At 37.5% G+C, this 57,671-nt stretch carries 56 protein-coding genes (1 of these 56 running past the window's edge); 48 read left to right on the top strand and 8 right to left on the bottom strand.

Features of this window, described 5'->3' with window-relative positions:
- From rsmG to KI343_RS12675, 10 genes are all read left to right on the top strand, one after another.
- Positions 1 to 270: the end of a 16S rRNA (guanine(527)-N(7))-methyltransferase RsmG gene (gene rsmG / locus KI343_RS12720; RefSeq protein WP_212926802.1), read on the top strand. Its footprint begins 447 nt before the window's first position; the window shows 270 of its 717 coding nt (coding positions 448–717); the start codon falls outside the window, past its left edge; its stop codon occupies positions 268 to 270.
- 526 nt (positions 271 to 796) lie between these two features.
- Positions 797 to 1,654, top strand: a complete 858-nt coding sequence (noc, locus tag KI343_RS12715) for a nucleoid occlusion protein (protein ID WP_212926801.1) — start codon at positions 797 to 799, stop codon at positions 1,652 to 1,654.
- 515 nt (positions 1,655 to 2,169) lie between these two features.
- Positions 2,170 to 2,943, top strand: a complete 774-nt coding sequence (locus tag KI343_RS12710; protein WP_212926800.1) for a ParA family protein — start codon at positions 2,170 to 2,172, stop codon at positions 2,941 to 2,943.
- Entirely contained in the window at positions 2,924 to 3,763 is an 840-nt protein-coding gene (locus KI343_RS12705; RefSeq protein WP_212926799.1) for a ParB/RepB/Spo0J family partition protein, read from the top strand. The genes KI343_RS12710 and KI343_RS12705 overlap by 20 nt, the downstream gene beginning before the upstream one ends.
- 343 nt (positions 3,764 to 4,106) lie before the next feature.
- Positions 4,107 to 4,562, top strand: coding sequence for a helix-turn-helix domain-containing protein (locus KI343_RS12700; RefSeq protein ID WP_212926798.1), 456 nt, complete (start codon positions 4,107 to 4,109; stop codon positions 4,560 to 4,562).
- Between the two features lie 381 nt (positions 4,563 to 4,943).
- Positions 4,944 to 5,888, top strand: a complete 945-nt coding sequence (locus tag KI343_RS12695; protein ID WP_212926797.1) for a metal ABC transporter solute-binding protein, Zn/Mn family — start codon at positions 4,944 to 4,946, stop codon at positions 5,886 to 5,888.
- Position 5,889: 1 nt separating this feature from the next.
- Positions 5,890 to 6,654 (top strand): metal ABC transporter ATP-binding protein, encoded by a 765-nt coding sequence (locus tag KI343_RS12690; protein WP_244856903.1) that lies wholly within the window; start codon positions 5,890 to 5,892, stop codon positions 6,652 to 6,654.
- On the top strand, positions 6,629 to 7,546 hold the full coding sequence (locus KI343_RS12685; protein WP_212926795.1) for a metal ABC transporter permease: 918 nt from the start codon (positions 6,629 to 6,631) through the stop codon (positions 7,544 to 7,546). The genes KI343_RS12690 and KI343_RS12685 overlap by 26 nt, the downstream gene beginning before the upstream one ends.
- The gene (locus tag KI343_RS12680; RefSeq protein ID WP_212926794.1) at positions 7,543 to 8,430 is read left to right on the top strand and encodes a metal ABC transporter permease; all 888 of its coding nucleotides are present in this window, start codon (positions 7,543 to 7,545) and stop codon (positions 8,428 to 8,430) included. Before KI343_RS12685 ends, KI343_RS12680 begins: the two co-directional genes overlap by 4 nt.
- Before the next feature lie 445 nt (positions 8,431 to 8,875).
- The gene (locus KI343_RS12675; RefSeq protein ID WP_212926793.1) at positions 8,876 to 9,580 is read left to right on the top strand and encodes a DUF554 domain-containing protein; all 705 of its coding nucleotides are present in this window, start codon (positions 8,876 to 8,878) and stop codon (positions 9,578 to 9,580) included.
- 190 nt (positions 9,581 to 9,770) lie between these two features.
- Here KI343_RS12675 and yyaC read toward each other — a convergent pair whose 3' ends face one another.
- The gene (yyaC, locus tag KI343_RS12670; RefSeq protein WP_212926792.1) at positions 9,771 to 10,376 is read right to left on the bottom strand and encodes a spore protease YyaC; all 606 of its coding nucleotides are present in this window, start codon (positions 10,374 to 10,376) and stop codon (positions 9,771 to 9,773) included.
- Positions 10,377 to 10,454: 78 nt separating this feature from the next.
- Between yyaC and KI343_RS12665 the strand changes: the two genes are divergently transcribed.
- The 7 genes from KI343_RS12665 (at position 10,455) to rpsR (ending at position 15,599) form a co-directional block, all read left to right on the top strand.
- Positions 10,455 to 11,489 carry a YkvI family membrane protein gene (locus KI343_RS12665; RefSeq protein WP_212926791.1) on the top strand — a complete coding sequence of 345 codons (1,035 nt, stop codon included), beginning with the start codon at positions 10,455 to 10,457 and terminating at the stop codon, positions 11,487 to 11,489.
- 262 nt (positions 11,490 to 11,751) lie between these two features.
- Positions 11,752 to 12,651, top strand: a complete 900-nt coding sequence (locus KI343_RS12660; protein WP_212926790.1) for a mechanosensitive ion channel family protein — start codon at positions 11,752 to 11,754, stop codon at positions 12,649 to 12,651.
- An 89-nt stretch (positions 12,652 to 12,740) separates the two neighbouring features.
- Positions 12,741 to 12,935 (top strand): DUF951 domain-containing protein, encoded by a 195-nt coding sequence (locus KI343_RS12655; protein WP_212926789.1) that lies wholly within the window; start codon positions 12,741 to 12,743, stop codon positions 12,933 to 12,935.
- A gap of 189 nt (positions 12,936 to 13,124) precedes the next feature.
- Positions 13,125 to 14,225 carry a redox-regulated ATPase YchF gene (ychF, locus tag KI343_RS12650; RefSeq protein WP_212926788.1) on the top strand — a complete coding sequence of 367 codons (1,101 nt, stop codon included), beginning with the start codon at positions 13,125 to 13,127 and terminating at the stop codon, positions 14,223 to 14,225.
- A gap of 283 nt (positions 14,226 to 14,508) precedes the next feature.
- Positions 14,509 to 14,796 (top strand): 30S ribosomal protein S6, encoded by a 288-nt coding sequence (gene rpsF / locus KI343_RS12645; protein WP_212926787.1) that lies wholly within the window; start codon positions 14,509 to 14,511, stop codon positions 14,794 to 14,796.
- 15 nt (positions 14,797 to 14,811) lie between these two features.
- A complete protein-coding gene (ssb, locus tag KI343_RS12640) occupies positions 14,812 to 15,324 on the top strand; it encodes a single-stranded DNA-binding protein (RefSeq protein ID WP_212926786.1) in 513 nt (170 codons plus the stop codon).
- 44 nt (positions 15,325 to 15,368) lie between these two features.
- On the top strand, positions 15,369 to 15,599 hold the full coding sequence (gene rpsR / locus KI343_RS12635; protein ID WP_121131668.1) for a 30S ribosomal protein S18: 231 nt from the start codon (positions 15,369 to 15,371) through the stop codon (positions 15,597 to 15,599).
- A gap of 223 nt (positions 15,600 to 15,822) precedes the next feature.
- Here rpsR and KI343_RS12630 read toward each other — a convergent pair whose 3' ends face one another.
- The 4 genes from KI343_RS12630 to KI343_RS12615 form a co-directional block, all read right to left on the bottom strand.
- Positions 15,823 to 16,011 carry a BshB3 potential contributor to bacillithiol synthesis gene (locus KI343_RS12630; RefSeq protein WP_212926785.1) on the bottom strand — a complete coding sequence of 63 codons (189 nt, stop codon included), beginning with the start codon at positions 16,009 to 16,011 and terminating at the stop codon, positions 15,823 to 15,825.
- Positions 16,012 to 16,139: 128 nt separating this feature from the next.
- Positions 16,140 to 16,577 (bottom strand): YfmQ family protein, encoded by a 438-nt coding sequence (locus tag KI343_RS12625; protein WP_212926784.1) that lies wholly within the window; start codon positions 16,575 to 16,577, stop codon positions 16,140 to 16,142.
- A 361-nt stretch (positions 16,578 to 16,938) separates the two neighbouring features.
- Positions 16,939 to 18,303 carry a CitMHS family transporter gene (locus tag KI343_RS12620; RefSeq protein ID WP_212926783.1) on the bottom strand — a complete coding sequence of 455 codons (1,365 nt, stop codon included), beginning with the start codon at positions 18,301 to 18,303 and terminating at the stop codon, positions 16,939 to 16,941.
- 120 nt (positions 18,304 to 18,423) lie between these two features.
- Positions 18,424 to 18,909, bottom strand: coding sequence for a hypothetical protein (locus tag KI343_RS12615; protein ID WP_212926782.1), 486 nt, complete (start codon positions 18,907 to 18,909; stop codon positions 18,424 to 18,426).
- A gap of 633 nt (positions 18,910 to 19,542) precedes the next feature.
- Here KI343_RS12615 and KI343_RS12610 point away from each other — a divergent pair.
- From KI343_RS12610 to dnaB, 4 genes are all read left to right on the top strand, one after another.
- A complete protein-coding gene (locus KI343_RS12610) occupies positions 19,543 to 20,478 on the top strand; it encodes a YybS family protein (RefSeq protein ID WP_212926781.1) in 936 nt (311 codons plus the stop codon).
- A 39-nt stretch (positions 20,479 to 20,517) separates the two neighbouring features.
- The gene (locus KI343_RS12605) at positions 20,518 to 22,503 is read left to right on the top strand and encodes a DHH family phosphoesterase (protein WP_280530136.1); all 1,986 of its coding nucleotides are present in this window, start codon (positions 20,518 to 20,520) and stop codon (positions 22,501 to 22,503) included.
- The gene (gene rplI / locus KI343_RS12600; protein ID WP_212926780.1) at positions 22,500 to 22,946 is read left to right on the top strand and encodes a 50S ribosomal protein L9; all 447 of its coding nucleotides are present in this window, start codon (positions 22,500 to 22,502) and stop codon (positions 22,944 to 22,946) included. Before KI343_RS12605 ends, rplI begins: the two co-directional genes overlap by 4 nt.
- Positions 22,947 to 23,164: 218 nt before the next feature.
- Positions 23,165 to 24,529: a replicative DNA helicase gene (gene dnaB, locus KI343_RS12595; protein WP_212926779.1), complete on the top strand. Its 1,365-nt coding sequence runs from the start codon at positions 23,165 to 23,167 to the stop codon at positions 24,527 to 24,529.
- A 128-nt stretch (positions 24,530 to 24,657) separates the two neighbouring features.
- On the opposite strand, the gene KI343_RS12590 is transcribed toward dnaB, so the two are convergent.
- Positions 24,658 to 24,999: a DUF3899 domain-containing protein gene (locus KI343_RS12590; protein WP_212926778.1), complete on the bottom strand. Its 342-nt coding sequence runs from the start codon at positions 24,997 to 24,999 to the stop codon at positions 24,658 to 24,660.
- 448 nt (positions 25,000 to 25,447) lie between these two features.
- Here KI343_RS12590 and KI343_RS12585 point away from each other — a divergent pair, with 448 nt between their 5' ends.
- The 22 genes from KI343_RS12585 to KI343_RS12480 all read left to right on the top strand — a co-directional run bounded on the left by KI343_RS12585 (position 25,448) and on the right by KI343_RS12480 (position 49,358).
- Positions 25,448 to 27,139, top strand: a complete 1,692-nt coding sequence (locus KI343_RS12585) for a peptide ABC transporter substrate-binding protein (protein ID WP_212926777.1) — start codon at positions 25,448 to 25,450, stop codon at positions 27,137 to 27,139.
- 122 nt (positions 27,140 to 27,261) lie between these two features.
- Positions 27,262 to 28,191 (top strand): oligopeptide ABC transporter permease, encoded by a 930-nt coding sequence (gene opp3b / locus KI343_RS12580; protein WP_212926776.1) that lies wholly within the window; start codon positions 27,262 to 27,264, stop codon positions 28,189 to 28,191.
- Complete coding sequence (gene opp3C / locus KI343_RS12575; protein ID WP_212926775.1) at positions 28,191 to 29,210, top strand: oligopeptide ABC transporter permease; 1,020 nt, start codon at positions 28,191 to 28,193, stop codon at positions 29,208 to 29,210. The genes opp3b and opp3C overlap by 1 nt, the downstream gene beginning before the upstream one ends.
- A gap of 17 nt (positions 29,211 to 29,227) precedes the next feature.
- Positions 29,228 to 30,274, top strand: coding sequence for an ABC transporter ATP-binding protein (locus tag KI343_RS12570; protein WP_212926774.1), 1,047 nt, complete (start codon positions 29,228 to 29,230; stop codon positions 30,272 to 30,274).
- Between the two features lies 1 nt (position 30,275).
- Positions 30,276 to 31,214 (top strand): ABC transporter ATP-binding protein, encoded by a 939-nt coding sequence (locus KI343_RS12565; RefSeq protein ID WP_212926773.1) that lies wholly within the window; start codon positions 30,276 to 30,278, stop codon positions 31,212 to 31,214.
- A gap of 181 nt (positions 31,215 to 31,395) precedes the next feature.
- Positions 31,396 to 31,923, top strand: a complete 528-nt coding sequence (locus tag KI343_RS12560) for a DUF2812 domain-containing protein (RefSeq protein WP_212926772.1) — start codon at positions 31,396 to 31,398, stop codon at positions 31,921 to 31,923.
- 364 nt (positions 31,924 to 32,287) lie between these two features.
- On the top strand, positions 32,288 to 33,487 hold the full coding sequence (locus KI343_RS12555) for a quaternary amine ABC transporter ATP-binding protein (protein ID WP_212926771.1): 1,200 nt from the start codon (positions 32,288 to 32,290) through the stop codon (positions 33,485 to 33,487).
- A complete protein-coding gene (locus KI343_RS12550) occupies positions 33,480 to 34,355 on the top strand; it encodes an ABC transporter permease (protein WP_212926770.1) in 876 nt (291 codons plus the stop codon). Before KI343_RS12555 ends, KI343_RS12550 begins: the two co-directional genes overlap by 8 nt.
- Before the next feature lie 101 nt (positions 34,356 to 34,456).
- Positions 34,457 to 35,344 carry a glycine betaine ABC transporter substrate-binding protein gene (locus KI343_RS12545; RefSeq protein WP_212926769.1) on the top strand — a complete coding sequence of 296 codons (888 nt, stop codon included), beginning with the start codon at positions 34,457 to 34,459 and terminating at the stop codon, positions 35,342 to 35,344.
- 342 nt (positions 35,345 to 35,686) lie between these two features.
- Positions 35,687 to 35,917, top strand: a complete 231-nt coding sequence (locus KI343_RS12540; RefSeq protein WP_212926819.1) for a glycine betaine ABC transporter substrate-binding protein — start codon at positions 35,687 to 35,689, stop codon at positions 35,915 to 35,917.
- A gap of 322 nt (positions 35,918 to 36,239) precedes the next feature.
- Positions 36,240 to 37,529, top strand: coding sequence for an adenylosuccinate synthase (locus KI343_RS12535; protein WP_212926768.1), 1,290 nt, complete (start codon positions 36,240 to 36,242; stop codon positions 37,527 to 37,529).
- 437 nt (positions 37,530 to 37,966) lie between these two features.
- Positions 37,967 to 38,668: a response regulator YycF gene (yycF, locus tag KI343_RS12530; RefSeq protein WP_212926767.1), complete on the top strand. Its 702-nt coding sequence runs from the start codon at positions 37,967 to 37,969 to the stop codon at positions 38,666 to 38,668.
- 6 nt (positions 38,669 to 38,674) lie between these two features.
- Entirely contained in the window at positions 38,675 to 40,504 is a 1,830-nt protein-coding gene (walK, locus tag KI343_RS12525; RefSeq protein ID WP_212926766.1) for a cell wall metabolism sensor histidine kinase WalK, read from the top strand.
- Positions 40,501 to 41,805 (top strand): YycH family regulatory protein, encoded by a 1,305-nt coding sequence (locus KI343_RS12520; RefSeq protein ID WP_212926765.1) that lies wholly within the window; start codon positions 40,501 to 40,503, stop codon positions 41,803 to 41,805. Before walK ends, KI343_RS12520 begins: the two co-directional genes overlap by 4 nt.
- A gap of 2 nt (positions 41,806 to 41,807) precedes the next feature.
- Complete coding sequence (locus tag KI343_RS12515) at positions 41,808 to 42,743, top strand: two-component system regulatory protein YycI (protein WP_212926764.1); 936 nt, start codon at positions 41,808 to 41,810, stop codon at positions 42,741 to 42,743.
- Entirely contained in the window at positions 42,740 to 43,543 is an 804-nt protein-coding gene (locus KI343_RS12510) for an MBL fold metallo-hydrolase (protein ID WP_212926763.1), read from the top strand. The genes KI343_RS12515 and KI343_RS12510 overlap by 4 nt, the downstream gene beginning before the upstream one ends.
- A 416-nt stretch (positions 43,544 to 43,959) precedes the next feature.
- Positions 43,960 to 45,177 carry a S1C family serine protease gene (locus KI343_RS12505; RefSeq protein WP_212926762.1) on the top strand — a complete coding sequence of 406 codons (1,218 nt, stop codon included), beginning with the start codon at positions 43,960 to 43,962 and terminating at the stop codon, positions 45,175 to 45,177.
- Positions 45,178 to 45,315: 138 nt separating this feature from the next.
- Positions 45,316 to 45,987, top strand: coding sequence for a hypothetical protein (locus tag KI343_RS12500; protein ID WP_212926761.1), 672 nt, complete (start codon positions 45,316 to 45,318; stop codon positions 45,985 to 45,987).
- A 14-nt stretch (positions 45,988 to 46,001) separates the two neighbouring features.
- Entirely contained in the window at positions 46,002 to 46,139 is a 138-nt protein-coding gene (locus KI343_RS12495) for a hypothetical protein (protein ID WP_212926760.1), read from the top strand.
- 265 nt (positions 46,140 to 46,404) lie between these two features.
- Entirely contained in the window at positions 46,405 to 47,091 is a 687-nt protein-coding gene (locus KI343_RS12490; protein ID WP_212926759.1) for a hypothetical protein, read from the top strand.
- Positions 47,092 to 47,106: 15 nt separating this feature from the next.
- On the top strand, positions 47,107 to 49,020 hold the full coding sequence (locus KI343_RS12485) for a DUF6792 domain-containing protein (protein WP_212926758.1): 1,914 nt from the start codon (positions 47,107 to 47,109) through the stop codon (positions 49,018 to 49,020).
- Between the two features lie 2 nt (positions 49,021 to 49,022).
- Complete coding sequence (locus KI343_RS12480) at positions 49,023 to 49,358, top strand: hypothetical protein (protein WP_212926757.1); 336 nt, start codon at positions 49,023 to 49,025, stop codon at positions 49,356 to 49,358.
- Between the two features lie 306 nt (positions 49,359 to 49,664).
- Here the strand turns inward: KI343_RS12480 and KI343_RS12475 are convergent, their stop codons facing one another.
- On the bottom strand, positions 49,665 to 50,036 hold the full coding sequence (locus KI343_RS12475; RefSeq protein ID WP_212926756.1) for a DoxX family protein: 372 nt from the start codon (positions 50,034 to 50,036) through the stop codon (positions 49,665 to 49,667).
- A 130-nt stretch (positions 50,037 to 50,166) separates the two neighbouring features.
- On the opposite strand from KI343_RS12475, the gene KI343_RS12470 reads away from it, so the two are divergent.
- Both KI343_RS12470 and KI343_RS12465 read left to right on the top strand, forming a co-directional pair.
- Entirely contained in the window at positions 50,167 to 51,882 is a 1,716-nt protein-coding gene (locus KI343_RS12470; RefSeq protein ID WP_212926755.1) for an ABC transporter ATP-binding protein, read from the top strand.
- Between the two features lie 463 nt (positions 51,883 to 52,345).
- A complete protein-coding gene (locus KI343_RS12465) occupies positions 52,346 to 52,666 on the top strand; it encodes a DUF3889 domain-containing protein (protein ID WP_212926754.1) in 321 nt (106 codons plus the stop codon).
- Positions 52,667 to 52,672: 6 nt separating this feature from the next.
- Here KI343_RS12465 and KI343_RS12460 read toward each other — a convergent pair whose 3' ends face one another.
- Positions 52,673 to 53,215 carry a GNAT family N-acetyltransferase gene (locus KI343_RS12460; RefSeq protein WP_212926753.1) on the bottom strand — a complete coding sequence of 181 codons (543 nt, stop codon included), beginning with the start codon at positions 53,213 to 53,215 and terminating at the stop codon, positions 52,673 to 52,675.
- A gap of 453 nt (positions 53,216 to 53,668) precedes the next feature.
- Here KI343_RS12460 and KI343_RS12455 point away from each other — a divergent pair, with 453 nt between their 5' ends.
- The 3 genes from KI343_RS12455 to hprK all read left to right on the top strand — a co-directional run bounded on the left by KI343_RS12455 (position 53,669) and on the right by hprK (position 57,353).
- A complete protein-coding gene (locus tag KI343_RS12455) occupies positions 53,669 to 54,838 on the top strand; it encodes a TraB/GumN family protein (RefSeq protein ID WP_212926752.1) in 1,170 nt (389 codons plus the stop codon).
- Positions 54,839 to 55,027: 189 nt separating this feature from the next.
- The gene (locus KI343_RS12450) at positions 55,028 to 56,248 is read left to right on the top strand and encodes a hemolysin family protein (protein ID WP_212926751.1); all 1,221 of its coding nucleotides are present in this window, start codon (positions 55,028 to 55,030) and stop codon (positions 56,246 to 56,248) included.
- Positions 56,249 to 56,432: 184 nt separating this feature from the next.
- Positions 56,433 to 57,353, top strand: coding sequence for an HPr(Ser) kinase/phosphatase (gene hprK / locus KI343_RS12445; protein ID WP_212926750.1), 921 nt, complete (start codon positions 56,433 to 56,435; stop codon positions 57,351 to 57,353).
- Positions 57,354 to 57,671: the final 318 nt, after the last annotated feature.

Below are 57,671 nucleotides of genomic sequence, written 5' to 3'. Positions count from 1 at the left end.
GCTCGAATGTCCGTCCTAAGTGAATTATGTCTGCCATTTGTGAAAAAAGACGGTTATTTTGTGGCCATGAAAGGATCACAAGCAAAAGAAGAACTGGAAGCAGGAAAAGCGGCAATTGAATTACTTGGGGGAGAGGTAGAATCTATAGATACGTTTACACTTCCTCGAGATGAAGGCGAACGATCTATTATTCAAATTGCTAAGAAGCGTAAGACACCTAAAAAATATCCTAGAAAAGCAGGGTTACCAAATAAAGAACCAATTGAATGACACTATCTTGCTAAGTGAAAATAAATTTTAGGCAGAGGAAAAGATATGATGCATATTATTTAAATTCATTTTATATTTTTTCAGTGGTAGGTATGGTAGAATAAAACTATACTTATCGGCTGTTCTTTGTTGTCTCCTGTAAAGCATAGATGCTATTATATGAATGTTATCATGATGGATGAACGACGGTATGTAGAAACAGATAAGAGATATAACGAAGCGTGAAATTATTTCACGAAATAGAGATATAACTTGCTCAAGCCTTTACGTTTTTTGTCTTACAAGATGTGCTAGGGCAGACGTTACGGCATGAATGCTTCGCGCTTTTTTATAGATAAATTCAACCAATGATTATGGAGTATAGATAATGTTTCACGTGAAACATTATCTTTTAAGTGAAGAGGAAATTTGGAATTTGACGTGAATTTTTTCTTATTTTCATAAAAGCCGCGTCTAACTCTGAACTTTTGTTTTTATATAAATGGGTAATGAATAGTTTGTTAACTTTAGAAGGTGGTGTCAGCAAGTGGTGAGTCCTTTTAATCGGATATTTGGAAAAAGCGATAAGGATCCAATTGATACGGAGAAAGTTTCTTTTTCTTCAGATGAAGTGGTTCAAATCGATATCGATAAAATTCAGGCCAATCGCTACCAACCACGAACGATTTTTCAAGAAGAAAAGATAAAAGAATTAGCTCAGACCATACACACACATGGAATGATTCAGCCAATTGTCGTTCGTAAAATAGATGATGATTCTTTTGAATTAATTGCAGGGGAAAGAAGATGGAGAGCAGTTCAGCATTTAGGCTGGAAAAAAGTATCCGCTATTATTCGTGACATGAGCGATACAGAAACTGCCTCTGTAGCGCTAATAGAAAACTTGCAACGGGAAGAACTGACCGTAATTGAAGAAGCTGCGGCATATAATAAGTTACTTGAACTGCATAACTTGACGCAGGAAGCTTTAGCACAGCGTCTTGGAAAGAATCAGTCTACAATTGCAAACAAATTAAGATTATTAAAGCTTCCTAAAGAGGTACAAGATGCTTTATTAGAAAAGTTAATTACGGAAAGACATGCTCGTGCCTTAATTAAGTTAAAGGATGAAGAGCAACAGCTTCTTGTCTTAAAAGAGATTCTTGAGAAAGAATGGAATGTGAAACAAACAGAAGAGCGGATTGCTAAAATCAATGAGCCAAAAGAAGAGAAGCGGAAACCAAAGCCAAGATTGAAAGGTATTAATAAAGATGTGCGGATTGCTATGAATACGATTAGGCAATCACTTCATATGGTATCAGATACAGGTGTTGAGGTAGAATCAGATGAGGAAGAACTAGATGATTACTATCAAATAACTATTAAAATACCAAAACAAAAGTAGTTATCGAACGATCAGCATGGATGATTTCCTGGCCCATCTTAGTGCGAGATGGGTATTTATTTTGGAAAAAGTAATAAAAATAGAAACTTCTAAGAATTCTCAGGTGGTACTTTAAATCATTCTATATTAAAATTGAATTAAAATATGCTAAAATGCATCGTAATTTATAAATAAATGCTATGATAGTTAATAGAGAAGTGATTGCTCAATTTTTTTGGTGAAATGACTTAAAATGCTAGATTATTTATCACGGAGCAAGTATCCGTAAAACTACTACCACTTGATAGAGCAAGAAGATAAAATTGATTTGTTAAGTTGGGGAATAGCGGATATCAACTTCCTGATTATTCAACAAACAACGGGCTTATTGGGGCGAGTAATCGCAGACCCCAGCGGTTGTGGTGGGGCCAGTACCCGCAAATTCGTTCAGAGGAAAAAGAATAAAAACCTCATTGAATGAAAGTTTCATTTTATCAAAAAGATTTGAACAACCTCCGAGTAAGGTAGGTGTCAACATGGGAAAAACTATATCCATTGCAAATCAAAAAGGTGGCGTTGGAAAAACAACATCATCTGTTAATGTCAGCGCTTGTTTAGCTTCCTTGGGTAATAAGGTATTACTCGTTGATACAGATCCACAAGGGAATGCTACGAGTGGAGTTGGCGTTAATAAAGCGGATGTTAACCAATGTATCTACAATGTGTTAGTAGAAGATACGCCAGCAGAAGATGTCATTGTTTCCACAAATTTAGATAACCTAGATATTATTCCTGCTACGATTCAGCTAGCAGGATCGGAAATTGAACTTGTACCGATTATTTCAAGAGAAATTCGTTTGAAATCTGCATTAAATGAGATTAAAGATCAATATGATTACATTATAATTGACTGTCCGCCATCCTTAGGGTTGTTAACGATCAATGCATTAACCGCATCCGATACAGTGATGATTCCCGTACAATGCGAGTATTATGCATTAGAAGGATTAAGTCAGTTGCTAAATACGATTCGATTAGTGCAAAAGCATCTAAATAAAGAGCTGATGATTGAAGGCGTTCTTCTGACAATGCTGGATGCACGTACCAATCTTGGAATCCAAGTTATTGAAGAAGTGAAAAAGTATTTCCAAGACAAAGTATTTGAAACCATTATTCCGAGAAACGTTCGTTTAGGCGAAGCTCCGAGCCATGGTCAGCCAATTATTTCTTATGATTCAAAATCTCGGGGGGCAGAGGTATATCTTGATTTAGCGAAGGAAGTGATGACAAATGCCGAGAGGGTTAGGTAAAGGAATTAATGCGTTGTTTCCAGAAGCTGAAAAAGACAATAAAGATAATATTCAAGAGATTGAAATATCTAAGTGTCGTCCCAATCCTTATCAGCCAAGGAAGAGCTTTCAAGCAGAATCTATTGAAGAGTTAAAGGATTCTATTAAAGAATATGGTGTTATTCAACCAATTATTGTACGAAAAAGTCTTAAAGGGTTCGAAATTGTTGTTGGGGAAAGAAGATACCGTGCAGCAAAGGAAGCTGGTCTAAAGACAATTCCTGCAATTGTCCGAGAATTAACGGATGAACGCATGATGGAAATCGCGTTACTAGAAAACCTGCAACGCGAAAACCTAACTCCTATTGAAGAAGCACAAGCCTATGCAAATTTAGTAGAAAAACTAAACATAACACAGCACGTACTCTCAGAAAGATTAGGAAAAAGCCGATCACATATTGCTAATATGATTCGTTTATTATCTTTGCCGGAAGAAGTGATTGCCTATATTAATAATGGCGAGCTATCGATGGGGCATGGCCGTGCGCTGCTTGGCTTAAAAGATCGAGAATCCATTCTAGCTTTAGCGAATAAAATTCGTAAAGAAAAGCTAAATGTTCGCCAAGTAGAGAAGCTAATCATAGCAATCAATGAAAAACAAGTGAAAAAACAGAAAAAAAAGCCGAAGAAAGATATATTTATTCAAGAAAGAGAAACAGTGCTTCGTAATACGCTTGGAACAGCTGTTCACATTCATAAAGGGAAGCAAAAAGGTAAAATTGAAATTGAGTTTTACAATGATGAGGATTTAAATCGCATCCTGGAGTATCTTGAAAAATAAAAAATAGCCGATAACTATTCTCGTAGAAATTTGCAGAGAACTTATCGGCTATTTTTTTATTTTATTTAAACTCGAGAGGAATAGGGGAAATTTCCGTATGACATCGATTGGGATAAGTGGTTATTTTGTACGATTTATGTTGCATCGGAATAGCAAGCAAGATTAGCAGCTTGTATAGCATGAATCATCCATATTTATAACTTTTACAAAAAAGGATAAAATAACTTTAGAAAACTTGATTTATTCATTGGCAACATGAGGTTGCACCTTGATGCACTTAGAACTATCTTTACTTTTTAACTACGTCCCTCAATAATGGAAACAAAGAAAGGTGTTGGCTGACATGATTTTTAGTGAACGGTTAAAAAAGGAACGAGAAAAAAGAGGTTGGTCACAAACTGATCTTGCTGAAAAAATTCATGTGAGTCGTCAATCTGTTTCAAAGTGGGAAACAGATAAGAACTATCCGAGTATCGAAGTAATCATTGAATTAAGTGATTTGTTCGGTATCACGATAGACGAAATGTTGAGGGGGGACAAGAAAATGACGGAACAAGTCATTCAAGACAGTAAAAAACTAGCATATCCAAGGTGGAAAAAGTTCTTTGATAGTGTGTTTATGTTAGGGCTAATTCTAATAATCGGAAAATTAATCATTTTTGGTTTGAATTATTTTGCTGGTACAAACATTATGATTTTAGAAGGATTGCCAAAAGGCGTGGTGAGTTTTACACCTTTCGTTTTAATGGTTTTAGGCGGTATTGGTTCAGATCAGTTAAAAAATAAATATACGGATTAATAGACCAACATCATTCCATAGTTGAAAGATGTAAATAAATAGAATAATGACAACTAGATAGTGGTGGAAAAATACGGATACTCCTACGAGAAAACGGTGGAAGACCCCAAGGGAAAAATTCCACTGAACAAGTATCTAAAATTAAAATAAGACAGTGTAGCTTGGCTATTCTGCCTTATTTTTTTGGCTAAAAAATATATATCCTTACATAACTTGATATGATACATCCATCAGCATAATACAAAATTATTTGGACAAAATGTTTCCTAACGGCAAAATATTGTCTTAAATAAAATATACTTGACAAAACGAAATATAATGCATAAAGTAGTTGTTAAATAATAAAGTTTACCGAGGGCAAAAATAAAGGGAGTGGGAAAGATGAAAAGAAAATGGAAGAATATAATGAGCATCGGAATATGTATGGGATTCTTCTTTTTAGTTGCTTGTGGATCGGATAATGGGGAAGGCAGTGCGGATGAAGACGATAAGATTACAGTCGTTACAACGATTGCTCAAATTGGTGAACCATTGTCGGTTATTGGAGGAGAGCATGTAAACGTAGAAAGTTTAATGGGGCCGTCCGTGGATCCACACTTATATAATCCTACCCAAAGTGATATTTCGAAGGTAGATGGAGCAGACGTCATTTTCTATAATGGGTTAAATTTGGAGGCAAATATGACGGAAGTATTTGAATCCATAAGCTCAGAAAAGCCAGTATTAGCAATTGGCGAGACGCTTCCGGAGGATCAGCTGCTGAAAGATGAAGAAGGAGCTATTGATCCACATATCTGGTTTGACTATAACATGTGGCAGGATGCGCTTGATGCAGCTGTCGAAGAATTAAAAGATTATGCACCAGATTATGCAGATGAGTTTGAAGCGAATAAGCAAGCTTACTTTGCAGAATTGGATGCGTTAAAAACAGAAGCAGAAAAATTACAAGATATCCCGGAGAATCAGCGTGTTTTAGTAACAGCACATGATGCATTTGGTTATTTTGGCAGATTGCATAATGTAGAAGTTGTTGGTTTACAGGGATTAAGTACAGAGAGTGAGATTGGCGTATCTGACATCAATAAAACAATTGAACTCATTGCAGAGCATGATGTTCCAGCAATCTTTGTAGAAAGCAGTGTAAATCAAGATTCTATCAATGCGGTTGTTGAAGGATCTGCCAGCAATGGCGTAGAGATCGAAATTGGCGGAGAATTATACTCGGATGCAATGGGAGAAGAAGGAACAGAAGAGGGCACGTATATTGGAATGTATAAGTATAATGTGGATACAATTTATGAAGCATTAACTGAAGGAGATGAGTAAGTTGCGATCATCTATTATTCAAGTGGATGATTTATCAGCATCCTATCAAAAAAATAAAGTATTAAGTAACGTGAATTTCAATGTAGAAGAAGGAACGATAACAGCAATTGTTGGACCAAATGGAGCGGGAAAATCAACATTAATTAAAACAATGCTGGGCTTGCATCCGCAGCTAACAGGAACGGTTCGTTTTTGGGATACTTCCTTTAAAATAGCCAAGAAGAAAATTGGTTATGTTCCTCAACGGGGGTCTGTGGACTGGGATTTTCCTACCGATGCCTTAGATGTGGTCACCATGGGACTATACGGAAAGATCGGCTGGTTTCGTTTTCCTTCTAGAAAGGATAAGGAAAAAGCGATGAACGCATTAAAAAAGATGGGCATGGAATCTTATGCGCACCGTCAAATCAGCCAATTATCTGGCGGTCAGCAGCAGCGTGTATTTTTGGCACGTGCGTTAGCTCAGGATGCGGAATTATATTTCATGGATGAACCATTAGCAGGTGTAGATGCATCTACAGAAAAAGCAATTATGGCTATTCTGAAGGAGTTAAAGCGTAAAGGAAAAACGGTTTTGGTCGTTCACCACGACTTACAGACAGTCCCAGAATATTTCGATCATGTCTTACTTTTAAATAAAACAGTATATGCCCACGGTAAAACAGAAGAAGTATTTACAAAGGATAATATAGCAACCACGTATGGTGGAAATATGCAATGGATAGGAAAGGGAGATCAATATGTGGTCCACGCTACTTCACAGTAATACCATATGGGTGCTATTAAGTACAATGATTCTTGGGTTTGCTGCTGGGGGGATTGGATGTTTAGCTTATTGGAAAAGACAAAACCTAATGAGTGATGCCCTGTCTCACGCGGCACTCCCTGGCGTGGTTGTGGCTTTCTTCATCATACAGGAAAAAAATTTATTGTTGCTTGTCATAGGTGCTGCAGCAAGTGCATTGCTTGGAGCATTCCTTATTCAATGGATAACGAATGCTTCGAGAATTACGGAAGATACTGCGATGGGAATGACATTATCCGTTTTTTATGGTGTTGGTATTATGCTTTTATCCATTGCCAATCGCTCTGCAGGAGGGAATCAAAGCGGGTTAAATAGTTTTATTTACGGGCAGGCAGCAGCAATGGTCCGTTCCGATGTCATTACCATGGTGGTATTGGCGGGCATCGTCATTTTGATTATTTTTATAGGTTTTAAAGAGTGGAAGCTCTACTTATTTGATGCTGCCTTTGCAAAAGGAATTGGGATGTCTGTTCGAAGCATGAATGTCCTATATACCATTGTGCTTGTCACCACCATTGTGATTGGAATACAAGCAGTGGGTGTTATCTTAATGGCGGCTATGCTTATTATTCCAGCAGTAAGCGCCAGGTATTGGACGCATTCTTTTCGAAATATGATTTTGCTTTCTTCATTGGTAGGAGGGGCCGCTGGCGCACTTGGTACATGGATAAGTTCTACAGGAAGCGGATTGCCGACAGGGCCATTCATTGTACTTGTATCCGCAGCAATTTTTGCTATTTCTTTGTTATTTGGAAAAGAGAAAGGAATTATTATTCGCTTTATCCAATTTAAAGTGCAACAACGCGACTCGGAAAGAAATCAATTCGTAATGGATAAAGGAGGATCACAATGACGTATACGATGTGGATTATTTTAACGGCTTCACTTGTAGGCTTATCCTGCGGGGTAATTGGGGTCTTCCTTATCTTAAGAAAACAAGCGATGATGGCTGATGCAATTAGTCATACGGTGTTATTAGGGATTGTAATAGCTTATATGGTAACTCAGCAGGTGAGCGGCACAGGTATGTTAATTGGCGGCATTTTAGCTGGGATTCTTACAGCATTTCTTGTACAAATGTTACATTCCTTAAAGGTTCAGCATGATGCATCATTGGGTATCGTCTTTACAACTTTGTTTGCGGTTGGTGTGATTCTTATCTCCACATCTGTTGGTAACGTCCATTTAGACGTACAGCATGCGTTGATGGGAGAGATTACATTTATTCCATTTACAACAGTGGAAATTCCTTTGATTGGTGCAGTTCCAAAAGCTACAGCATTACTTACTGTCGTATTAATTCTGGTTATTTTCTTTATTATTGCATTCTATAAAGAATGGAAAATTACTTCTTTTGATCCGGCTTTGGCAGCAAGTTTAGGTATTCCCGTTATCTTCTTTCATTATTTGTTTATGACCCTTGTCTCTGTCACAACGGTTGCTTCTTTTGACGCAGTAGGTGCGATACTCGTTGTGGCCATGTTAATTACGCCAGCTGCCTCAGCATATCTATGGACAGATAAGTTAATGTGGATGCTTATTCTTAGCGGTGGATTCGGAGTATTATCTGCTGTCATTGGTTATTGGATTGCAACATGGCTGGATACATCCATTTCTGGGTCCATGGCATTTGCGACAGGATGTATCTTTTTATTTGGTTTCCTTCTTTCACCGAAGCACGGTTTGATTTCTAGATGGGTCCGACCAGAAGCATGGAAGGAAGAGCATGTATCATGAAAGTCTTCTAAACGAGAGAGAAACAGTTGAGATTTATGTCTTAGCTGTTTTTTTTGAGTAAAAAAAGCGTAGATAAATGATTGCAAATTGATTGAATTTTGATTATAATGCTCTTTAACGTTTTGTCTGAATAGGGGAGAATTAGGTTTGAGAGGGATATTTCATGTTGCTTAAGTGGGAAAAATAACACGGATAAACGAGACCTATGAAAAATACCTCTGAAGTGTATTCCCGAGTTTCAGTTATATTCCCTTCCCGTCTATACTATATTGTGTTGGTATCCTCCCAGACAATACATATAAAATAATTACAACGTGAAATAGCGAAAATGTTTCACGTGGAACAATTTCATAAGATGAGTCCTGTAGAACTTTATCTGTTGAGGTAGACACGGGGGCTGTAATTACTTGTTCCTCTAAAAACTCTTGAAAATAGGAGGTAAGAAGTGGCCATATTTGGAACAATTGTTAATTTCGTTTTTATAATTATTGGCAGTGTGATTGGTTTATTTTTCACAAAGATTCCAGAACGATTTAAAGAAACAGTGATGAATGGAATAGGGTTGGCCATTGTTTTAATCGGAATGCAAATGGCATTACAGACAGAGCAAATTATTATTGTCTTATTAAGCTTGTTATCTGGGGCAATTATTGGTGAAGGATTGAAGATTGAAGAAGTCCTGAATCGTTTTGGTAAATGGATTGGTTACCGTTTCGCTGCCAGTGAAAACAATACAAGCATTTCGCAAGGATTTGTCACAGCATCTCTTATATTTTGTGTTGGGGCGATGGCGATTATTGGGGCATTGGACAGTGGTATTCGGGGAGACCATGGTATTTTGATAACAAAAGGAATTATTGATGGTTTTACCTCTCTTGTATTAACGACGACATTGGGCTTCGGCGTTATTTTGTCAGCAGTACCTGTTTTTCTTTACCAAGGAACGATTACCATATTAGCGACTCAAATTGACAGGTGGGTGTCAGCTGCCTTTTTAGATGGATTAATTGTTGAATTGACAGCAGTTGGCGGATTGCTTATTCTTGCAATTGGCCTTAACCTATTAAATATCACGAAGATCCGTATTGGAAACTTATTACCTAGTATTTTGACTGTCGTGTTCGTTTATTATGTGTTTACTTTGTTTTAAAAGATGAAAAAAATCGGGTGTTCTTTGCCCGATTTTTTGCATGTTAAGAGGTATAAAATTTTAGCGGCTCTTTTTGATTGAGAAGGCTTGAGCTCAAGACCGGTGGAAAGTGTCGTGTTTTCCATAGCAGTTGCTATCTCAAATTTAATTTGGCCATCCCCGGTTTTAGTGAAGAACCTAGGATGGAATTTTAAATGATATCATCGGCTGGCTGGGTATGTGTATGCAGTGAATAGGTTAATTGGTTATCAACTTGCTTGAGTATCTCTGCAATTTCTCCAGCCATGTCCATTACAAGAGATAATCGTGTGTTTTGTAAAACGGTATGTTCCATAAATCCGCTAACATTCACAACCCCGGTAATATTCATATTTCCAACTCGAGGAAGCTGCTTATTTAATGCTAATCCAGGTTTTAACGGCTTATTTTCAACAATAATACTTCCAACAGAGCTCGTTTTTCCTAAACATGCGTCAATAGCGATTAGATAAGGTTTATCATGGTTTTGATAGATGTTATCTAGTGACTCTTTTAGATTAACAGCGTGAATGGGCTCATGAATGGTTCCATAAACATGCATATTCCTAGGGTTCATTGCTTTGAAGTAGGTGCCGGCAAGCGGTCCCAATGCATCCCCCGTAGAACGGTCTGTGCCAATAAAGACCGCTATATAATTCTTTGCTTTTAAAGGAACCCAGGGAATGATTTGATTAGATAATGTCTTAGCTATGTTTGGTTCTTTATGATTTGCTTGAAAATGACTTGATTGTATGCGCAGGCGATTTTTTAGATTCATAGCAGTTCCTCCAAAATCATATTGTTACAGTATACGGTATTTTACGAAGAACTATACGTATGAATTGGAGGAAATACGATGTGGAGAAGGAGTATACAATGGATGGCATTAATTCTTGGCGCTACCATTGGAGCTGGATACGTATCAGGAAGAGAACTTTGGCAATTTTTTGGACATGAAAGTGGACTGGCTATCGTTTTATTTTCTTTCTTTTTTTCATTTTGCTGTTATGTCATTATGATGATCAGCTACCGATTAAAAACGTCTAATTATTTACCTGTTTTAGAAATCATCGCTGGAAGAAAGTTAACGAACGTATTTGATGGTTTAATTCTTTTGTACCTTTTTACCACGACGATGATTATGATTGCAGGGAGTGGAGCAGCTGGCCAGGTATTTCATTTACCATATAGTGTAGGAATAGCAATTACGAGCATTTTACTTGTATTGATATTTTTAAAGGGCGTAAATGGATTACTGACTGCAAATGAATTTATTTTGCCTGTTCTTATTGTCGGACTTTTATATGTACTCGTGACCTATGTATCAAATGAAAATTTGCAGCTCTTCGCATATTGGCGGGAACAGCGTAATTGGCTTGCTGCATTTCCATTTACAGCATTGAATATTCTTCCTTTAATAGCTATTTTAGGAGCAATCGGAAATAAGGTGAAAGGAAGAGGAGAAATTATTATTTCTTGTATTGGGACAGGGCTTTGTTTAGGTGTCGTTTCGTATATTTATAATAGCAGCTTAATTCAAATTGCAGATGTGATTGTGTTATATGAAATTCCTCTTTTCGCCATTTTAAAAGAGTTTCCATTTGGCATGATTTTGTTTATGTCTATTCTTCTGTGGCTAGCTATTTTTACAACAGCCGCTGCAGGAATGCTAGGAATAGCTACGAGAGTACAGTCCTTTTTAAAAGAAGAAAAACCAATGTACCTTATTGTGTTTGTTTCTGTTTTATTGATGCTACCCTTGACCGTTTTTGGATTTTCCACGTTAGTAAGTTTCCTCTATCCCTTATATGGGATACTTAATTTATATATATTAGCAAGATTATTAACCTACCCCTTATGGAGCAGCTATGAAGAGAAACATAATAAATAACCCTGTTTGGAAATAGGGAGTTAATTGTTTGAAAAAATGCAGATAACTTCTATAATAAAAATGGATAAAAAATAAGAGGACAAGCGAATAATATAATTGGAAAGTATTCAATTAAAATGGGAATAGATGGAGCTAGTAACAATAGTCTCATAGATAACTTGTAAGGACTCATTTTTGAGAATTGCATAGACTTTATGATATGCTTTTGGGACATCCTCTAATCGGAGAAACGTGACATGGGAGGGAAGGGAGTTATCGTTGCATGAGTTTTATAGAAAAACAATTAGATAAACTATGGGAATATTTAAGCAACCCAGAGCTTTGGCTGGCATTATTAGCAGGAGCATTTCGGATTGTGATGATTGTCTTTCTTGCTTGGCTGGTTGTTCGGGTCTTTAGAAAAATAGTAGATAAATTATTTGTACAAAGAAGAAGCGGGCCTATACGCATCCCCAAACGTCGCGAGGATACACTGACGAAATTGATTAAGAATGTGGTTGCGTATGTGGTGTATTTTATGGCTATCGTGATGGTATTACAGGTTTTTAATTTTCAAATTGGGCCTCTATTAGCCGGAGCTGGTGTTGCAGGTCTAGCCATTGGTTTTGGTGCACAAAATCTTGTACGTGATGTAATCTCTGGTTTCTTTATTATTTTTGAGGATCAATTTGCGGTAGGAGACTATATTTCAACTGCAGGAGTAGAAGGAACCGTGGATGAGATTGGCTTGCGTACTTCAAAAATAGTTTCTTGGACAGGCGAGCTTAATATTGTTCCAAATGGAAATATTACGCAGGTTATCAATTATTCAGCACGCAATGGATTAGCTGTTGTGGATGTAAACGTGCCATACGAAAGTGATGTCGCACAAGTAGAAAAAATTATTCAAGAAGTAGCAGAAACACTACCAGATAAATATGAATTTATTTTAAGCGTTCCAGAGGTAATTGGCGTGCAAAACTTAGATGTCTCTCACTTTGTTGTTCGTGTTATTGCCGAAACAGAGCCGGTATTCAAATGGGCCGGAGAGCGAAATATTCGTAAAGAAATTCAGGACAAGTTATATAAATCCGGGGTTAAAATTCCCGCACCGCGTATTGTTACCTATTCAGAGGAGCAAGTAGAGGAATTAACCCAAGAACGTCTGCGAAATCGCGGCTAAATAGCTTTTAAATTTGCTATAATGAAAATAATTGAAAAAAACGGTTAAAAAACGCAGTAAACAGTACTATCTAAAAAGGAGCAGGGGCCATGGATAAAGAATTTGGTTTGCATGATGTTGTTCAAATGAAAAAACCTCATCCGTGTGGGGAAAACCGTTGGAAAATTATCCGTATGGGGATGGATATTCGAATTAAATGTCTTGGTTGTGAGCATAGTGTGCTTATCCCAAGGAGAGAATTTACCAAGAAGATGAAAAAAGTTTTAGAAAAACATGAAGAATAACTAAAAATTGATTTTACATGGGAATATGAATCCGAAAAATAAAAACTCCCTTAGAAGAAAACTCAAAATGGGTCCAAGATGGAACCTGTTTTGAGTTTTCTCATGCTTGTCTTTTTGTAAGCGACTATCTATAATTGGAGTTACGAAAGTGTTCATGAACGAAATCCTTAAGGAGTTGAAGAAAGTAATATGGCACTAACAGCAGGAATTGTCGGTCTTCCAAACGTAGGAAAATCTACGCTATTTAACGCAATCACACAGGCTGGAGCTGAAGCGGCAAATTACCCATTTGCTACGATTGATCCGAATGTCGGGATTGTGGAAGTTCCAGACGAACGTTTAGATAAATTAACAGAGCTCGTAAATCCGAAGAAAACCGTCCCAACAGCATTTGAATTCACCGATATTGCTGGGATTGTAAAGGGTGCAAGCAAGGGTGAAGGTTTAGGAAACCAATTTTTATCCCATATTAGACAAGTAGATGCTATTTGTCAGGTTGTACGTTGTTTTGAAGACGAGAATATTACACACGTTTCCGGAAAAGTTGATCCAATTGATGATATTGAAATCATTAACCTCGAATTGATTTTGGCGGATTTAGAAACGGTAAACAAACGGTTCCAGCGTGTGGAAAAGTTGGCACGTCAAAAAGATAAAGAAGCGCTGACAGAGTATGAAGTGTTAACCAAGATTAAAGAAGGCTTGGAAAATGATCAGCCAGTACGTGCCTTAGAATTTACAGAGGAACAGGAAAAAACGGTTAAAGGTCTCCATCTATTAACAAGTAAACCTACATTATATGTAGCAAATGTAAGTGAAGATGATGTAGCAGACCCGGCATCAAATGAGAATGTCCAAAAGGTAAAAGAATATGCAGCAAATGAAAATGCAGAAGTGATTGTTGTTTGCGCGCGTATCGAGGAAGAAATAGCTGAATTAGAAGCGGAAGAAAAAGAAGAGTTCTTGGAGGATTTAGGTATCTCAGAATCAGGCTTAGACAAGTTAATCAAAGCATCTTATAACTTGCTTGGACTAGCTACCTATTTTACAGCGGGAGAACAAGAAGTACGCGCTTGGACATTCCGCCAAGGTATTAAAGCACCGCAAGCTGCAGGAATCATTCATACGGATTTTGAACGAGGATTTATTCGTGCGGAGACAGTATCGTATGATGATTTAGTGGATGCAGGTAATATGGCTACAGCCAGAGAAAAAGGTAAAGTGAGGCTGGAAGGTAAGGAATATATTGTACAAGACGGCGATGTTATTCATTTCCGATTTAATGTTTAAATAGGTTTTCAAAAGTTTGGTGAGTCATTTTATTAGACTTTTTGAACGACGTTTATAAAATAAAGTTTCGTTTCTAAGATGTAGGTAACTCCCTAAAAGGCAATTAACTGTCATTTCCCAGAATAGAAGTAAATCAGGTTCTCTCGAAGGCTTGTCATAACATAATTTATTTGGTATAATGTCCAAATGTGAGTAATTAATAATTATTCCTTGCTCTTATACCATGATTCAATCGGAATCACAGGAAAATAGGGGCCGCTAAGACCAAAAGGAGGTGTAACGGATGAGAAAATACGAAATTATGTACATCATCCGCCCAGATATCGAGGAGGAAGCACAAACTGCTTTAATCGAGCGTTTTAACAAAATCCTTACTGATAACGGAGCGGAAATCGAAAAAGTTGATGAAAAAGGCAAGAAGCGTCTTGCATATGAAATCAATGACTATCGTGATGGTTATTATGTTGTTATCAATTTCCAAAGTGATGAAGCTGCAGTTAATGAGTTTGATCGCCTAGCGAAATTTAGCGATGATATTATTCGCCACATGGCAATTCGAGATGAAAAATAATAAGGAGTGGTTCTGATGTTAAATCGTGTCGTATTGGTTGGCAGATTAACGAGGGATCCTGATTTACGCTATACTCCTAATGGTGTTGCAGTAGCTAATTTTACTATTGCTGTAAACAGACCTTTTTCAAATCAACAGGGAGAGCGCGAAGCAGATTTTATAAACTGTGTCGTTTGGCGTAGACCAGCTGAAAACCTAGCGAACTATATGAAAAAAGGGAGCTTAATTGGTGTAGATGGTCGTGTTCAAACACGTAATTTCGAAGGCCAAGATGGCAAACGAGTTTACGTTACAGAAATCGTTGCAGATAGTGTCCAATTCCTAGAGACAAAAGGGTCGCAAGGTGGAGGACAGTATCAATCTGATGGATACCAGAATAACCAAAACAACCAGAACCAATATCAACAAAATCCATTTTCATCAAATCCAAATCAAGGCTTCAATCAAAATCAAAATTCAAGTCAGGAAGATCCATTTAAAAATAATGGAGAACCGATTGACATATCAGATGATGATTTACCGTTTTAGATCATCTCTCATAAAATTAGTTTAATAAAAAGGAGTGTATTCACATGGCAGCTCGTCGCGGACGCGCAAAACGTCGTAAAGTGTGTTATTTCACAGCAAACGGAATTACACACATCGATTATAAAGATGTTGATTTGCTAAGACGTTTCATTTCTGAACGTGGAAAAATTCTTCCTCGTCGTGTAACTGGAACTTCTGCAAAATACCAACGTAAATTAACAATTGCAATTAAACGTGCTCGTCAAATGGCTTTATTGCCTTACGTAGCAGATTGATTAATAAAACCCTCTAGTTCTTATGGACTGGAGGGTTTTATTGTATCTTAATTATTATTTGGATGAATCGCTTGTGATATCTGTACGATCCGTATCAATTGTCTTAGAGGATAGGAATGGCACGGTATTATAAAAAAGTAGAATGAATAAATGAAAAATCAAGAGAACGCTTTTTAGTAAAAAATCTGGTTAATGTTACATCATCTATACTGCAGCTTTTCTTTTAAATGAAGACCCATATAAGGACAGAGGCTAAAATAACTGCAGGCAATCCAATAAAATAGATATAAGAAAGGCTTGAAAAACTTTTCTTTCGTTCATAATTATCGTCGAGACTTTTTGTAACAAGAATGGTGCCAATTAAAGCGGCAATACAGACGACAATAACGAGTATGATAAGGATATATAGCATAAATTCACCCCCTAAAATATAAAACCATTTTACAAATATTCGAAATCCAAACTAAGAAGACAAAGATAACTAAAAATCATTCCTTATCTCTGTCTTATCAAGTTAAGCACAATCCTATGAAACGGTGTTTAGTTGGGGCCTCCAACAGCAGACTTTTGCAGGTAATCTGCATCCAGCGTGTAAGAAGCGATTTTTTTCTTCCACTGTTTCACTACATCGACATGGTCTTCATAGCTGAAAACGTGAAACGTCACTTCTTTGTTTTTTCTTTTTAGATAAATGACGTGTGGGATATTGTTTGTATCAGGATGAAGAAATAATGCTTCATTACCTGGAAATATATGATTCTTATTTAAAAATTGAGCATTATTAAAGGAATCTAAAAATCTGTTTTTTTCTTCTTCGTCCAAGTGTTTCCCATCAAATGTTATTGTAATACCTTCAGATTCTAGCCTTGGATGCAACTCGAATTTACTTAAGACCCATCCTACTAAAGCACTTGGGGGACTTGTTAAAAATTTGAGAAGTATTCCAGCAATGATAATCAAGGCAAAAGTCCATGTCATTTTATATCTCAACTCCGTGATCAATTATTTATTTACTGGCTTTGATACGGAGAGGCTGTTTCCGTTAGTCGTTCCATCTTCTATAGCCAACTCCATAAAAGTCATACCATAAGATTATCACAGAAAAACGATATGAACTTTGACAATTTTTAAACATGTCATTTGGAAAATCCCAAAGATTCTCTTGACAGTGATAAAAGACATAAGTGCAATGAAGGCATATACTTAAAGGCTCGGCTTGTTCCATGTATTCAAAAACAACCTCATTCCCTCTTAAAACCTTAAAAACTCTCTTCAAGCACAGAAATCGTTTATCCTCCTATGCTTGAAGAGAGTATATGAATCACTTATGCTAATAAGATTATACAACGCCAATTAAGATAGCAGATCCTAATAAAACAATACTGAATCCCCATAGCCAGAAGAAAGAGTACTTAATATGTTTCCCCATGTTAGCAGAAGCAAGCCCAATGCCTAACCATAATGCAGGAGAGAAAGGGCTTACGAAAGTGCCGATAATATTCCCGATCATCATAGCGTATGCAGTAGACGTTGATGAAATATCCTGTGTGCTGGCAATTTGTTCAACGATTGGCAGTAATGCAAAATAATAAGCATCTGTGCTGGTTAATAAGTCCAAAGGAACACCAAATATACCAACGATGATATGAATAAATGGAATAACAACAGCAGGCATAATTGCTACTGCTGCAAGAGCAATATCCTCCAGCATTCCAGAACCATTTAGAACTCCTAAAAATACGCCGGCCGCTAAAATTACTGCAGCCATCATTAAAGCATTTGGCGCATGTTCTTTCACACGGTTCATTTGATTGTCTACACCTTTATAGTTTAATGGAAGTGCAATAGCAACCCCAATCATAAACGCATATTGTGGCGCCAGTAATCCTCCCATCATTGTTCCTAATACGAGAATAGTAAGAACGAGGTTTACCAGGTTTCTCCACTTTATATCTCGAGGTTGCTCCTTAGCAGCAGCCATTTCTTCACTTTGTTTCTTGGTAAAGTTATCCGCAATAGCATGAATATTTACATTTCTGCTTATTGTAACTTCACCAGCAGCTACTTTTTGGCTAATTTTTCTTTTTTCTCGATATCCGAGAAAAGCAGCTAATACGAGAATCAGTACAGCTCCGATCGCTTGCACAGGAATAAGTGGTAAGTAATACTCAATTAAATCCATTTCAATCACAGTTGCTGCACGTGCCGAAGGTCCTCCCCAAGGAATCATGTTGATAACGCTGGCACTTAAGGCAACTAATAATAGAAGTAAATAACGACTCATATGTAGTTCTTTATATAAAGGGAGTAACGCAGGAATACAAAGAAGAAAAGTGGATGCCCCAGCCCCATCAAGCTGAGCAATCATACCAATAACTGCTGTTGCCATCGCTACGATAACCACATTGCCCTTGGTCACTAGAATCATAAAGCGAATAAAGGGATTAAATAAACCGCTATCTTGCATAATCCCAAAATAAACAATCGCAAAAATAAACATAATGACGACGCCCATTACTTGTTCTGATCCGGCGCTTAAAAATCCGGATAGGTCTTTAAAGTCAAACCCTGCCAAAAAAGAACCAATAATTGGAATAATCGTCATCCCGACAATGGGACTGATTTTATTCCAAATAAGAAGTCCAACAATTGAAAAAATAATTAATAGCCCTACAATTGTGAGCCAAATCGAAAAATCTTGCATAGTAAACCCCTTTCATTTGTAAACGCTTTACATAAATTGTTAGAAAAAATTATATACTAACACTATAAAACTCTTACAAATAAATAGCAATAGTTACTTTTTTCGACATGGAGAATCGTTTTAACGAACTCTTTTTTGTGGATATAAGAATATCATTCGTGTTAATAGCAGTATCGGATAAACAAAGAAAATAAATAAAAACCAATCTGGAATAGGCCAGATAAATGAAGTAAACGAAAATACGATTATCGGGATTGTCATGGCACATGCTGTTAATTTCCACAACGTCCCATAATAGAGTTTACGATTAGATAGATAGACAATGCCCCTTCCTAAATATGCAATGAATGAAATAACTCCAATTAATAGAATAGACAAAATTAAATAATAGAACATAAAAAAATAGATAAGCTGAAGAATAAAGTTCATCTCCCCACCTAGGCCTGTCCAAGTTGTTAGACGAGAAACGAGTTCAGGCAATGATGCCAGCATAAATAAGATAAAAAGATAAATCATAATTTTATCCATTCCAATTCGATTTAACTGAAACATTGCTTTTTTTTGTGGGAGCAGAAGGCTTTCTTTTAGTATTTTTGTAAATTGCATTTTTCTCATCCTTTATTCACAAAGTAACATTTTTCGTGGAAAGCACCGTCTATCTATTTCCTGGCGTGTCGTTTTAACTGAAATTTTGGCCAAGCATAACAGGATTGTATTGAACAAATGGCTTCTATGATTTAATCCCTGCTTAAATGGCAACAATATTATTATAAAGGAAATATATTTTATATGGGTATGAAAATAGCGTTATTCGACAAATTTCCCGGGAAATAATTTAGAAATAATTGCATTTGCTCGTCTTTTAGCGAATCGGAATTTTTATTCTCTGCGCTTGTCGAAAGTTACTTTTGGCATGGGACTGGGACTGGGACTGCGATTACTCGTCCCACCGAAAACCACTTGCGATTACTCGCCCCATCGAAAACATTTGCGATTATTGTCCGATCAAAAGAAGATGCAGTTTTGAGTATTCCTCTTGTATACAAGGTACGATACAAGCCTTTCTACTAAATTCATGTTATCATAATAGAATATGTATTAAATCATGTTGTAACCTTCCATCGAATGGAGGAAGTGTACAGACAATTTGACTTTTAAACATCCTCTTAAAATGGTATATTTCCCTTTGAGAACAGAGGTTTTATTTTTTATCTATATTGCTAGAACGAGGTGCATTAAATGAACCAATCCAGAAAAATTACAGAAGGGGCATTAATGGTTGCTTTATTAATTGTGATATTAGTTGCTTCCTTACTTCCAATACTGAATGTAATCACACCTTTTGTATTGCCTGTTCCTTTTATTTTCTATGTCAAACGACATGGCGTGAAGGCAGGACTTGTTATGACGGTGGCTGCCGCTGTGATTACTATATTACTCATGTCTCTTTTTACATTGCCATTCATATTTGTGGCTGCTGCAGGCGGTATATTTATTGGGTATGCCATGCGTAAAAAGAATACGGCATACGAAACATTGGCTCAAGGTACATTTGGCTTTATCATTGGCATGCTCCTTTCATTTGTTTTTATTCAGACCCTATTAGGAGTAAACCTGGTGACGCAATTTGGAGGAATTGTGGAAGAATCTGTTAATATGAGTACATCCATGATAGGGAATTTGAATCCTGCGTTTAATTCAGAAGATGTTCAAGTGCTAGTAGACGAGCAAGTAAACTTATTGAAACAATTGCTTCCAACGTTTATCGTGATTTTTGCATTTATCTCAGCGTTTATCACACAATGGATAAGTTATAAATTGTTCAATCGGATTGAAAAGGAAAAGTTTTATTTTCCGCCCTTCCGTGAATTGCAATTTCCAGCTTCAATTATTTGGATCTACTTGTTAGCATTAATCTTATCCGTTATTGGTTTCGGGGAGGGGAGCACCCTAGCTTTTGGTGCACAAAACTTATTGATGATTGTAGGAATCGCATTGTCACTGCAAGGTTTTTCATTTATCTTTTATTTTGCACATATGAAGAAGATACCAAAAGTATTTCCTATCTTAATTGTTATTGCAACATTTCTTTTTCCAACATTTCTCCTTTATTTCATTCGAATCTTAGGTATAATTGATATAGGTTTCCGATTAAGAGGGCGGTTAAAACAATAATGATAGAAAGATTGTTGGATTTTGAAGGAGCTGAATACCTTGCCTAATTTAGAGAACAGACCTACATTGAGCAAACATGTGTGGATGATTTATATCCTCTCTTTCCTATTGCTTTTATGTGTGTGGTACTTTCAATGGATAGTAGGCTTAATTATGACAGTAGCCTTAGCTGCTTCATTTTATTATAGTATTCGAACGGAAAGAATGCTTCAAGATGAGGCTGAAGAATATATTTCGACCATTTCTCACCGAGTCAAAAAAGTTGGTTCAGAAGCATTACTAGAGATGCCTTTTGGTATTATTTTATTTAATGATAATTATCAAGTGGAATGGGCCAATCCGTTTATGAATCAATTTAGCCAAAATAAAGATAGGATTATAGGCGAATCGCTTAATAATTTGTCGGAGGATTTAATCCCGATGATTGTAGAGAATAGGGATGAAACCTGGGTGGAAATTGGGGATTATACGTTCCTTTGTGTTATTAAAAAAGAGGAAAAACTGTTGTATTTCCTTGACCGTACAGAACATCAGGTACTAAAGGAACGGTATCATAATGAACAAACGGTGCTCGCCATTATCTTTTTAGATAACTACGAAGAAATTACGCAAAATATGGATGATACAGCGAAGAGTCAGTTGAATTCACAAGTGACGGCCGTTCTGAATAACTGGTCTAGCCGTTATGGTTTGTATCTAAAGCGAACGTCCCAGGAAAGGTTTTTGGCAGTTGGAAATATAGAAATCCTGGAAGAACTAGAAAAAGTGAAATTCTCGATTTTAGATGAAGTTCGGGAAATGGAAGGTGCCCAGGGCAATCCTGTTACATTGAGTATCGGGGTTGGGGTTGGCAATATGACACTTCCTGAGATTGGAGAGGTAGCACAATCTAGTTTGGACCTGGCTTTAGGTCGTGGCGGTGACCAAGTTGCAATTAAGGACGAAAATGGGAAAGTTCGTTTTTATGGCGGTAAAACCAATCCGATGGAAAAACGAACCCGCGTAAGAGCACGTGTTATCTCCCATGCATTAAAAGAGTTGGTTCGTGCCAGTGATAATGTTATTATTATGGGACACAAAGCTCCAGATATGGATGCTATTGGTGCAGCTATTGGTGTGTTAAATATTGCTAAAACAAATAATGTGCCTGGTTATATTGTGTTTGATCAGAATAATATGGAGACGGATGTTTCTAGATTGATTGATCATATAAGAGAAGATGAAGAGCTTTGGGAACAATTTATCTCCCCAGAAGAAGCAGAGGATCTTATGGAGGATCAGCAAAGTTTATTAATTGTTGTGGATACCCATAAACCGAGTATGGTTGCCGTAGAAAGTTTGTTAAACTATACCGATTATAAAATTGTTATTGATCATCATCGCCGAGCAGAGGATTTCATTGATAATCCAACGCTTGTGTATATGGAGCCTTATGCCTCATCGACAGCTGAACTTGTTACAGAGCTATTAGAGTATCAGCCAAAAGGAACGAAATTGAAAATGCTTGAGGCCACGGCGTTATTAGCTGGAATTATTGTTGATACGAAAAGCTTTACACTGCGTACAGGCTCAAGAACATTTGATGCAGCATCCTTCCTCCGGTCTCAAGGAGCAGATACTGTATTGGTTCAGCGTCTGCTCAAAGAAAATCTGGATGTCTTTATCGAGCGCAGTCATATTATCGAAAGAACGCAAATTTATAATGACTATATTGCGATCGCCACAGCGCCGAGTGGAAAAGCATATAGTCCTGTACTGATTGCTCAGGCTGCGGATACGTTATTAACGATGGTAGGCATTTCTGCTTCTTTTGTTATTTCCGAACGAGCAGATGGCAGGGTTGGAATTAGTGCAAGGTCACTTGGTGATGTGAATGTCCAGATTATCATGGAAAAAATGAATGGTGGAGGTCACTTAACGAATGCAGCCACGCAAATGGAAGACAAGACGATTGACGAAGCAAAAGCAATGCTCATTGATATTATTGATGAGTTAGAGTATAAAAAAGGGAGAGATACAGAATGAGAGTTATTTTCTTAAAAGATGTAAAAGGGAAAGCAAAAAAAGGCGATGTAAAAAATGTTCCTGATGGCTACGCTCGTAATTACCTATTAAAAAATAATCTAGCAGAAGAAGCTACTTCTGGAAATTTAAAAGCTCTCGATGCGAAAAAGAAAAAGCAAGATAAATTAGAAATAGAAGCAAAAGAAAATGCGATTGCTTTAAAAGATAAATTGGCTGAATTAACCGTGGAAATAGAGGCGAAATCTGGAGATAGTGGTCGTTTATTCGGTTCTATTACAAGCAAGCAGATTTCAGAAGCATTAAACAAACAGCACGGTCATAAGGTTGATAAGCGTAAAATTGAATTAGATGAGCCGATTCGTGCGTTAGGTTACACCAATGTCCCTGTTAAATTGCATCCAGAGGTTTCTGGTTCTATAAAAGTCCATGTAAAAGAAAAATAATAGTATTATAGTGTATGTTTAAAAGGAGGATAAAAAAAGGGCTAGAAGTTCAGGCGGCACAGCTCCCCGTACTAGACCTTTTGAATATCCGCTTATAGAGAAAAAGTAATTTATATACCAACCAAGAAAAGAAGAAATTGGCACAAGGAAAAGCGCGCCGATTTCTTCTTTTCTAGGTGAGATAAGGATATACTGTTTTTAGGCAGGAGGATAATGAGATGAGTGCATCTTTTAATGATCGTACGCCACCGCATAATTTAGAAGCAGAGCAGTCGGTTTTAGGTGCTGTTTTTTTAGAACCAACAGCATTTGTACAGGCTTCTGAAATATTAATTCCAGAGGATTTTTACCGCGCTAGTCATCAACTTATTTTTACTGCTATGATGACTTTATCAGATCGTGGGGAACCAATCGATGTTGTTACGGTTACCACTTATTTAAATGATCGAAAGCAGTTAGAGGAAGCGGGCGGCGTATCTTATTTAACAGAGTTAGCAGAAAGTGTACCAACAGCAGCCAACGTCGAATATTACAGCAAAATTGTCGAAGAAAAATCAACTTTGAGGCGTCTCATTCGTAAGGCAACAGATATTGTAACCGCATCTTTTGAGAATGAAGATGAAGTGGAGGGCGTCTTAAATGATGCCGAAAAGAGTATTTTAGAGGTTTCTGGACGGAAAAATACAGGAGCCTTTAAAAATATAAAAGATGTTTTAATTGATGTGTATGATAATATAGAACAGCTCCATCAGCAAAAGGGTGATGTGACAGGTGTTCCAACTGGTTTCTTAGATTTGGACCGTATTACATCAGGCTTTCAACGTAATGATTTAATCATCATTGCAGCCCGGCCTTCTGTAGGGAAAACCGCATTTGCTTTAAATGTGGCTCAGAATGTTGCTGTGAAAACGGACGAAAATGTAGCTATTTTTAGTCTGGAGATGGGAGCTGATCAGCTTGTTCAGCGTATGCTTTGTGCAGAAGGAAATATCGACGCCCAACGGCTTAGAAATGGCCAGCTGCAAGCAGATGACTGGAGTAAATTGACCATGGCAATGGGTTCCCTGTCGAATGCAGGAATCTATATTGATGATACGCCGGGAGTAAGAGTGAATGAAATTCGTTCTAAATGTCGACGTTTGAAGCAGGAGCATGGACTTGGGATGATATTAATAGATTATTTACAGCTTATTCAAGGAAGTGGCAGTTCCAAGGAAAACCGTCAGCAAGAGGTTTCTGAGATATCTCGTTCCCTAAAAGCATTGGCCCGTGAGCTGGAGGTACCGCTAATTGCGTTGTCTCAGCTTTCACGTGGTGTAGAGTCAAGACAGGATAAACGGCCGATGATGTCTGATATCCGTGAATCAGGAAGTATTGAGCAAGATGCGGATATTGTCGGATTTTTATACCGTGATGATTATTATGATAAAGAAACAGAGAAACAGAATATTATCGAAATTATTATTGCGAAGCAGCGTAATGGTCCCACAGGTACAGTAGAGCTTGCTTTTGTTAAAGAGTATAATAAATTTGTGGATTTAGATCATCGTTACGGAGAAAATGATATCCCGCCGGCGATGTAATTTGGAAATTTATTTAAGTAAATTTACTATAGCTAGAATAAAATAGAATGCACAAAAGAGAGATTCAGCCTCCTATTAAATTGATAAGGCTGAATCTCTCTTTGTATGCTTTCCCATGTTTAAAACAATCATGCGGATAAGTGATAAAAATATAAACTGCCAAGCATCAACAAAATAGTTACAGCCCCTGTTATAAATGGCAGTGCGTACCTTTGTGGAACCAATTCGGAGAGCGGGCGCCGTTCTGAATCAGACATCCGGCTGAAAAAATGCTGAAAGCTGTAAAAAACAATATCAAAAAATCGTCCTTTAATGACATAACCTGCCAGAGCATACAAAAGAAGTGCAGCTCCAAAAACAAAGGAAACATTTATGTAACCCAAAAGGTCAATTCGATGGTAAAAAATAAAGCAGAATAAAAAGATAAGAAATTGGATAATTCCAACCCAAATGAAGATTTTTTTAACCATGATAGCAGTGTCCTCCAAGAAATAGATATGTAACATTATATCATTAAAAAAGATGTTCAAAAACTTCGATTACAATAACAGATTAAAAAAAGATTTTGCATACATCAGATAGAATAATAACATTCGAGTTCACGGAAAAAGAAGATAGATAAAATTCGGTCACAAATGATTAAAACAATTTAATAGATTCGAAAGAAAAGCAATTAGGAAAAAAGAATCATTTTTATAGAAAAAAACAGAAATTTTAATTGATTTTGCTTTCTATATTTAAATATTTATTAACGTATGGAAGCGTTGACATTACTGGGTTTTCGGTCGATAAATCTTTATTTAACGCGGTTGAATTATCTTTTATTTCAATATTAACTGAATTATAAAAATAATTTACATATTACACCAATATAGTGTAATATGTAATCACTATTAAAGAAAAAGGGGTGTACAGAAAGTGAAAAATTCAAAATATTATCTCATTATTGTTTTGGCATTAACCATGGTTATGATCGCAGCATGCGGATCAAACGACAGTAGCAATAATGAAAATAAAGAAGGAAGTTCAGATAGTGGTGACTCAGCTGCATCAGGTGAGCAAGTGCTGAATATGGTAGAGACAGCAGAAATTCCAACCGGCGATCCATCTTTAGCAACAGACGCTGCTAGTTTCATCGTGTTTGGACAAACCATGGAAGGTCTTTATGTCTTAGATGAGAATGACCAGCCAGTTCCGGCTATTGCAGATGGCGAGCCAGAAGTGAGTGAAGACGGACTTGTCTATACGTTTAAATTACGTGAAGATGCGGCATGGTCTAATGGAGAACCTGTAACAGCACATGACTTTGTTTATTCTTGGCAAAGAGCATTAAATCCTGACACTGGTTCACAATATGCGTACATGTTCTCTGGAATCATTGAGAACGCTACAGACATTATGAATGGTGACGCAGATCCAGAGGAATTAGGAGCTGTAGCCGTAGATGATCATACATTAGAAGTAACACTGGAACAACCAGTTGAATATTTGAATTCATTATTGGCTTTTGGTACGTACCTTCCATTAAATGAAGATTTTGTTGAAGAAAAAGGCGATAGCTTTGGAACCAATAGTGATAACATGCTTGCAAACGGTCCATTTGTATTAACGGAATGGGACGGTTCCGGGTTAACTTGGAAATACGTAAAAAATGAACACTACTATGATGTAGATAATGTAAGCCTTGATGAAGTCAATGTACAAGTCGCCAAAGAGCCAAGTACAGCAGTAAACTTATATGAAACAGGCGAAGTAGATCGTACAGCAGCATTGAGTGCAGAATATGCCAAACAATATGCAAATCATGAAGACGCTGCAACTTTTGAAGAGGGTAGCTCTTGGTACCTTAAATTTAACCAAGAACGTAATGGGGAAGAAACACCATTAGCAAATGAAAATATCCGTAAAGCAATCGCAATGGCTTTTGATAAAGAAGCATTTACAGAACAGGTTCTATCTAACGGTTCCATTCCTACCGACGGCTATGTACCGCGTGGTTTAGCAACGAACCCTGAAACAGGAGAAGACTTCCGTGAAGAAAGTGGAAGCCTGATAAGCTATGATGTAGAAAAAGCTCAAGAACATTGGGAAAAAGGTCTAGAAGAATTAGGTGTAGATTCACTTGAACTTGATTATTTAAGTGATGACACGGAAAACGCAAAAAGAACTGCGGAGTATTTCAAAGATCAATTAGAAACAAACCTTGAAGGTTTAACACTCACATTGGAAAATGTACCATTCAAAAATCGTTTGGATAGAACAACAGATCAAGACTACGATATGGTAATGCATGGTTGGGGACCAGATTACTTGGACCCATTAACTTTCCTTGATTTATACGTTACAGATGGAGCGAATAACCAAGCAAGTATTTCCAATGAAAAATTTGATCAGTTGATTGAAGATGCGAAAGTAACATATGCAAATGATTCTGCAAAACGTTGGGAAGCAATGCTTGAAGCTGAAAAAATTCTTGTTCAGGAAGATACAGCGATTGCACCTATCTATCAACGCGGAAGATTAACACTTATTAAGCCATATGTAAAAGGTTTAGAAGAGCATTTATTCGGTCCTGACTATACACTGAAAAATGTCACAATTGAAAAATAATCATCCGTGAGAAATAAATACTGTTTGGAAAAGAGAGACTTTTTTGTGAAAAGTACTCTCTTTTCCTCATTTTTACAGGTATTTAGAATATTTTTATTTATTTGTATTTAGGAGGACAGAATATGGCGAGATATATTACGAAGCGTATCATTTATTTGATTATTACGCTGTTTATTATTGCTTCCGTTACCTTTTTTCTAATGAAGTTTTTACCGGGGACCCCATTTCAAAATCAAGAACGACTAACGATAGAGCAGCAGGAGATTTTAAATGCCAAGTATGGGTTAGATCAGCCGATTCCAGTACAGTATATGAATTATATGTTGAATATTGTTAAAGGTGATTTAGGGGTATCCTTTCAATTTGAAAATCAACCTGTAATGGACTTGCTGATGAATCGAATTGGACCATCTCTGCAGCTTGGTGTACAAGCAATGATTATAGGTACCATCGTCGGTATTGCACTCGGAGTGCTTGCTGCCATGTTTCAAAATACATGGATTGATTATGGAAGTACATTTTTAGCAATACTAGGGAAGTCAATTCCATCCTTTGTACTAGCTGCATTATTGCAATATTACATTGGGGTAAAACTGGGATGGCTGCCAGTCGCCTCATGGAATGGTTTTTCCTCATCTATTATGCCTACCATTGCACTTGCCTGTTTCCCGATAGCAACGGCAGCACGTTTTATGAGGACAGAGCTGATAGAAGTATTTGGATCGGATTATATTACCTTAGCAAAAGCGAAAGGAAACTCACGCATGGAGGTAGCGGTGAAACATGCTATCCGTAATGCATTAATTCCGTTGATTACGGTATTAGGGCCAATGGCAGTAGGGTTAATGACTGGTTCCATGGTGGTAGAAAAAGTATTTGCTGTACCAGGAATCGGTGAGCAATTTGTAAAATCAATTATGACAAATGATTTCCCAATCATTATGGGGACAACCTTATTTTTTGCCTTCTTATTGACGGTGATCATTTTAATTATCGATATTCTGTATGGAATTATTGATCCAAGAATTCGTCTGACTGGAGGCGATAAATAATGAATAGAGAGTTAGAAGAAATACCAAAAGAAAGATTTGAGCCTGCTCCACAGGATCATGCTGCAAGTGAAAAATTGGAGAAGCCACAGCTTTCCTTTGCGAAAGATGCCTGGCTGCGGGTGCGAAAAAATAAGGCTGCAATTGTCAGTTTAGTTATTTTGGGGCTTGTCGTACTTATGGCTATTATTGGGCCGCATCTTACCGGACATGATGGTTATGAACAAGATGTAACAAGAAATAACCTTCCACCGCGTGTACCAGTTTTAGAGAATATGGGTATTTTTGATGGTACGCAAAAAATCGGCGGTGAAGAGGTAAATAAATATGAACAAATGAATATAGATGAATACTACTGGTTTGGTACGGATAGTCTGGGCCGAGACTTATTTACCCGTGTATGGCTAGGAACACGAGTATCTCTATATATTGCTGTATTAGCAGCTGTGATTGATATGTTAATTGGCGTTATTTACGGTTTAATTTCTGGATTTAAAGGCGGCAGAGTCGATAATGTGATGCAACGAATTTTGGAAATCATGTCTGGTATTCCAAATTTAATTGTAGTTATTTTAATGCTATTAATCTTAAAACCTGGTATTATGTCCATCACCATCGCCATGGTAATAACGGGTTGGATTGGTATGGCAAGGGTTGTCCGTGGTCAAGTGCTCAAATTAAAAGACCAAGAGTACATACTCGCATCTCGCACATTGGGAGCAAAAAATAATCGATTGCTGTTTAAGCATTTGTTGCCAAACCTATCAGGGGTTATTATTATCAACACCATGTTCACGATTCCTAGCGCCATTTTCTTTGAAGCCTTCCTAAGCTTTATTGGTATTGGATTACAGGCTCCAGAGGCATCCTTAGGTACACTGATTGAGGACGGCTATAAAACGTTTCAATTTTTACCTCATCTAATGATTATTCCGTGTATCCTTATTTGTGTGATTTTGATTGTATGTAATTTAATTGGAGATGGACTACGTGATGCATTTGATCCGAAAATGCGCGACTAAAGTTGAGGTGAAATAACATGAAAAAAATATTAGAAGTAAAAGACCTTCATATATCGTTCCATACATTTGCAGGAGAAGTGCAGGCAATCCGGGGTGTAGATTTTGATTTATACGAAGGAGAGACACTGGCGATTGTTGGGGAATCTGGTTCAGGTAAATCGGTAACGACCAAGTCTATTATGCGTTTGTTGCCGGAGGGGAATTCTGAAATTAAATCAGGGGAAATCCTGTTTAATGGCGAAAATCTCGCAACTGCATCGGAAAAAAAGATGCAAAAAATTCGCGGGAAAGATATTTCTATGATATTTCAGGATCCAATGACTTCCTTGAATCCAACGATGACCATTGGCAAACAAATTATGGAACCATTAAGAAAGCATCGAAATTTAAATAAAAGTGAAGCAACAAAGCGAGCAATCAAATTATTGGATTTAGTTGGTATTCCAAAACCAGAGACTCGCTTGAAACAATATCCGCATCAGTTCTCAGGCGGTATGAGACAGCGTGTGGTAATTGCAATCGCACTTGCTTGTGCTCCTAAAGTATTAATTGCTGATGAACCAACAACTGCTTTGGATGTAACCATTCAAGGGCAAATACTAGACTTGATGAAAGAACTGCAAAAGAAAATTGAAACATCTATCATTTTTATTACCCATGATTTAGGTGTTGTAGCCAATGTTGCTGATCGTGTAGCAGTAATGTATGGTGGTAAAATTGTTGAAGTGGGAACGGTAGATGAGATATTTTATAATCCGCAGCATCCATATACATGGGGATTAATCAGCTCGATGCCAAGCCTGGATACGCAGGACGAGGAGTTATACGTCATTCCTGGTACGCCTCCGGATTTGCTTCATCCGCCTAAGGGTGATGCCTTCGCACCGAGAAACGAATATGCTATGAAAATAGATAGAGAAGAACAGCCGCCAATGTTTAAAGTATCGGATACGCATTATGCTGCAACTTGGTTATTGCACCCAAATGCGCCGAAAGTAGAACCCCCATTGGTAGTTCAAGAGCGACAAGCTAAGTTTCACGCTTCTTTAAAGGGGGGAAAGTGATATGGCAGAGAAACTATTAGAAGTAAAAAACCTAAAGCAATATTTTAATATTGGCAAACCCAAAGAAGTACGAGCTGTTGACGATATAAGCTTTGATATTTATAAAGGAGAGACGCTTGGACTTGTTGGGGAATCGGGTTGTGGAAAATCAACGACTGGAAGATCATTGATTCGCCTATATAATGCTACAGGCGGGGAAGTATTATATAACGGAGTAAATGTACATGGAAAAAAATCAAGATCGGAACTAAAAACATTTAACCAGAAAATGCAGATGATTTTCCAAGATCCCTATGCATCTTTAAATCCAAGAATGAAAGTCTCTGATATTATTGCCGAGGGTATCGACATCCATGGACTTGCTAAATCCTCCAAGGAACGCACAGAAAAGGTCCACCGACTGCTTGAAACAGTAGGCTTGAACAGGGAGCATGCCAATCGCTATCCCCATGAATTTTCCGGCGGACAGCGACAAAGAATCGGGATTGCCCGTGCGTTAGCGGTAGAACCTGAATTTATAATAGCGGATGAACCAATATCTGCTTTGGATGTATCTATCCAAGCACAAGTGGTTAACCTGTTAAAAAAATTACAAAAAGAACGTGGATTAACATACTTATTTATTGCCCATGATTTATCGATGGTAAAATATATTAGTGATCGTATTGGTGTGATGTATTTTGGAAAATTGGTTGAGCTAGCTCCTGCTGAAGATTTATATCGGAATCCAATGCATCCATATACGCAATCCCTTCTTTCGGCTATTCCACTTCCGGATCCGGAATATGAAAGGACACGTACCCGTAAAACGTATCATCCTGAGGATCATCAATATGCAGAAGGAGAAGACGTTAAGATGCGTGAAATTTCTCCAGGACATTTTGTGCTCTGTTCGGAAAAGGAATTTGAACAATATAATACAAATTATAACCATTTATAACGGAGATTAATGAGAATTTCTACAGTTACCATTAAAAAAGACCGCATAAAATCAAGCTTCTCTTAGTTGATTTTATGCGGTCTTTTTAATTTTTAGCACGATAAAGGACGTAGCAAGTTAAATCTTGTATAATAAAAGTTATAAAAAATAGTTTACAAGACGAAATGAGGTGGCGGTGTATATGAAGTGGAAATTTGTATTAAATATTGATCGAATTTTCTTTCAACACACAGGAACGGAGAAATTAGAACGCCTTGCGCGAGAAGGGTGGATTGTGGGGAAATTAAGATGTGGAGGGTTTCTTTTTCAGTTAAAAAAAGAGGAACCAAAGGAAGTACAGTATCAACTGGGTTTTCAGCCAATTCCGGAATCAAATGAAGCTATTCCTCACCCAGGACAAGGCTGGGAAGTGGTAGACGCAATCGATTGTGTGCAAGTTTACCGGGCTGCTCCAGATGCTCCGCCGATAGAGATGAATCATGAACAGCTCATGGAACAAATAAAACAAGAAGAACATTTGCTAAGGAAATATACGTTGTCATTATTTATTTTTTTAATTCTTTCCTTTGTATTACATATAATAGTAGGTTGGGCTTTGGTAGAAATGATTTTACTAGGCGGAATTATTATGTTATTGATAGCGTTTCTTCTATTTTTAGCTTTGTATATTCTTAATAGGTACCGACAGCATAATTTAAAAGAATTGTAATGTAATAAATATAATTGAAACAAAAAGGATAATTTTAGGAAATGCATTGTCTGAATTGAGACATAACCGGAGGATACAAACGTATATAGGAGGAAAAGGCAGAAAAGCTCGTATATAATTCGGCAGACGGAATATATTGCTTGAAACGATTGTTAAATGGCTCTTTAGCCGGTTTGAGCTTTGTTCAGAACTCTTCTATAATTTATAGTGTTGGCTTGAAGCGAATAAATACATCTATATGGGTGCTGAGAAATAAATGAGTCTATTGTTGGTTCATTTATTTTTATTTCTAGCGTAAATGGGGAACGACAGTCATATTAACTTAGAAGTTCTGCAAACGAAAATAATATAGAGAGGTGATTACATGGCAGTGGTTGAAGCAAAAAATTTGTCTAAAATCTTTGGCAAAAACATCGGCCAATCTATAAAAATGTTAGATCAAGGTATGACGAAAGAAGAGATACTCAAAAAAACGGGGAATACTGTCGGCGTAAACCGTGCAAGTTTTTCAGTTGAAGAAGGCGAAATTTTTGTAATAATGGGACTTTCAGGCAGCGGAAAGTCTACGTTGGTTCGATTAGTAAATCGTTTAATTGATCCAAGTGAAGGATCCATCCTTATAGATGGAAAAGAATTAGCGACATTAGATAAGAAAGCTCTGAGACAAGTGCGTCGTGAAAAATTAGGAATGGTGTTTCAACAATTCGCTCTTTTCCCGCATCGCACGATTTTACAAAATGCCGCATTTGGCTTAGAAGTGCAAGGTGTCGATAAAGAAGAACGGGAAAAACGAGCGGAGGAATCACTAAAAATGGTTGGTCTAGGTGACTATATACATCAAAAACCAGGCCAATTATCTGGTGGCATGCAGCAGCGTGTCGGACTGGCCCGTGCGTTAGCGAATGACCCCAAAGTTCTATTAATGGACGAAGCTTTCTCCGCACTTGATCCACTTATCCGTAAAGAAATGCAGGATGAGTTAATTGATTTACAAGCTACAATGAAGAAAACCATTATCTTTATTACGCATGATCTTGATGAAGCACTTCGTATAGGTGATCGTATTGCGTTAATGAAAGACGGTGTGATTGTTCAAATCGGAACACCGGAAGAAATCTTAATGAATCCAGCAAATGACTACGTGGAGAAATTCGTAGAAGACGTGGACCGCTCTAAGATTCTTACAGCAAGCCATATTATGAAACGTCCAGAAACAATTAATATAGAGAAACATGGCCCGCGCGCAGCGTTAGAAAGGATGCGCAAAGAAGGAATCTCAAGCATCCTTGTTGTCGATGGAAACCGTCGCTTACAAGGCTATGTAACAGCGGATGATGCTTCCGAAGCGCGTAAAAAAGAAGTATCTAATATTAAAGAAATCCTAAAAACGGATATATTAAAAGTTGCTCCAGAAACCTCCATGCAAGAAATTTTCCCTATGATTTATGACACTCCTGTTCCGCTTGCTGTTGTAGAAGAGAGTGGTCGTTTGAATGGAATTATTGTCCGCGGTGCAGTATTAGCCGCACTTGCAAATGATGGAGAGGTGAATATGGATGCTTGATTTTTTGAAAGATATACCAATACTGCGCTATATAATTAAACAAATACCTTTAGCAGAAGGAACAGAAAAGGCAACGAAGTGGATTCAGGAAAAATTCGCCTTTCTTTTTGACCCTATAAAGGAACATTTTGGAAATGTTATGGACTTTGTGTCAGGGGATGTTTTAGCAAATATCCCGCCGGTTCTTTTTATCTTAATTGTTGCCGTGATTGCATTTTTTGTTTCCGGTAAAAAGATTGGTTTAGCAGTATTTTCAATTGTTGGTTTATGGTTTGTTTATAACCAAGGCCTTTGGGAAGCATTGATGTCTACGGTGACATTAGTTATTCTAGCAAGTTTATTATCTGTGATTATTGGTGTTCCTGTGGGAATATTAATGGCGAAAAGCAAAATTGCTAATACGATATTTACCCCAATTCTGGACTTTATGCAGACTATGCCGGCATTCGTATACTTAATCCCGGCGGTAGCATTTTTCGGGATTGGAATGGTTCCAGGTGTGTTCGCATCACTTATCTTTGCGACACCTCCAACGGTTCGGTTTACAAACTTAGGTATTCGTCAAGTTTCTAATGATTTAGTGGAAGCATCGGATTCATTTGGTGCGACAGGATCACAGAAGCTATTTAAAGTAGAATTACCAATGGCCAAGTCTACAATTATGGCTGGTATTAACCAAACAGTTATGCTTGCTTTATCCATGGTCGTAATCGCGTCAATGATCGGTGCACCTGGACTTGGCAGTCAAGTACTTTCTTCTCTGCAACGCGCATCTGTAGGTACCGGATTTGTTGCAGGTGTTGGTATTGTAATTCTAGCAATTATTATTGACCGCATTACACAAAATATGAATAAATCAAAAGAATAAATTTGCATGACAATCTTTTCATGAGAGAGGTAACTCCCTCTCATGCATGAAAAGTGTCTATATAGGAAAATCTAAATTTTAAGAAAAGGGGAGTTTTATTTATGTCTAAATGGAGCCTTAAACGTGCCGGACTTATCGGTTCATTAGCACTAGGATTAGTTGTTGCAGGTTGTGGCAGTAATGGTGGAGATGGCGATTCTTCTGAAGGTGGAGCTGATGGAGAAATTGAATTAGCTTACGTTGAATGGGATACGGAGATAGCATCTACCCATGTTGTTGGGAAAGTGTTGGAAGACTTAGGTTATGATGTAACATTAACAGCACTGGAAAATGCATTTATGTGGGAAGCGGTTGCCAATGGTGAAGTTGACGGAATGGTAGCTGCCTGGTTGCCGGGAACACATGCGGAACAATTCGAAACTTACGGTGATCAAGTAGAACAGCTTGGGCCTAATTTAGAAGGCGCTAAAATTGGACTTGTCGTACCTGAATACATGGATGTAGATTCAATTGAAGATCTTACGGATGAAGCTGGTCAAACCATTACAGGTATTGAAGCAGGTGCTGGTGTTGTAGCTGCTGCGGAAAACGCTGTGGAAGAATATGATAGCTTGGATGGCTGGACTTTACAAACATCTTCTTCTGGCGCAATGGCAACAGAATTAGGCGGTGCCATTGATAACAAAGAAGAGATTGTTGTTACTGGATGGTCTCCGCACTGGAAATTCCAGAAATATGATTTAAAATATCTTGATGATCCAAAAGGCGTGTTTGGGGAAGCAGAATCCATTGAAACAATGGTTCGTGAAGGCCTAAAAGATGATGCTCCAGAAGTGTACCAAGTTTTAGATAACTTCAACTGGACTACAGATGATATGGAAGAGGTTATGTTAAACATTAGTGAAGGTGCTTCTCCGGAAGATGCTGCAGCTGAATGGGTAGAGGCTAACCAAGATAAAGTAGATGAATGGACAGAAGGAATTGAATAATTAACTTTTATCTTCAAAAGGCGACTCCAATCATTGTGTTGGGGTCGCCTTTCTTGTAGGTTAGAAAAGTACAATCAATTTGGCCGCTCGAAAAAAAGGAAAAGCGCTCCAAACCAAGTTAAATCCGCTCCGAAAAAGGAAAAAGCGCTCCACCCCAAGTTGAACGCGCTCGAAAAAAAGGAAAAGCGCTCCGCCCCAGGTTGACCCCGCTCCGAAAAAGGAAAAAGCGCTCCGCCCCAGGTTGACCCCGCTCCGAAAAAGGAAAAAGCGCTCCAACCCAAACTGCCTCCGCTCCAAAAATGTAAAACAAGCCCCATCCAATCTAACCTCATTAAAAAATAGATAACTCGATATTTAATAGCTTTTTTAACTGATGTTGACGTAGCCGTTGTTTTTGAATCGGTTGCTTCTGGAGACGTAGATGCTACTTTAGCAGCTTGGATGCCAGTTACACACAAAGAATTCTATGAAAATCTTAAGGATAACTTTATTGACTTAGATCCAAACTTAAAAGGAGCAAAGATTGGTATTGTTGTTCCAGATAGAGCCAAATCATTAAAATCTAGTAATTAGCCTTTTAATCAAGGAAATTCCCTCCTATTAGTCCCTCCAAGGAAAATCCGAACATTATTTGGTTTTTGTGTTATTTGATTCGCTTTTTTAGCCGAGGCAAACAAGTATAAGGTTAATCAAGCGTACGATAAGAGCGGAATGAGATATAATGTTCGTATTTTGAATTGACGTTTGTTTTTCTTACTGATAAAATAACTAATGGTTAGTTTAAAAAACAAATGATGATAAGTGATTGTTTTGACATGAATGGATATATAAGGAAGTATTAAAATTTCATGTTGGGCAAGAATCTTCATATATAAAATAATCTTGGAGGTGCACCATGTCCTCAGTAGTAGTTGTAGGTACGCAATGGGGAGATGAAGGGAAAGGTAAAATTACCGATTTCCTATCTCAAAATGCAGAAGTAGTTGCTCGTTATCAAGGCGGAAATAACGCTGGTCATACGATTAAGTTTGATGAGGTAACATACAAGTTACATTTAATCCCGTCTGGAATTTTCTTTAATGATAAAACGTGTGTTCTTGGAAATGGAATGGTTATTGATCCAAAAGCATTTGTAGAGGAAATTGCTTATTTACATGAGCGCAATGTTTCTACAGATAATCTTCGTATCAGTAATCGTGCGCATGTTATTCTTCCGTATCATTTGAAGCTAGATATTCTTCAAGAAGAAGAAAAAGGTGCAAATAAAATTGGTACAACGAAAAAAGGAATTGGTCCTGCTTATATGGATAAAGCAGCGCGTGTTGGTATTCGTGTCGCTGATTTAATGGATAAAGATTCTTTCCGTGAAAAATTAGAGCAAAACTTAAGAGAAAAGAATCGTTTATTTGAAAAAGTATATGAGTCTGATTCTATTCAAGTAGAAGATATTTTAGAGGAATACTATGAATATGGACAGCAAATGGCTCCTTATGTTGTAGATACATCTGTTGTTTTAAACGATGCAATCGATCAAGGAAAACGTGTCCTGTTTGAAGGTGCACAAGGAGTTATGCTTGATATTGACCAAGGTACGTATCCGTTTGTAACATCTTCTAACCCGATTGCCGGTGGTGTTACGATTGGTTCTGGTGTAGGTCCGACTAAAATTAATCATGTTGTAGGTGTCTCAAAAGCATATACAACACGTGTAGGTGACGGTCCATTCCCAACAGAATTAAATGATGAAGTTGGACATCAAATCCGTGAAGTTGGCCGTGAATATGGGACAACAACGGGCCGTGCGCGCCGTGTAGGCTGGTTTGACAGCGTGGTTGTCCGTCATGCACGCCGTGTGAGTGGTATTACGGATTTATCTTTAAACTCAATTGATGTACTAACTGGTATTGAAACACTAAAAATCTGTGTAGCATATCGTTACAAAGGTGAAGTTATTAAAGAGTTCCCTGCAAGCTTAAAAGCTCTTGCGGAGTGTGAACCAGTATATGAAGAGATGCCAGGCTGGACAGAAGATATTACAGGTGTGAAGACGTTGGATGAACTTCCAGAAAACGCACGTCATTATTTAGAACGAATTTCTCAATTAACAGAAATTCCATTATCTATCTTCTCTGTTGGTCCGGATCGTTCACAAACAAATGTAGTAAGAAGCGTTTATCGCCCATAAATAAAATTATTAAAAAGAGGCTGTCCATACAGTCTCTTTTTGCTTTTATTAAGTAAAAGTATTCTCTTCTATTTTTAAAAATTTTTATCGTGAAGACTAAGGAGCAGAAATACTAAATACATAAAATTTAGTTGCTTGATTATAATTATAATAATAATACAGTCAATTAACATTTATACATTCATAATCAAATATACACCACCTTCTCTTGACAACAAGACATAATAGTAATTTTACGTTAAAATAGAGAGAGTAAGTTTATTGCTATTTTTATAATCAAGCTATTAACATTAATTGTTTGAATCTACCTTTATATATAAAAAATCATTTATTTCATGATTAAACACTTTAACTAGCGGAAGCTATTAAGGTAAAGTTTTAATTTCAATCTAATAACATTTTTATAAATTATTTAACTAAAAAAGGATGTGCAACCTATGAGTCAAAAAATACTAGTTGTTGATGATGAACAGCCAATTGCAGATATATTAAAATTTAATCTGGAAAAAGAAGGTTATCAAGTCGTGGTAGCGAATGATGGAGATACAGCGATTGAACTCGCAGAATCAGAGCGCCCAAATTTAATTCTATTAGATATTATGCTGCCAGGGAAAGACGGGAATGAAGTATTACGTGAAGTGCGTAAAACACAAAGTATCCCTGTTATCATGCTGACAGCAAAAGATGCAGAAATTGATAAAGTACTAGGATTAGAGTTAGGAGCGGACGACTATGTAACCAAACCTTTCAGCAATCGAGAATTAATCGCGCGTGTCAAAGCAAATCTGCGCCGTGAGCATGTTACAGATGAACCAGTAAAAACAACAAAGGATATTGTTATTGGAGATTTAACCGTTCACCCGGATGCTTATGTAGTTTCTCGTAAAGGAGAAGAAATTGAACTAACACACCGAGAGTTTGAATTACTGCATTATTTAGCACGTCATATAGGGCAAGTCATGACAAGAGAACATTTGTTGGAAACAGTGTGGGGTTATGATTATTTTGGCGATGTTCGTACAGTCGATGTTACGGTTCGGCGTCTGCGTGAAAAAATTGAGGAAAACCCGAGTAACCCATTATGGATCGTGACAAGAAGAGGTGTCGGTTACTATTTACGTAATCCTGAACAGGAGTAAGGTGTTATGAATAAAGTTGGTTTTTTTAAATCGATCCAGTTAAAGTTCATTATCATTTACATTCTGCTCTTAATTTTAGCGGTGCAGGTTATTGGATCTTTCTTTACCCACCGTCTGGAAGAGAATTTAATGGATACGTATAAGGCTTCCATTAATGAGCGTGTGGAGATGCTGAGTTATAATCTGGAGCAAGCTTTCACAAGAGAACGGACAGATCCTGAAGATAGTTTAGAACAGGAAATTCAAGCCATTATAAATGATGTAAATACAGAAAATATAACGACGACCATTCATGTTTATAATAGTCAAGGACGGATTTTAGGGACGAATCAAATCGATGGACAGTCAGAGGTTGGGAAGAAATCGACGGAAATAAATGTAAAGAATACATTATTATTCGACACGCCTCGGAAAAATATGTACTTTGATCCAAAAACGGACAGTAGGGTCTATGTACATGTGGAACCATTAATTGGGGATGATAATGTTTCTGTTGGAGCAATCCAATTTAAAGCTTCCCTGGAGGAAGTTTATGACCAAATTGAAGAGATTAATAATATCTTTTTGCAGGGCTCTATTTTAGCGATAACGATCTCCGCAATCCTGGGAATTTTAGTTGCTCGAACCATTACAAAGCCAATTAAAGAGATGCGTGAACAAGCGCTAATCATGGCGAATGGTGACTTTACACAAAAGCTGGATGTCTATGGCCAAGATGAAATAGGCCAGCTTGCAGAAACGTTTAATGACTTAAATAGCAGGCTCAAGCATTCCTACGCCACGATTGAAGAGGAACGGAGGAAATTGAGTTCCGTGCTTTCCTACATGAGTGATGGGGTTATTGCAACGGATCAAACTGGCTCTGTGACATTGATGAATGACGCTGCAGCACGGATGATTGGAGCTGACCCAGATGACGTTATCAGTGACGATTTAATTGATGTGTTGAACCTGGAAGAAAAAAATATGGATATTAGTAAACTTCCAGATAGCGGTTCGATGATTATTGATTTTAGTGATGAAGAGACACCGTTTATTATCCGAGCGAACTTTTCGACAGTCGTTGATGAGGAAGAAGAAGTAACTGGTTTTATTACGGTGATTAGTGATGTTACCGAACAAGAGAAAATAGAACAAGAACGTCGGGATTTTGTGTCGAATGTATCGCATGAGCTGCGTACACCGCTAACAACAATGAAAAGTTATTTAGAAGCATTGTCTGATGGAGCTTGGGAAAATAAAGAAATTGCCCCACGCTTTTTAGAGGTGACACAAAAGGAAACAGATCGCATGATACGAATGGTAAATGACCTATTGCAGCTTTCTAAGATGGATTCCGATGAGCTGCCAATGCATAAAGAAAGAACTGAATTTATGGGGTATGTGCAACAAGTGCTTGATCGTTACGAAATGAATTTACCAGAAACGATCACATTAGAGCGTAATATACCAAAAGGAAAATCATTTGTATGGATGGATAAAGATAAGATTACCCAAGTATTTGATAATATTATTACCAATGCTTTCAAATATTCGCCAGAGGGCGGAAAAGTGCGCGTCAATCTTGATGTAAGACGCCATATTGTGATTGTCAGTATCCAGGATGAAGGAATGGGAATTCCATATGATAAGCTCGACAAAATATTTGACCGTTTTTACCGTGCAGACCGTGCTAGAACAAGAAAACTTGGAGGAACAGGGCTTGGTTTAGCCATTACTAAAGAACTTGTAGAAGCCCATCATGGTAAGATTTGGGCGCAAAGTAAAGAAGAGTGCGGAACGACAATTCTATTTACCTTGCCACTCATGGGATCGAAGCGGGGGAAAGGCAAATGAAATTAGAGACTGCAAAATCATTATTGCTGATTGTTTTAATAGGAACCAGTTTAATTCTTACGTTTGGAATGTGGAACTATCGAGCGGAATATGAGCCGTTAAATAATGAAGGGTCTATCGATCAAGTAGATTTAGGCGGAGAACAGAAGGATGTAAGTGATGTTGTCATGCCTAATGACATTATTTTTAAAATGAATGGACAATACTTCGGGCATGTAGACCCAATGGATAAAGTGCAATTTTTTGGAGAAATGCAGCAATGGGAGATTACAGGTATACAAAACAGCAATATAGCTGAAGAAAAAGAATCCGATGCGGAAGTAGAAGTTATCTTCCCAACAGAGATTCCTTTGTCGTTATTTGGTGATATTTTAAATATGGATGATTCATTTGCTCATAGTGCGAACTTTTATGTGGATCGGTTCTATATCGATCTGCAAGAGGATAATCAGCTATTAAGGATTCGATTTGTGGAGAGGGGTGGAGAAAACGTTGTGGAAGGTGTTATTCGTTCCGTGACGAACTATGATGCCCTGCTGTCGATTTTTAATGATTTAACGGATGACAAATACGAGGAAATGAAGTTATTGACCGATACAGCCAGGAATATCTACATTCCGGTAAAACCAAAAACAATGACTTCCTATACGTATACCTTTGACACGATGGATGCTGTGAAAATTAGAAATATCATGTTTTCCAATCCTAATTTGGTCAGTGTATCAGAATCAGCACCGGGATCGATTATGTATCGGACAGATAATCGTCAATTAAATATTTCGGGACATGGTATGAGATTTATCAACGTTGCTGAACCAAATAATGAACCAACAGAAATCAGTATCTTACAACGAAGCCTAGATAATATTAACGAGTATTCTGGGTTTACAGATGATTACCGGTTAGATAGCTTTTCAGAAGAAAGTATTGCTTATCGTCTGTACCATTTTCAATATCCTGTTGTAAATAACTCGTATATGGATTTATCGACAATTTATCAAGAATGGCATAACGATCAGCTAAGTGAATATAATCGTTCCTTGATATCTTTACGAATGATTATTAATACATCGACCAAAAAGTTAAGAAATAGCGATGAAATCATTGCCAGCATTCAGCGGAATGAAAATCAATCCGACATTCGAGATGTGCAGATTGGCTATCGATTAACGATTGAGTCGGATGATAATGGCGAGGATTATATATTATTAGAGCCGAATTGGTATCAGCGGATTAATAACAGCTGGTCAACAGTACCAGACCAGAATGCAGATACACAGAGCTTAGAAGGGGGAAGTTGAGAATGCAATGGTCACATATCAAAACACTGTTTATTCTCAGTTTCCTTGTCTTAAATGTTTATTTACTGTTTCAATTTATTAGCAAGCAGCAAGAGATGGATATTCCAGAACTCGAAATTAGCGATATGAACTTAGATGATGAACTGGACCAAGAAAATATCAAGATTACCGCAGATGTTAGTTTCGAAGTGCCAGAATTAAGTTATATTTCATCTTCACAAAAGGAATTTACCGCGTCAGAAATTAGCGATTTAAATGATAAAGAGGATATGGATGCAGAGAAAAGCGTGGATAATCAATTAGTATTAGCAGAGTTTTCCCAGCCGTTAGAGATTCCAAAGAATCCAACGGCTGATATGATTTCTAACTTAGTCAGTCCTTATGTTCTAGATGCATCCGAATTTAGCTTTGGGACATGGAATCATGATCTGAATATTATCGTCTTTTATCAAAATAAAGAGGGGCATCCGATCTATTTAAATCAACATGCGATGCTTATCTTCTATGTAAACGATGATAATGAAATTACACATTATACGCAGACCATGGTTGGTAAAGCAAATCCACAAGGAAGTACAACATTAAATACGCCAATGACTGCCATTGGTTCCCTTCTTCATAATCGCTCTTTAAAAGCGGATGAAGAAGTGACAGACGTTACTTATGGCTTTTATTCAAGAATTGAGGAAGAAGGAGAAGGTACACAGGTTTTTGCGCCAACTTATAAAATAACCGTAAATGAGGAACGCGATTATTTTGTCAATGCGGTGGAGTCCTTTACGTACCCGGGGAGCTATACAGAGTATTTTGTAGCCATGTTTCAGGAAAATTATTTAAGAAAGCTTACTTTAATGTTGGATGGGGAAGAATCAAATGCAAATCACTTTATTTCAATAATTGAAGATAAGATTGAGCCTTTTAGGAGTGAAACGGAATGACCTTACGTTTTAGTGTGCTTGCATCTGGCAGCACAGGTAATGCATTTTATATAGAAACAGAGCAACAGCGGCTATTAGTAGACGCTGGATTAAGCGGGAAAAAGATGGATGGTCTTTTCCAGACAATCGATGTTGATCCTTCAAAGCTAGATGGGATCCTTGTAACGCATGAGCATAGTGACCATATCAAAGGTTTAGGAATCTTTGCGCGTAAATATAATCTTCCCATTTATGCAAATGAGAAGACATGGCAGGCGATGGACAGTTCCTTAGGCAAATTAACCATTGATCAAAAGTTTCAATTTGATATGGGATCTGTCCGCAGCTTTGGGGATCTAGAAGTCGAATCCTTTGGCGTGTCTCATGACGCAGCAGAGCCTATGTTTTACACGTTCCGCAATGATGGCAATAAAGTTGCTCTTGTTACCGATTTAGGCTATGTATCAGAGCGTATCAAGAAAACAGTGGAAGATGCAGATGCCTACATTTTTGAAGCAAATCATGATGTAGAGATGCTTCGAATGGGACGTTATCCTTGGAATGTAAAACGACGTATCCTTGGAGATTCCGGACACGTTTCCAACGAAGATTGTGGGCTTGCTTTAACCGATATTATTTCCAACCGTACCAAAAGGATTTACTTAGCGCATCTTAGCTTGGATAATAATATGAAGGATCTCGCACGTATGTCTGTAGACCAGGTTTTAACCGAGCGGGGAATAGATGTTGAACTGCATGACACAGATCCAAATGAACCAACCCCACTGTATGAGGTGGGCTCTGTAACAGAGCGTGTATAGAAGAGAAGGAATAGAAAATACTGTGAGGTCTGTATTTGGGATAAATATTTCATTTGTGCATAAACTGAAATTAGTTACCAAATGCAGACCTCTGTTTTTGCACAAGAAATTATAGAATTATTACCTTGTGGATAACTATTAGCAGAAAATAGCCGTGTCCAGCTCCGTGAGCCCTGAGCACAGCATCTTTGGAAGAAAACCACTTCTTACGGAGTTATCCACAGGAGTCTCCGTATCATTCCTTCCCGCTCATTTATGTGATTACTATAATTTAATCCACAATGTTAATAATTCGTTTGCGAACAGTTTCACGGTAATAGCAACTAACTTTTTTAGAAAGAAGTAAGAATTTTGCGTTTAGTAACCGAAGCTTATTGGGAAGAAACAGGTAGATGAATGGATAAGGAGAAAGATATATGGGATATAATGATTACCCGGATCAACCTCAATCACAACCGAAACCGAGTAAGAAGAAAAAAGGGAAGTGGCTTGTCCCGCTATTAACTGGCATTATCCTTGGTGGGTTACTTGTGCTCATTATCAATCCAGATTTTCTTAAAAGCGAGGATAGAGGAGCGAATTCCGCGAAAGAAGAAATGAATGATGGTATAAGCAGCGGTAACGGCACCGTGGAGCAGCCAATGCAGGTGGATGTCTCCACACAGCTGACCGAAATTATTGAGCAAGTGACTCCGGCTGTTGTCGGCATCAGTAATATTCAGCAGCATGTCTCTTGGGGAGCTGGTGCGGATGGTATTGAAGCGGGAACCGGGTCAGGTGTTATTTATAAAGTAGAAAATGGTGAAACCTATATTGTAACAAATCATCATGTTATTGAAGATGCCGATACAGTAGAAGTTATCATGCACGATGATACACACATGGAAGCAGAAATTATCGGGAGCGATTTATTTACCGATTTAGCAGTACTTAAAATGGAAAGCGGAAAGGGAGATACCGCACTGGAAATTGGCTCCTCAGCAAACCTGAAAGTAGGAGAACCAGCAATTGCAATTGGTAATCCTTTAGGTGTATATTTATCGAGTACAGTCACGCAAGGTGTGATTAGCGGAACAGAGCGTACGATTCCAATGGATTTTAATTTTGATGGGCGACCGGATTGGCAAGCCGAAGTCATCCAGACAGATGCGGCAATTAATCCAGGAAATAGCGGCGGTGCCCTGATTAATTTATACGGCCAATTAATCGGGATTAATTCCATGAAAATCAATGAGGAAGCAGTAGAAGGGATTGGTTTTGCCATACCAATCGATAGGGCACTTCCAGTCATCGAGGAGCTTGAGAAAAATGGGGAAGTCATCCGCCCATATTTAGGCGTGGAAACTTATTCGATTGAGGAGCTGCCACAGTATGAATGGAGAAACACATTGCAATTACCGCTTGAAGTAGATGGCGGTGTTTATGTGTGGAGCGTAGAAAAATCATCACCAGCTGACCTGGCAGGTATGAAACAATATGATGTGATTGTCGAATTAGATGGGGAACCAGTTCATAATATTATTGACTTGCGAAAAATCCTTTATGAGAATAAAAATGTCGGTGATACCGTAGAAGTTACTTTTTATCGAAATGGTGAGTTAAACAAAACAGACATTGAGCTGGATGTACAATAATGAAAGGATAAGGAATGGATAGCTATAAGTCCATTCCTTTTTGGTTATGCGCAAAGATTTGGTGAATATTAAAATTTAAATTATGATATGATACCATGGAATTACTATTATGGGGAATGGAGAGGAGTATCTCCGGAGATGAAACAAAAATTAACTATTTATTCAGTATTATTATTACTTATTTTAGGATTAGGAGGTTGTAAAGAGGCGGTAGAAGAAAGAGATAAAAAAATTTCGGAAATGAGTGCAGAAGAATTACCCGATGTCACGGCATTTCAAGATGAGTTTACACGTGAATTTATGGTTTCGACAGAACCAGTCAAAGGAGGGTATTATTTATTTCGATCGAAAACAGGTGGATATACAATGATGTATCCGGAGAATGCACGATTAGATAACCTTTACTATGAAAGTCCTTCTGATGATTATGAAACTGTTAAGTATGGAGCAACTAATGAAGAAGTAGGATACTGGTATTTGGTGCGTGGGACGTATAATCAGGGCAAGGGGGCTGATTCTTTAGAAGGATTAAAAGCAGCGGTAGAAGGTCATACAAAGTATAATGGAGAATATGAACAGATGGACTATAACGATAAGAGGATTCACTTTGCAAAAATGGAAAATGTGAGGTCTACGGGGAGAAGTATAACTTACCGCTTTATAGGAATAATCCAATCCAAAAACAGTAACCAAGCTCTTTCGTATATTTGTAATGTAACTACAGATTATGAAAATGATATTAACGTACCATCTATCGAAAAGGAAGTGTTGAATATCATGGAATCGGTAGAATTTCAAAAATTGGAGTAAGGAGGTAGAGGTTTATGTCTGATGGGGCAAAGGTTCTTTTTGAAGACCCATTGATACAAGATCGATTAATGAAGGAAGAGTATGGAAAATTAACAGAGGAAAAGGTTGAACAAATTTTGAGACGAGAGAAAAACTATCTAAAAGAAGAATAGGGATTCATTACTCTGAAAATTAAAATTATGATACCATATAATTACTCTTATAAAAATGGGGAGGAGTATCTCCGGAAATGAAACAGAATCTATTAATTTATTCAGCATTACTTTTTTTGCTTATTTTAGGATTAGGAGGTTGTAAAGAAAAGAAGGACGAAAAAAACAAAAGAGACTTATTACTTAGATGAAAGATTACATAAAATTAAATTGGAAATATGTTAACATATAATTACTATTATGAAAATGGAGAGGAGTATCTCCGGTGGTGAAACGAAAATTAACTATTTATTCAGTATTATTATTGCTTATTTTAGGATTAGGAGGTTGTAAAGAGGTGGGAGAAGAAAAAGACAAAAAAGTCACGGAAATGAGCACAGAAGAATTACCAGATGTTACAGCATTTCAAGATGAATTCACACGCGAATTTATGGTTTCGACAGAACCGGCCAAAGAAGGATACTATTTATTTCAGTCGAAAACAGGTGGATATACTATGATGTATCCGGAGAATGCGAAATTAGACAAGTTATATTATGACATGTCAGTCGGTGAGTCTGATTCCAGTGCTTATGAAGGCATTCAATATGGAGAGAGTATAAAAGAGGAATATCAATATTTTGTTCGGGCAACGTATAACCGCGGTAAGCAAGCCAATAATCTAGAAGTATTGAAAGAGATATTAAAATCGCGCACGAGTTTCGATGGAGAATATGAAACCTTAGACTATAAAGATAAGACGATTAATTACGCAACTGCAGAGCGTGTAACACGTAATGAGAAGAATAAAGTTTATCGTTTTTTAGGTATCATCCAATCGAAAAGCAGTAGTCAATCACTTTCTTATACTTATAACGTAATTGCTGATGAAGAGAAAAATATTGATTTACAGTCTATTGAGGAGGACGTATTAGCTATCATGGAATCTGTAGAATTTCAAAAATTGGAGTAGGGGAGCTGAAAAATCATGCCCAGTGAGAACACGGATATTCTTCTCAAAGATTGCTTAATACAAGATCGATTAATGGAGGAAGAATACGGTAAATTAACTGAAGAAGAGTTTAAACAAATTTATATTGAAGAAACAGGGCAAAAGCCACCTGAAACGATAAATATTTATTATTCTGAAGACTATGTTAATGAGTCTGAAGCTAATGGTTTTAATGGTACAATTATTCATTTCTATGATAAAAATCGGGAAATTAATGAGGCGTATACGATAGCTAGAGGCAGCGAAGGGATGGAATTAACTGAAGGTAATTGGAGGCTTGATGATTGGGCATATAATACAATGGGAATTTTAACTGGGCAGGATGCTAAACAATATGAAGCCCTGATATCCTTTGATAAACAAGTAACAGATGAAATATTAACGAACACCAAGCAAGATGACCAAGAATTAGTAAAATTCGGTTTAGGGCATTCCCTCGGTGGCAATTTGATTACAACAGTTGAATTACTAACGGATCGATTTAAAGATGTTTACACAACTAATCATGCACCACCCACTCCTCATCAGCTAGCTGAAATAAGCGCTGAGTTTAGAGAGGATTTAGCTATTGAATTTAACATTGATCCATATGATGATTTAGCAATCTATGACATCGACCTTGAAGAATTAAATACATTCACAGAAGAGTATTACCGAGAAAACGGAGAAAATATTCATCATAGATACATTAATAATGAAATGATGCATGTATTAAGTGAACTAGATATTTTTATTGAAACAGGAACTTCTACTGCTATTGAAGGGGTAGATAATGAGGAATTAGATGGCTTACACGATTTGGTCAAAGCGATTCCAAATGAAGTAGTGTCAAATATACAATTATACTTAGCCAAAAATTATAGTGAAGTATACAGTGAAAATGGGTTTGATGGACTGTTTCAAATAGTAACGGGTATAGATGCAGAGGTAATGGATGATGTATTTAGGGTATTGAGCGTGACTGGGGATGATTGGGCAAGTAAAGATAATCTGGAATCACTTTATAGTATAGTAACTTCTTCGCCCGGTATAATAGCTGAAATGAAAGAGAAAATGCCTCGATTTCAACAACAAATACAAACCTTGAATACACATCTTCCAACAATATTAGCTGAGTTCCAGGAGCTAGGATATTTAACCGAAAAACAGAAAAATCTTATTTTAGAAGAAGCAAAAATTATAGAGGAGAATACAGAAATTATCGAAGAATCGAGCCAAAAATTAAGTACATGGAATATATTTGCTACAACTAATTCATTGGTAACCATCTATTTATCGTATCAAATCATAAAAGATAGTTTAGGTAGAATTTCAGAGGAAACAAAAGATATTCAAGAAGCTTTCATGAAATCTGCCGAATCCCATAAATTAGGCGCAGTTATTAGCGCGTTAGGTGCGCTAAAAGGGAGGGAGTATACGGACTCAGGTGTTATTGTAACCGGTACAAGTGAATCGGGTGGAAAAATAAAATTAAATTTGACTTCCGCCATCCAAATTTATGAACGGGGTATAGCTTTGGTGGAAGAACAGCAAGCAACTTGTGATAAGATAAGAGAACTGTTCGAATCAGAGTACTTAAATGATTTCATTAAGAGAAGAGACAACGTTGTTGAAAAAATAGAAAATATGGAAGCAAATCCACATGATTATCAATATTTACTTGGTGATTACCCTCCAAGTGCATACCGAGTTTACCAAATCAAAAGAATTGAAGTAGATTACGATATACCAGGAGATATTGGTTTTCAAGAATCATTTGAAAATCTTCTTGAACATTTAGAAATGGAGGTTAATAAATCTCTGCAAACATTAGGGATAATCCGGGAAACACTTGAACAGTTTTTTGAAAAAGAAGAGGAGATTGCAAATTCAATTTTTCAGGGGGCATAAAGATGGAAATGGGAGAGGAAAGTCTGCTTTATCAATTTGAAAAGATAGAGGATTTAACTGACAAGGCAGAGCTATTCAAAGCTGAATTAAACAAGTTACAAGCTTTTACAGAGAGCTTGAATCGGCTTGTGAAAAATAAATTTGAAGATAGTGATGGGAAATTAATTACAAGTATCATTGAAGAAATTGATACAACATCCAATAAGAATCTTCAGCTATTTGAAGAGACTAAAATGGATATGAAATACTTTGCGACAAATTATACGGAAATCATTAATGATATGAATATGCAAAAGGTAATATTGCATTATGAAATAAAAACAATGGAAGATGAATGATAGATCTCCAATGAAGAGTTTGTATACATCTTTCCCCAAATTATGTTCTAAACCGTTAAAGGCTGGATCAAAAAGCGATGCAGCTTTTTTTATGTGGTTATCCACAAAAACAAAGAGTTATTCACAAATAGGGGATAACTCTTTGTTTAATTTCTATATTTTGTGTGGAAGATATGTTCTTATACAAGATAACTGCGAACATTTGTGCATATGTGGATATAAATGTGGATAAGTGTAAGTTGTCCATAGCTTATATACAGGTTTTTATAATTACACAGAGGTTTTCCACATGTGGATGTGAGAAAGTTAAGCGAAGTCCTCCTTTTGCCGACGGCGCGTCCACAAAAAGATAAGTAGAACAAGTAAAGTTATATCTAATCGCGATGCAAATAAAAAAGCAATGACACCTTCATTCGCCAGTATAGGAATTTTTGAGAAAAAGAGTGCTCCAAGCATAATGAAAATTAGTGGAATGATGGATATGTGGATAAATATCCTACCTATTAACAGCATTCCTGCCATCACTTCGAAAAGGGCTACGAAAAAGTAAACATATTCGGAAAAAGGAATCCCCATCTGTGCAAAACTGCTTATCATCGATAGGTCCGCAAATTTCATCATTCCGGAAACAAGAAAAACAAATCCAACTACATAACAAATCAGTTTTATTGGTTTCATGTGAAACAATCCCCCTTTTTTAATCGTATGCGGGGAAAGGGACAATCTTTCCAAACAATAATAAAGTATGTATAATTCAATATGTATGCTTAGATGCTGGTTAAGATTTTTTGAGAAAGGGAGGAGAAATATGCTGCGTCAATTTTTTTCATACTATAAACCGCATAAACGATTATTTATTATAGATTTTTCGGCTGCAGTGTTTGTTGCTCTGCTTGAGCTGGCTTTTCCAGTAGCGGTACAAGGCTTTATTGATCAATTATTACCGGGGCAAAATTGGAATATCATTGTTGTCGTCTCTATCTTGTTGCTGATTGTTTATATAATCAGTAGCTATTTGCAGTATGTCGTTTCCTTTTTAGGACATAAACTTGGTATTAATATAGAAACAGATATGCGCCGTGATTTATTCTATCAGGTACAGAGACAATCTTTTCGTTTCTTTGATAATACGAAAACAGGGCATATCATGAGTCGTATCACCAATGATTTATTTGATTTAGGGGAGCTGGCCCACCATGGTCCAGAGGATTTCTTTATCTCGATTATGACATTTTTAGGTGCTTTCTTTATTATGTTCACCATTAATCCAGTTTTAGCACTTATTGTTCTTATTACCGTACCAATTTTGATTTTCCTTATTACATTTGGGAATATTCGTATGAATAGAGCTTGGAAGCAAATGTATGCGAACATTGCGGGAGTGAATGCGCGGATTGAAGATGCAGTTTCTGGTGTACGTGTCGTACAATCCTTTACCAATGAGGAATTTGAAAAGAGTCGTTTCCAAGAGGATAACCAAAAGTTTCGTACTGCCAAAGTTCGTGCATACAAGGTGATGGGAATTGTTCATGCAAATATATTCTTATTGATGCGTTTAATGACGTTAATTGTCCTTGTTGTAGGTGCATGGTTTACTTATACAGATCGCCTTTCCTATGGGGAGCTTGTCAGCTTTATTTTATTTGTCAATGTGCTGACCACACCAATTAATAAAATTACGGCATTATTAGAATTATATCCAAAAGGAATGGCTGGCTTCAAACGTTTTTCAGATATGATGGCTGTTAATCCAGATGTGGAGGACAAGCCAGATGCTGAAGCGGTAAGTCAATTAAGAGGGGATATTCGTTTTAATCAAGTTAGCTTTAGCTATGATAAAACGAAAAAACCTGTACTGAATCATATTAATTTTAATATTAAGCATGGAGAAACGGTTGCATTTGTCGGACCATCTGGTGCCGGAAAAACTACGATTTCTGCTTTGATTCCAAGATTTTATGATGTGAATGAGGGATCCATTACCATTGATGGCATGGATATTCGTGATATGACAAAGGAATCTCTCCGAAGCAAAATAGGTGTCGTCCAGCAGGATGTTTTTCTATTTACAGGAACCCTGCGTGAGAATATTGCTTACGGAAATTTGGAAGCAACAAATGAAGAAATCGAACTTGCTGCAAAACGTGCACATATGGAAGACTTTATTAAGGAACTTCCAGATGGATATGAGACACAGGTTGGAGAAAGAGGCTTGAAGCTTTCAGGAGGCCAAAAGCAACGAATCGCCATTGCTCGTATGTTCTTGAAAAATCCACCCATTCTTATTTTGGATGAGGCAACCTCTGCACTAGATACGGAGACAGAGATGATTATTCAAAAAGCATTGAACGAACTTGCAGCTAACCGCACAACGATTATCATTGCTCATCGTCTCGCTACAATTAAAGAAGCAGATCGTATCATGGTCGTGACGAAAAAAGGAATTGAAGAAGAAGGAACACATGAAGAACTCCTAGCGAAAAAAGGTATCTTTGCCCATTTACATGGCGTACAGATGAAATAAGCAAACAGGCTGTCACTTAAGAGGCAGCCTGTTTTTCTTCGTAGGTGAAAATTTGCTCCGGCCACGGGCTGAGCCGCTCGAAAAAGGAGGAGGTCGCTCCAGCCATGGTCCGAACCGCTCGAAAAAGAAGAAATTCGCTCCAACCAAGAGTCAAAGCGCTCGAAATAGAGAAAAAGCGCTCCAATCAAGGATCAAAGCGCTCGAAGATAGAGAGAAAGCGCTCCAGAGTCAAAGTTTCAAACCGCTCCAAAATAGAGAAAAGCGCTCCAACCAAGATCCAAACCGCTCCAAAATAGGAGAAACCCACTCCGCCCAACCTCCCAAACCACTGCCATATCTTATTATTAACTAAAAATCCCACGTCCCCTCGAAACATTCCGAAAATCTATTTCCCAGGCAATAATTTCTATAAGCATAAAAACATATAAACGACAAAAGCTAATGTTAAATAGGAGGTGGCAATATGAAGCGGATGTATCGAGTGGTTGTTTTTGTCAGTATTATTATGATTCCTTTGTTGATTGGAACATGGGTGAATGCCGAGGAGCCGGAATATGCACCATGGGGACAAGTTGCAATGAAAGAAGTAAAGGCAAAATATCCTCAAGAAAAAATTGTCGATTATTTGCATGTAGGTAGACAATCAGAGGGAGAAACGACGGTTGAAACTTTTAAATTATGGTTAGTCGGTGAGAAAAAAGAATTTGGTGTTATTATTGATATTTATTTTAAAACAAGTACCCAAGAAATAATTGAGATAAAAATGAAGGAAACACAGAATTAGGAAAAGTTAATGCTTCCACTCGCTTGCTAACAGACCATAAACGACTAAATCCTCAAAATGATCGTAAAGCCATTCACCTTGTCGAATAATGCCTTCTTTTTGAAAGTTGAATCGTTCTGGAATAGCGCGGCTTTTTTTATTATGTGTTGTCGCACGGATCTCAATACGGTTTAATCGCAACGTATAAAACGCATAATCAATCATCACTTGAACTGCTGCTGTCATGACTCCTTTTCCCTGATAGGTTGGGTCTAACCAATAGCCAATGGATGTACTGCCATTTTGCCAATCAATATAATTATAACTAATACAGCCAATAATGTTGTTGCCCTTGAAAATACCTACATGGAGGGATTGTTTTCGTTGGGCACTTTGCAAGCACATGTCAATAAACGCTAAACAATCTGTTGGCTGTCTCGTCATTTCTATCCAAGGAAGCCATGTACGCAACTTTTCTCTGGAATTTTCCACAACCTTAAACAGTGCATTTGCATCTGTCAGCTGTAACTGACGCAGGCTCAAGTTGTCATCTATTGTATAATGAAACATAGCAGTCTCCTTCCTGGTGCCCTTTTTTAAACATCTTCTCTTATCATACGTTATTTGTGCGCAGATGTTTAATAATTTCGTGAAAATATATTACAATAGACTATATAGCTTAAAAAAAGGAAAGATTATGCAAGGAAGTCCTTTATTTATGATAAAATGGGTTAATGAATTGTTTTTACAATAAAACGGAATAACCTGTAATTAGACATTATATTTAGCGGAAGGAATTCACGATGACGCTTTCGGGAAGCGTGGTGAATTACTGGAACTGGTCCAGGTACTGAGACGGGGACTGGGACTGCGATTACTCGTCCCATCGAAGGGCTTTTGCGATTACTCAACTCACCGAAAAAATTTACGATTACCCGCCCCACAAACCCCATTTGAGCGGCCGCTATTGTCTATACATATGATAAAGTTTCACTTTTAATATAGAGGGAAGAAGGATGGTACATGAGCGAAGAAAACGTCACACGAATCCATTTAAATGGAAAAGAATATATTTTAATTGGAACAGCCCATGTTTCCAAAAATAGTGCGGAACAGGTGAAAGAAGTTATTGAAAGAGAACGACCTGACGCCATATGTATTGAATTAGATGCACAACGTTATCAATCTGTGAAGGATAATAATAAATGGAAAAACACAGATATTTTTCAAGTAATCCGAGATAAAAAAGCAGTTATGCTATTAATGAACTTGGCGGTTTCCTCTTTCCAGAAGCGAATGGCAAAACAATTTGGTATCCGCCCGGGAGAAGAAATGATACAAGGTATGCTGTCAGCGGAAGAGACTGGCGCTGAGCTGGTCTTGGCGGATCGGGATATTCAAATAACATTTTCCCGAATTTGGGGGAATATTAGCTTTAAAGGAAAAGCCATGCTGTTAATGCAAGTGTTTGGGAGTATCTTCACCAGAGAGGAAATTACAGAAGAAGAATTAGAAAAAATGAAGCAGCAAGATACCATTAATGCGATGCTGCAAGAGTTTACAGAGCATTTCCCAGACTTAAAGAAGCCGTTAATTGACGAACGAGATCAGTATCTGTCGCAAAAAATTAAAGAGGCTCCTGGAGATAAGGTAGTGGCTATCCTTGGCGCAGCACACGTTCCAGGTATTACAAAAGAAATCGAAAAAGAGCAGGATTTGGAAAAATTACGGGAGCGTCCGCCAAAACCAAAGTGGCCGAAAGTAATTGGCTGGACAATTCCTATTTTAATTATAGCAATCATTGCTTATACATTTATTACGAATCCATCAGCGGGCTGGCAGCAAACAATAAGCTGGGTGCTCTGGAATGGTTCGCTTTCAGCCGTTGGTGCATTTGCTGCTTTTGCACACCCATTAGCTGCTCTTACCGCATTTGTCGCAGCGCCATTTACTTCGCTGAATCCATTGCTTGCATCGGGTTGGTTTGCAGGTTTTGTACAAGCTTATATTAAGCGCCCTAATGTGGGTGATTTTGATTCATTAGCAGATGATGTTCATTCTGTAAAAGGTTTTTGGAATAATAAAGTCACACGTATTTTGCTGGTGATCGTGTTTGCAAACATAGGAAGCTCTTTAGGAACCCTTATTGGCGGTGCAGACGTTATTCGTGTATTTATCCAAAACTTATTATAAGTAGGTGTCCAAAAAGAGGGACTAAAGGTAAGATGTCATTTTTAAAGGAACCTCTAATATGCGTTTAAGATGGTTATACTAACCAGTAGTAAAAGATAGTTTTCAAATGGAAAGCTATCTTTTCTGCACAGAAATGAAATGATCAGTACCAAATTCAAATTTTTTATTTTATTTAGGAGGAATTTACTCGTGATCATTGCGATCATTTTTTTATTATTTGTATCACTTTTCTTCTCAGGAAGTGAAACAGCTTTAACAGCAACCAATAAGGTAAGGTTGCAGGCTAAAGCAAACGATGGAGATATAAAAGCAGAAAAACTTCTTCATCTGGTTTCCAAACCGAGTGAATTTATTACGGCTATTTTGATTGGGAATAATGTGGCAAATATTTTGCTTCCTACCCTTGTTACTATGTTGGCAATAAATTATGGATGGAATGTAGGACTAGCTTCAGCGATTCTTACAGTTACCATTATCATATTTTCAGAAGTTATCCCAAAATCTATAGCAGCCAGTTTCCCTAACCGGATTTCTTTTTTAGTATTTCCCATTATTCGCGTAGTTGTGTTTATCCTAAAGCCAATTACCTTCTTATTAAATGGGTTGACCGGCTTTATTACAAAAGTACTTTCTAAAGGAGAAGTACAGGCTGGATCTGTTTCTAAGGAAGAGTTACGGGCGATTGTCGATATTGCAGATTCAGAAGGGGCATTCCAAAAGGATGAGTCTTCGCGAATTCGAGGTGTTTTCGATTTTTATCATCTGAACGTGAAAGATGTTTTAAAAACTCCTCGTGTCGAAATTGTCGGTTTGGATAATGAAGCAACCTATCAAGAAGTAAAGGATTTAGTCCTCTCTAGCCCATTTACGCGGTACCCTGTCTACGGGGAAGACGTGGATGATATTATTGGGATTTTTCACTCTAAATATTTAATTGCTTGGACCGACGATAAGGGAAAAGTACTCACCGATTATAGTGATACAGATCCGCTTCGAGTATATGAATTTAATAATATTGAATGGGTATTCCATAAAATGCTGGAGGAAAAGAAACACATGGCTATCGTGCTGGATGAGTACGGCGGCACCGAGGGAATTGTGACACAAGAAGATATTATTGAAGTCATGATTGGACAGGAAATTGAAGATGAGATGGACATAGAAGAAGATGCTCTGGTTGAAAAACTGACGGAAACAGAAATTATCTGTGACGGAAAAATTACCCTGCATCAATTAAATAATACCTTTGATACAGACATCCCAGAAGAAGACGATGTTCTCGCAGCCTACATCCTAAGAAATTTCACTACCTTCCCAGCAGAGGGAGATAGTTTAGAAAAAGAGAACTTAACCTTTCACATTTTAGAAATCGACGGAAGATATATTAAGCGAGTTCAGATTATTAAATAGAAAGAATGAAGACTTGTGGGCCTCTCTTCATGCAAGAAGGTCCCGTCCTACAAGTTCCCACATCTTTCTGATTTCAATGTGTCAAAATTCTTAAAATGTCGATTTTTGCTATATGAGCCTGTCTCTTTAGGAAAGATTTCGTTATAATGTATGGAAGGAACAGGATGTAGAGGAGCTGAACGGTTTGAAATCTATCTGTGTGGAGCAATTAGTAAATGAATTTCAATTGGAAGTCCTAGCTGGAGGAGAACAGTTAGATCGTACCATCAAAAAAGCGAAAACACATCGCCCCGGTTTAGAATTTATAGGTTACTTTGATTTCTTTCCGATGGAGCGCGTACAGATATTAGGGAAGAAAGAAATTAACTTCCTGAAGCAGCAATCGGATGAAGCTCGTGCGGAACAGATTGGCCATGTAGTGCATTATCATCCGCCTTGCTTTATCGTGACTGCCAATCAAGATGGTTTGACCTATTTGACAAAATTCTGTCATGAAGAACAAATTCCGCTGCTGCGTACCAAAGAATCAACAGTTGATTTTACTGCAAAGGTCGATAACTATTTAACACGAAAGCTTGCACCTGAAATTGCGGTGCATGGTGTTTGTTTGAATGTCTCTGGAATTGGTATTTTAATTCGCGGAGAATCAGGTGTTGGGAAGAGTGAGTTAGCCCATACTTTAATTGGACGCGGACATCGCCTCGTTTCTGACGATATTGTTATTTTGAAAAAGCTGAGCCATAAGACGATTCTTGGTACACATAATGACATTAATCGGGAATTTCTCGCACTGCGCAGTGTGGGTCTTTTAAATGTCGTTCGCATGTATGGACGGAAAGCTTACCAGGATGAATCCCGTATTTCCTTAGATATTGAACTTAAAAAATGGGAAAAAGATGCGTTAAACAATGACTTAGAGTTAAAAACAGAACATCAGGAATATATGGGCGTAGAGGTCCCAAGTATTGAGATTCAACTTCAACCAGGGAGAGATGTTGCTGGTTTAGTAGAAGCAGCCGCGAATAATTGGTACCTGCAGCAACAAGGTTATAAAGCTTCCGCAGACTTTATGGAACGCGTTCAATGGGAAGATGGAGATGACTGATTTTTTCATTAGAGATATTAGTGAGGGGGGAGGAAATAGATTCTCCCCCTTTTGTTATTGCTGTTACACCCGCTTTTGCGGGCTGGTCGGTTCCTGTAGTATTTATAAACAATAGTCCCGCTTTAAAAGAGTCGAATGCGCTCGAAAAAGTAGGAATTCGCTCCAGCCCAAGCCGAATGCGCTCGAAAAAGGATTAAGTCCATATAATTGTGTAAAAAGGGGAAATAAAAAAAGAGCCATATTAATTCCTTATGATACAATGTTTTCAACGACGATAAACAAAGTAGGAGGAATTAATAATGACTCAATTACAGTTTA

Origin of the sequence: Oceanobacillus sp. J11TS1, assembly GCF_018333215.1 — a bacterium.
Taxonomy (GTDB): Bacteria; Bacillota; Bacilli; order Bacillales; family Amphibacillaceae; genus Oceanobacillus.
Note: the sequence above shows the minus strand (reverse complement) of the source record. Positions and strands in the feature narration are given on the sequence as shown.

What these genes read in the sequence shown, in the direction of transcription:
- KI343_RS12625 (WP_212926784.1), bottom strand. Translation starts at nt 16,577, where the DNA reads ATGACATGGACTTTTGCCTTGATTATCATTGCTGGAATACTTCTCAAA.
- KI343_RS12560 (WP_212926772.1), top strand. Translation starts at nt 31,396, where the DNA reads ATGAAGTGGAAATTTGTATTAAATATTGATCGAATTTTCTTTCAACAC.
- dnaB (WP_212926779.1), top strand. Translation starts at nt 23,165, where the DNA reads ATGAGTGCATCTTTTAATGATCGTACGCCACCGCATAATTTAGAAGCA.
- KI343_RS12630 (WP_212926785.1), bottom strand. Translation starts at nt 16,011, where the DNA reads ATGCTATATATCCTTATCATACTCGTTATTGTCGTCTGTATTGCCGCT.
- KI343_RS12455 (WP_212926752.1), top strand. Translation starts at nt 53,669, where the DNA reads ATGAGCGAAGAAAACGTCACACGAATCCATTTAAATGGAAAAGAATAT.
- KI343_RS12705 (WP_212926799.1), top strand. Translation starts at nt 2,924, where the DNA reads ATGCCGAGAGGGTTAGGTAAAGGAATTAATGCGTTGTTTCCAGAAGCT.
- ychF (WP_212926788.1), top strand. Translation starts at nt 13,125, where the DNA reads ATGGCACTAACAGCAGGAATTGTCGGTCTTCCAAACGTAGGAAAATCT.
- ssb (WP_212926786.1), top strand. Translation starts at nt 14,812, where the DNA reads ATGTTAAATCGTGTCGTATTGGTTGGCAGATTAACGAGGGATCCTGAT.
- KI343_RS12505 (WP_212926762.1), top strand. Translation starts at nt 43,960, where the DNA reads ATGGGATATAATGATTACCCGGATCAACCTCAATCACAACCGAAACCG.
- rpsR (WP_121131668.1), top strand. Translation starts at nt 15,369, where the DNA reads ATGGCAGCTCGTCGCGGACGCGCAAAACGTCGTAAAGTGTGTTATTTC.
- rpsF (WP_212926787.1), top strand. Translation starts at nt 14,509, where the DNA reads ATGAGAAAATACGAAATTATGTACATCATCCGCCCAGATATCGAGGAG.
- KI343_RS12610 (WP_212926781.1), top strand. Translation starts at nt 19,543, where the DNA reads ATGAACCAATCCAGAAAAATTACAGAAGGGGCATTAATGGTTGCTTTA.
- KI343_RS12545 (WP_212926769.1), top strand. Translation starts at nt 34,457, where the DNA reads ATGTCTAAATGGAGCCTTAAACGTGCCGGACTTATCGGTTCATTAGCA.
- KI343_RS12685 (WP_212926795.1), top strand. Translation starts at nt 6,629, where the DNA reads ATGTGGTCCACGCTACTTCACAGTAATACCATATGGGTGCTATTAAGT.
- KI343_RS12620 (WP_212926783.1), bottom strand. Translation starts at nt 18,303, where the DNA reads ATGCAAGATTTTTCGATTTGGCTCACAATTGTAGGGCTATTAATTATT.
- KI343_RS12570 (WP_212926774.1), top strand. Translation starts at nt 29,228, where the DNA reads ATGAAAAAAATATTAGAAGTAAAAGACCTTCATATATCGTTCCATACA.
- KI343_RS12475 (WP_212926756.1), bottom strand. Translation starts at nt 50,036, where the DNA reads ATGAAACCAATAAAACTGATTTGTTATGTAGTTGGATTTGTTTTTCTT.
- KI343_RS12535 (WP_212926768.1), top strand. Translation starts at nt 36,240, where the DNA reads ATGTCCTCAGTAGTAGTTGTAGGTACGCAATGGGGAGATGAAGGGAAA.
- KI343_RS12615 (WP_212926782.1), bottom strand. Translation starts at nt 18,909, where the DNA reads ATGCAATTTACAAAAATACTAAAAGAAAGCCTTCTGCTCCCACAAAAA.
- KI343_RS12485 (WP_212926758.1), top strand. Translation starts at nt 47,107, where the DNA reads ATGCCCAGTGAGAACACGGATATTCTTCTCAAAGATTGCTTAATACAA.
- KI343_RS12495 (WP_212926760.1), top strand. Translation starts at nt 46,002, where the DNA reads ATGTCTGATGGGGCAAAGGTTCTTTTTGAAGACCCATTGATACAAGAT.
- KI343_RS12465 (WP_212926754.1), top strand. Translation starts at nt 52,346, where the DNA reads ATGAAGCGGATGTATCGAGTGGTTGTTTTTGTCAGTATTATTATGATT.
- opp3C (WP_212926775.1), top strand. Translation starts at nt 28,191, where the DNA reads ATGAATAGAGAGTTAGAAGAAATACCAAAAGAAAGATTTGAGCCTGCT.
- KI343_RS12460 (WP_212926753.1), bottom strand. Translation starts at nt 53,215, where the DNA reads ATGTTTCATTATACAATAGATGACAACTTGAGCCTGCGTCAGTTACAG.
- opp3b (WP_212926776.1), top strand. Translation starts at nt 27,262, where the DNA reads ATGGCGAGATATATTACGAAGCGTATCATTTATTTGATTATTACGCTG.
- KI343_RS12550 (WP_212926770.1), top strand. Translation starts at nt 33,480, where the DNA reads ATGCTTGATTTTTTGAAAGATATACCAATACTGCGCTATATAATTAAA.
- yycF (WP_212926767.1), top strand. Translation starts at nt 37,967, where the DNA reads ATGAGTCAAAAAATACTAGTTGTTGATGATGAACAGCCAATTGCAGAT.
- yyaC (WP_212926792.1), bottom strand. Translation starts at nt 10,376, where the DNA reads ATGAATCTAAAAAATCGCCTGCGCATACAATCAAGTCATTTTCAAGCA.
- KI343_RS12710 (WP_212926800.1), top strand. Translation starts at nt 2,170, where the DNA reads ATGGGAAAAACTATATCCATTGCAAATCAAAAAGGTGGCGTTGGAAAA.
- KI343_RS12695 (WP_212926797.1), top strand. Translation starts at nt 4,944, where the DNA reads ATGAAAAGAAAATGGAAGAATATAATGAGCATCGGAATATGTATGGGA.
- KI343_RS12565 (WP_212926773.1), top strand. Translation starts at nt 30,276, where the DNA reads ATGGCAGAGAAACTATTAGAAGTAAAAAACCTAAAGCAATATTTTAAT.
- KI343_RS12680 (WP_212926794.1), top strand. Translation starts at nt 7,543, where the DNA reads ATGACGTATACGATGTGGATTATTTTAACGGCTTCACTTGTAGGCTTA.
- KI343_RS12700 (WP_212926798.1), top strand. Translation starts at nt 4,107, where the DNA reads ATGATTTTTAGTGAACGGTTAAAAAAGGAACGAGAAAAAAGAGGTTGG.
- KI343_RS12655 (WP_212926789.1), top strand. Translation starts at nt 12,741, where the DNA reads ATGGATAAAGAATTTGGTTTGCATGATGTTGTTCAAATGAAAAAACCT.
- KI343_RS12520 (WP_212926765.1), top strand. Translation starts at nt 40,501, where the DNA reads ATGAAATTAGAGACTGCAAAATCATTATTGCTGATTGTTTTAATAGGA.
- KI343_RS12515 (WP_212926764.1), top strand. Translation starts at nt 41,808, where the DNA reads ATGCAATGGTCACATATCAAAACACTGTTTATTCTCAGTTTCCTTGTC.
- KI343_RS12665 (WP_212926791.1), top strand. Translation starts at nt 10,455, where the DNA reads ATGTGGAGAAGGAGTATACAATGGATGGCATTAATTCTTGGCGCTACC.
- rplI (WP_212926780.1), top strand. Translation starts at nt 22,500, where the DNA reads ATGAGAGTTATTTTCTTAAAAGATGTAAAAGGGAAAGCAAAAAAAGGC.
- KI343_RS12555 (WP_212926771.1), top strand. Translation starts at nt 32,288, where the DNA reads ATGGCAGTGGTTGAAGCAAAAAATTTGTCTAAAATCTTTGGCAAAAAC.
- walK (WP_212926766.1), top strand. Translation starts at nt 38,675, where the DNA reads ATGAATAAAGTTGGTTTTTTTAAATCGATCCAGTTAAAGTTCATTATC.
- KI343_RS12480 (WP_212926757.1), top strand. Translation starts at nt 49,023, where the DNA reads ATGGAAATGGGAGAGGAAAGTCTGCTTTATCAATTTGAAAAGATAGAG.
- KI343_RS12660 (WP_212926790.1), top strand. Translation starts at nt 11,752, where the DNA reads ATGAGTTTTATAGAAAAACAATTAGATAAACTATGGGAATATTTAAGC.
- KI343_RS12470 (WP_212926755.1), top strand. Translation starts at nt 50,167, where the DNA reads ATGCTGCGTCAATTTTTTTCATACTATAAACCGCATAAACGATTATTT.
- KI343_RS12590 (WP_212926778.1), bottom strand. Translation starts at nt 24,999, where the DNA reads ATGGTTAAAAAAATCTTCATTTGGGTTGGAATTATCCAATTTCTTATC.
- KI343_RS12500 (WP_212926761.1), top strand. Translation starts at nt 45,316, where the DNA reads ATGAAACAAAAATTAACTATTTATTCAGTATTATTATTACTTATTTTA.
- KI343_RS12510 (WP_212926763.1), top strand. Translation starts at nt 42,740, where the DNA reads ATGACCTTACGTTTTAGTGTGCTTGCATCTGGCAGCACAGGTAATGCA.